48 protein-coding genes (1 of these 48 running past the window's edge) are annotated in these 57,311 nt (G+C 68.1%); 29 read left to right on the forward strand and 19 right to left on the reverse strand.

Annotated elements, in window-relative coordinates; all coding sequences use genetic code 11:
* Positions 1-239 precede the first annotated feature (239 nt).
* The 10 genes from QHF84_RS42080 to QHF84_RS42125 all read right to left on the reverse strand — a co-directional run bounded on the left by QHF84_RS42080 (position 240) and on the right by QHF84_RS42125 (position 15,406).
* Positions 240-995 (reverse strand): class I SAM-dependent methyltransferase, encoded by a 756-nt coding sequence (locus tag QHF84_RS42080; protein WP_281319214.1) that lies wholly within the window; start codon positions 993-995, stop codon positions 240-242.
* A gap of 280 nt (positions 996-1,275) precedes the next feature.
* Positions 1,276-2,454: a lipid-transfer protein gene (locus QHF84_RS42085; RefSeq protein WP_281319215.1), complete on the reverse strand. Its 1,179-nt coding sequence runs from the start codon at positions 2,452-2,454 to the stop codon at positions 1,276-1,278.
* Positions 2,455-2,482: 28 nt separating this feature from the next.
* Positions 2,483-5,521, reverse strand: coding sequence for a peroxisomal multifunctional enzyme type 2 (locus QHF84_RS42090; protein WP_281319216.1), 3,039 nt, complete (start codon positions 5,519-5,521; stop codon positions 2,483-2,485).
* A 118-nt stretch (positions 5,522-5,639) separates the two neighbouring features.
* The gene (locus QHF84_RS42095; protein WP_281319217.1) at positions 5,640-6,680 is read right to left on the reverse strand and encodes a ferritin-like domain-containing protein; all 1,041 of its coding nucleotides are present in this window, start codon (positions 6,678-6,680) and stop codon (positions 5,640-5,642) included.
* A gap of 50 nt (positions 6,681-6,730) precedes the next feature.
* Entirely contained in the window at positions 6,731-7,144 is a 414-nt protein-coding gene (locus tag QHF84_RS42100) for a DUF302 domain-containing protein (RefSeq protein WP_281319218.1), read from the reverse strand.
* A 79-nt stretch (positions 7,145-7,223) separates the two neighbouring features.
* Positions 7,224-7,916, reverse strand: a complete 693-nt coding sequence (locus tag QHF84_RS42105) for a hypothetical protein (RefSeq protein WP_281319219.1) — start codon at positions 7,914-7,916, stop codon at positions 7,224-7,226.
* Complete coding sequence (locus tag QHF84_RS42110; protein ID WP_281319220.1) at positions 7,913-8,659, reverse strand: DUF5995 family protein; 747 nt, start codon at positions 8,657-8,659, stop codon at positions 7,913-7,915. Before QHF84_RS42110 ends, QHF84_RS42105 begins: the two co-directional genes overlap by 4 nt.
* 34 nt (positions 8,660-8,693) lie before the next feature.
* A complete protein-coding gene (locus QHF84_RS42115; protein ID WP_281319221.1) occupies positions 8,694-10,808 on the reverse strand; it encodes a KUP/HAK/KT family potassium transporter in 2,115 nt (704 codons plus the stop codon).
* A 92-nt stretch (positions 10,809-10,900) separates the two neighbouring features.
* Positions 10,901-14,506 (reverse strand): M1 family aminopeptidase, encoded by a 3,606-nt coding sequence (locus QHF84_RS42120; protein WP_281319222.1) that lies wholly within the window; start codon positions 14,504-14,506, stop codon positions 10,901-10,903.
* A gap of 12 nt (positions 14,507-14,518) precedes the next feature.
* The gene (locus QHF84_RS42125) at positions 14,519-15,406 is read right to left on the reverse strand and encodes an ABC transporter ATP-binding protein (protein ID WP_281319223.1); all 888 of its coding nucleotides are present in this window, start codon (positions 15,404-15,406) and stop codon (positions 14,519-14,521) included.
* A gap of 372 nt (positions 15,407-15,778) precedes the next feature.
* Here QHF84_RS42125 and QHF84_RS42130 point away from each other — a divergent pair, with 372 nt between their 5' ends.
* Positions 15,779-18,892 (forward strand): SBBP repeat-containing protein, encoded by a 3,114-nt coding sequence (locus QHF84_RS42130; protein ID WP_281319224.1) that lies wholly within the window; start codon positions 15,779-15,781, stop codon positions 18,890-18,892.
* A gap of 48 nt (positions 18,893-18,940) precedes the next feature.
* Here QHF84_RS42130 and QHF84_RS42135 read toward each other — a convergent pair whose 3' ends face one another.
* Positions 18,941-19,453 (reverse strand): glutathione binding-like protein, encoded by a 513-nt coding sequence (locus QHF84_RS42135; protein ID WP_348652925.1) that lies wholly within the window; start codon positions 19,451-19,453, stop codon positions 18,941-18,943.
* On the opposite strand from QHF84_RS42135, the gene QHF84_RS42140 reads away from it, so the two are divergent.
* The 4 genes from QHF84_RS42140 (at position 19,401) to QHF84_RS42155 (ending at position 21,878) form a co-directional block, all read left to right on the forward strand.
* Positions 19,401-20,237, forward strand: a complete 837-nt coding sequence (locus QHF84_RS42140) for a substrate binding domain-containing protein (protein WP_281319226.1) — start codon at positions 19,401-19,403, stop codon at positions 20,235-20,237. The genes QHF84_RS42135 and QHF84_RS42140 overlap by 53 nt on opposite strands.
* 279 nt (positions 20,238-20,516) lie before the next feature.
* Positions 20,517-20,870 (forward strand): hypothetical protein, encoded by a 354-nt coding sequence (locus tag QHF84_RS42145; RefSeq protein WP_281319227.1) that lies wholly within the window; start codon positions 20,517-20,519, stop codon positions 20,868-20,870.
* Positions 20,867-21,124, forward strand: coding sequence for a hypothetical protein (locus tag QHF84_RS42150; protein ID WP_281319228.1), 258 nt, complete (start codon positions 20,867-20,869; stop codon positions 21,122-21,124). The genes QHF84_RS42145 and QHF84_RS42150 overlap by 4 nt, the downstream gene beginning before the upstream one ends.
* A gap of 214 nt (positions 21,125-21,338) precedes the next feature.
* Positions 21,339-21,878 (forward strand): hypothetical protein, encoded by a 540-nt coding sequence (locus QHF84_RS42155; protein WP_281319229.1) that lies wholly within the window; start codon positions 21,339-21,341, stop codon positions 21,876-21,878.
* A 200-nt stretch (positions 21,879-22,078) separates the two neighbouring features.
* On the opposite strand, the gene QHF84_RS42160 is transcribed toward QHF84_RS42155, so the two are convergent.
* A complete protein-coding gene (locus QHF84_RS42160) occupies positions 22,079-23,191 on the reverse strand; it encodes a transposase (protein ID WP_281319230.1) in 1,113 nt (370 codons plus the stop codon).
* 1,321 nt (positions 23,192-24,512) lie between these two features.
* On the opposite strand from QHF84_RS42160, the gene QHF84_RS42165 reads away from it, so the two are divergent.
* Positions 24,513-25,091 (forward strand): hypothetical protein, encoded by a 579-nt coding sequence (locus QHF84_RS42165; protein ID WP_281319231.1) that lies wholly within the window; start codon positions 24,513-24,515, stop codon positions 25,089-25,091.
* A gap of 31 nt (positions 25,092-25,122) precedes the next feature.
* Here the strand turns inward: QHF84_RS42165 and QHF84_RS42170 are convergent, their stop codons facing one another.
* Positions 25,123-26,472 carry a sigma 54-interacting transcriptional regulator gene (locus QHF84_RS42170; RefSeq protein WP_281319232.1) on the reverse strand — a complete coding sequence of 450 codons (1,350 nt, stop codon included), beginning with the start codon at positions 26,470-26,472 and terminating at the stop codon, positions 25,123-25,125.
* A 60-nt stretch (positions 26,473-26,532) separates the two neighbouring features.
* On the opposite strand from QHF84_RS42170, the gene QHF84_RS42175 reads away from it, so the two are divergent.
* From QHF84_RS42175 to QHF84_RS42190, 4 genes are all read left to right on the forward strand, one after another.
* Positions 26,533-28,410, forward strand: coding sequence for a hypothetical protein (locus QHF84_RS42175; RefSeq protein WP_281319233.1), 1,878 nt, complete (start codon positions 26,533-26,535; stop codon positions 28,408-28,410).
* Positions 28,407-32,051 (forward strand): FG-GAP-like repeat-containing protein, encoded by a 3,645-nt coding sequence (locus tag QHF84_RS42180; RefSeq protein WP_281319234.1) that lies wholly within the window; start codon positions 28,407-28,409, stop codon positions 32,049-32,051. The genes QHF84_RS42175 and QHF84_RS42180 overlap by 4 nt, the downstream gene beginning before the upstream one ends.
* Positions 32,052-32,316: 265 nt before the next feature.
* Complete coding sequence (locus QHF84_RS42185; RefSeq protein ID WP_281319235.1) at positions 32,317-34,284, forward strand: cellulase family glycosylhydrolase; 1,968 nt, start codon at positions 32,317-32,319, stop codon at positions 34,282-34,284.
* Between the two features lie 91 nt (positions 34,285-34,375).
* Entirely contained in the window at positions 34,376-34,990 is a 615-nt protein-coding gene (locus QHF84_RS42190; protein WP_281319236.1) for a glutathione S-transferase N-terminal domain-containing protein, read from the forward strand.
* A gap of 148 nt (positions 34,991-35,138) precedes the next feature.
* Here QHF84_RS42190 and QHF84_RS42195 read toward each other — a convergent pair whose 3' ends face one another.
* The gene (locus QHF84_RS42195; RefSeq protein WP_281319237.1) at positions 35,139-35,807 is read right to left on the reverse strand and encodes a hypothetical protein; all 669 of its coding nucleotides are present in this window, start codon (positions 35,805-35,807) and stop codon (positions 35,139-35,141) included.
* Positions 35,808-36,054: 247 nt separating this feature from the next.
* Here QHF84_RS42195 and QHF84_RS42200 point away from each other — a divergent pair, with 247 nt between their 5' ends.
* From QHF84_RS42200 to QHF84_RS42210, 3 genes are read left to right on the forward strand one after another with little or no spacing between them, the layout of a single operon-like run.
* Positions 36,055-37,254, forward strand: a complete 1,200-nt coding sequence (locus QHF84_RS42200; RefSeq protein ID WP_281319238.1) for a hypothetical protein — start codon at positions 36,055-36,057, stop codon at positions 37,252-37,254.
* 39 nt (positions 37,255-37,293) lie between these two features.
* Positions 37,294-37,974 carry a tRNA-uridine aminocarboxypropyltransferase gene (locus QHF84_RS42205; RefSeq protein WP_281319239.1) on the forward strand — a complete coding sequence of 227 codons (681 nt, stop codon included), beginning with the start codon at positions 37,294-37,296 and terminating at the stop codon, positions 37,972-37,974.
* 60 nt (positions 37,975-38,034) lie between these two features.
* Complete coding sequence (locus tag QHF84_RS42210; protein ID WP_281319240.1) at positions 38,035-38,439, forward strand: nuclear transport factor 2 family protein; 405 nt, start codon at positions 38,035-38,037, stop codon at positions 38,437-38,439.
* A gap of 13 nt (positions 38,440-38,452) precedes the next feature.
* On the opposite strand, the gene QHF84_RS42215 is transcribed toward QHF84_RS42210, so the two are convergent.
* Positions 38,453-40,201, reverse strand: coding sequence for a hypothetical protein (locus QHF84_RS42215; RefSeq protein ID WP_281319241.1), 1,749 nt, complete (start codon positions 40,199-40,201; stop codon positions 38,453-38,455).
* 85 nt (positions 40,202-40,286) lie between these two features.
* On the reverse strand, positions 40,287-41,606 hold the full coding sequence (locus tag QHF84_RS42220) for a cytochrome P450 (RefSeq protein ID WP_281319242.1): 1,320 nt from the start codon (positions 41,604-41,606) through the stop codon (positions 40,287-40,289).
* Between the two features lie 119 nt (positions 41,607-41,725).
* On the opposite strand from QHF84_RS42220, the gene QHF84_RS42225 reads away from it, so the two are divergent.
* The 11 genes from QHF84_RS42225 to QHF84_RS42275 all read left to right on the forward strand — a co-directional run bounded on the left by QHF84_RS42225 (position 41,726) and on the right by QHF84_RS42275 (position 49,125).
* Positions 41,726-42,238, forward strand: coding sequence for an endonuclease V (locus tag QHF84_RS42225; RefSeq protein ID WP_281319243.1), 513 nt, complete (start codon positions 41,726-41,728; stop codon positions 42,236-42,238).
* Positions 42,235-43,014 carry a hypothetical protein gene (locus tag QHF84_RS42230; RefSeq protein WP_281319244.1) on the forward strand — a complete coding sequence of 260 codons (780 nt, stop codon included), beginning with the start codon at positions 42,235-42,237 and terminating at the stop codon, positions 43,012-43,014. The genes QHF84_RS42225 and QHF84_RS42230 overlap by 4 nt, the downstream gene beginning before the upstream one ends.
* Positions 43,015-43,051: 37 nt before the next feature.
* Positions 43,052-43,975, forward strand: a complete 924-nt coding sequence (locus QHF84_RS42235; RefSeq protein WP_281319245.1) for an alpha/beta hydrolase — start codon at positions 43,052-43,054, stop codon at positions 43,973-43,975.
* A 55-nt stretch (positions 43,976-44,030) separates the two neighbouring features.
* Positions 44,031-45,794, forward strand: a complete 1,764-nt coding sequence (locus tag QHF84_RS42240) for a monovalent cation:proton antiporter-2 (CPA2) family protein (protein ID WP_281319246.1) — start codon at positions 44,031-44,033, stop codon at positions 45,792-45,794.
* A 34-nt stretch (positions 45,795-45,828) separates the two neighbouring features.
* The gene (locus QHF84_RS42245; protein ID WP_281319247.1) at positions 45,829-46,215 is read left to right on the forward strand and encodes a hypothetical protein; all 387 of its coding nucleotides are present in this window, start codon (positions 45,829-45,831) and stop codon (positions 46,213-46,215) included.
* Between the two features lie 45 nt (positions 46,216-46,260).
* Positions 46,261-47,049 carry a HipA family kinase gene (locus tag QHF84_RS42250; protein WP_281319248.1) on the forward strand — a complete coding sequence of 263 codons (789 nt, stop codon included), beginning with the start codon at positions 46,261-46,263 and terminating at the stop codon, positions 47,047-47,049.
* Complete coding sequence (locus QHF84_RS42255; RefSeq protein WP_348652926.1) at positions 47,027-47,425, forward strand: DUF3037 domain-containing protein; 399 nt, start codon at positions 47,027-47,029, stop codon at positions 47,423-47,425. The genes QHF84_RS42250 and QHF84_RS42255 overlap by 23 nt, the downstream gene beginning before the upstream one ends.
* Positions 47,426-47,453: 28 nt before the next feature.
* On the forward strand, positions 47,454-47,849 hold the full coding sequence (locus tag QHF84_RS42260) for a hypothetical protein (protein ID WP_281319250.1): 396 nt from the start codon (positions 47,454-47,456) through the stop codon (positions 47,847-47,849).
* Positions 47,850-47,861: 12 nt separating this feature from the next.
* On the forward strand, positions 47,862-48,218 hold the full coding sequence (locus QHF84_RS42265; protein WP_281319251.1) for a hypothetical protein: 357 nt from the start codon (positions 47,862-47,864) through the stop codon (positions 48,216-48,218).
* A 142-nt stretch (positions 48,219-48,360) separates the two neighbouring features.
* The gene (locus QHF84_RS42270) at positions 48,361-48,756 is read left to right on the forward strand and encodes a hypothetical protein (RefSeq protein WP_281319252.1); all 396 of its coding nucleotides are present in this window, start codon (positions 48,361-48,363) and stop codon (positions 48,754-48,756) included.
* Positions 48,757-48,768: 12 nt separating this feature from the next.
* Positions 48,769-49,125 carry a hypothetical protein gene (locus QHF84_RS42275; RefSeq protein WP_281319253.1) on the forward strand — a complete coding sequence of 119 codons (357 nt, stop codon included), beginning with the start codon at positions 48,769-48,771 and terminating at the stop codon, positions 49,123-49,125.
* A 4-nt stretch (positions 49,126-49,129) separates the two neighbouring features.
* On the opposite strand, the gene QHF84_RS42280 is transcribed toward QHF84_RS42275, so the two are convergent.
* Positions 49,130-50,680, reverse strand: a complete 1,551-nt coding sequence (locus QHF84_RS42280) for a sigma-54 dependent transcriptional regulator (RefSeq protein ID WP_281319254.1) — start codon at positions 50,678-50,680, stop codon at positions 49,130-49,132.
* Between the two features lie 163 nt (positions 50,681-50,843).
* Here QHF84_RS42280 and QHF84_RS42285 point away from each other — a divergent pair, with 163 nt between their 5' ends.
* Genes QHF84_RS42285 through QHF84_RS42295 form a run of 3 tightly spaced genes read left to right on the forward strand, consistent with a single transcriptional unit; the run spans position 50,844 to position 53,239 of the window.
* Entirely contained in the window at positions 50,844-52,082 is a 1,239-nt protein-coding gene (locus QHF84_RS42285) for an RtcB family protein (protein WP_281319255.1), read from the forward strand.
* Positions 52,079-52,717: a peptide chain release factor-like protein gene (locus QHF84_RS50330; RefSeq protein ID WP_348652927.1), complete on the forward strand. Its 639-nt coding sequence runs from the start codon at positions 52,079-52,081 to the stop codon at positions 52,715-52,717. The genes QHF84_RS42285 and QHF84_RS50330 overlap by 4 nt, the downstream gene beginning before the upstream one ends.
* An 18-nt stretch (positions 52,718-52,735) precedes the next feature.
* On the forward strand, positions 52,736-53,239 hold the full coding sequence (locus tag QHF84_RS42295) for a hypothetical protein (protein ID WP_281319256.1): 504 nt from the start codon (positions 52,736-52,738) through the stop codon (positions 53,237-53,239).
* Position 53,240: 1 nt separating this feature from the next.
* Here QHF84_RS42295 and QHF84_RS42300 read toward each other — a convergent pair whose 3' ends face one another.
* Positions 53,241-54,623, reverse strand: coding sequence for a WD40 repeat domain-containing protein (locus QHF84_RS42300; protein ID WP_281319257.1), 1,383 nt, complete (start codon positions 54,621-54,623; stop codon positions 53,241-53,243).
* A 160-nt stretch (positions 54,624-54,783) separates the two neighbouring features.
* Between QHF84_RS42300 and QHF84_RS42305 the strand changes: the two genes are divergently transcribed.
* Positions 54,784-56,190 carry a hypothetical protein gene (locus QHF84_RS42305; protein WP_281319258.1) on the forward strand — a complete coding sequence of 469 codons (1,407 nt, stop codon included), beginning with the start codon at positions 54,784-54,786 and terminating at the stop codon, positions 56,188-56,190.
* Positions 56,191-56,217: 27 nt separating this feature from the next.
* The gene (locus QHF84_RS42310; protein WP_281319259.1) at positions 56,218-57,249 is read left to right on the forward strand and encodes a medium chain dehydrogenase/reductase family protein; all 1,032 of its coding nucleotides are present in this window, start codon (positions 56,218-56,220) and stop codon (positions 57,247-57,249) included.
* Here the strand turns inward: QHF84_RS42310 and QHF84_RS42315 are convergent.
* Positions 57,239-57,311, reverse strand: the final stretch of a protein-coding gene (locus QHF84_RS42315; protein WP_281319260.1) for an ankyrin repeat domain-containing protein. 803 nt of this gene lie beyond the right edge of the window; the window shows 73 of its 876 coding nt (coding positions 804-876); its start codon lies beyond the right edge, outside the window; its stop codon occupies positions 57,239-57,241. The two genes, QHF84_RS42310 and QHF84_RS42315, sit on opposite strands and share 11 nt — an antisense overlap.

Below are 57,311 nucleotides of genomic sequence, written 5' to 3' on the forward strand. Positions count from 1 at the left end.
GTGGGAAGAACTGCGCGATGCGCAGTTCTTCCCACGGCCGGTGGCAAGACCAGAGACGGCGTTGCCAGTCGAAGCCGTTTTGACTGGCAGGGTCGCTCGCCGGTCTTGAATCGGCCTGTTCGATGAACTGCGCATCGCGCAGTTCATCGACCCCGGGTCCAGCGCTTGCGCTGGTCCGGGTCGAGGGGCGGACAGCCCCCGCGGGGTCCGGGGCGGCGCCCCGGCGCGGCGGCTTGCGCTCACGCCCTCCGCGCCTCGGCCAAGAGCGTGAGCCCGCTGTCTGGCCGCCGCGCATGATCCTCGGCGAAATCCGAGATGACCTTGCCCACCGTCCCCAGTGCCGCGTACCCGATACCATGCAGCGGCATGAGGAAGGGCGGCAGATCGTCGAGCTTCCATGAGAGCCGCGCCAGCGCGAGCGTGATTGGCGTCGTGAGGATGTAATGGTACCGCTCGAGTATGAGCCCGGCTCGCTCGAGTTTTTCCCGCAGGTGGTCCACGGTATAAAAATTGTTTACCGCGTACCTCCGCCGATGTGCTTCGCGCTCCGCGTCCGTGACCTCGGGGTTCGACAGGCTGTCTGCCGAGAGAAACAGCCGCCCGCCTGGACGGAGCACGCGGTGGACGTGCTCGAGCACGCGATCCTCGTTCCGGAAATGCTCGATGACGCAGAATGAGATCACCTTGTCGAACGAGCTGGGCGAGAAGCCGAGCTCCTCGGCGTCCATGTAATGATAATCCGTCCGCTCGCTCCGGTGCTTGCGTTGCGCCTTGGCGAGGCGTTTTTCGTGGATGTCGACGCCGACCACGTGCGCGCCCCGCTCTGCGATGCGCGCGTCGTAATACCCGTCGCCGCAGCCGATGTCGAGAACTCGCTCCCCGGGCCGCGGATCCAGCCACTGGAGCAGCGTCGAGCACTCCTCGATGCGGCGGAAATGCCAGTGGGCGAGCGTCTCCATCATCGATACCGGGTTTTTCGTGCCGTTCGTGTTCATCGGGAAGCTCCTTTCAAGACGGACCACCTCCTGAGCAAGGGCAATGCCGAACGACGAAACCCGCGCGGCGCCGCGAGATTGCAGGTCCCCACGTCCATGCACGCGGGTCGGGCCTTCCTTGGTGTCGCGCTCACGCCACGGCGCGTCTGTCGTGGTGTCGCCATATTTCTACAGGGGCGCTCGTGTCCGGGTGTCGTCGCCGCGCCACAACCGCCTTCGAAACGACGAAGGCCGCGCCCTTTCGAGCGCGGCCTCCTTCGTCCCGGGTGTCTCCGGCGGATCAGTCCTTGCGGTACATCGTCACGACGCAGGCCCCGCCGAGGCCGAGGTTGTGCTGGAGGGCGACCCTCGCCCCCTCGACCTGCCGCGCCTCGGCCGTGCCGCGGAGCTGCCAGACGAGCTCGGTGCACTGCGCGAGGCCGGTCGCCCCGAGCGGATGGCCCTTCGAGAGCAGGCCGCCCGACGGGTTCGTCACGTACTTGCCGCCGTACGTGTTGTTCCCTTCCTCGATGAACTTCTCGGCCTCGCCTTCCTTGCAGAGGCCGAGCGCCTCGTACGTCACGACCTCGTTCGCCGTGAAGCAGTCGTGGAGCTCGACCACCTGCACGTCCCCGGGCCCGAGCCCCGATTTCGCGTAGACCTGGTCCGCGGCCGCCTTCGCCATGTCGTAGCCGATCATCTTGATCATGCTGTCGCCGAAGCTCGACGCATAATCCGTGGTCATCGACTGCGCCGCGATGTAAACGGCGTTCGAGATCCCCTTCTTGCGGGCGAAATCATCCGAGCAGAGGATCGCCGCCGCCGCGCCGCACGTGGGCGGGCAGCACTGGAAACGCGTGAGCGGATCGAAGACCTCGGGCGAGGCCATGATCTGCTCGAGGGAAAGGACCTCGTTGAAGAGCGCGTACGGGTTTTTGCTCGCGTGCTTGCGCGCCTTCTCCGCGACCTTGCCGAACGTCTCGCGCTTCGCGCCGTACTTCCAGCGATACTCGCGCCCCGCGCCGCCGAACATCTGCGCCGTCGGCGGCGATTGGTTGAAGCCCTGCACGCGGTTCATCACGTCCGCGTGCTTGTCCATCGGGCTCGTCCTATCGCCCCACTTCGAGCCGAGCGCGCCCTTCTCCATCTGCTCGAAGCCGACCACGAGCACACACTCGGCGAGGCCTCCTTCGATGGCCTGGCGGCCGAGGTAGAGCGCCGTCGAGCCGGTCGAGCAGTTGTTGTTCACGTTGACGACGGGGATACCCGTCAGGCCGACCTCGTAGATCGCCCGCTGCCCGCACGTGCTGTCGCCGAAGACGTACCCCGCGTACGCCTGCTCGACCTCGTTGTAATCGACGCCGGCGTCCGCGAGGGCCGTGCGCGCCGCCTTCGCGGCCATCACGTTGTACTCTTCGCTGGCGCCGGGCTTCTGGAACTTCACCATTCCGACGCCGATGACGTTGACTCGCCTGCCCATTTGAGCCTCCTTCTGCGAACGTGCGCGATTAACCCAAGATCCCCTTCAAGAAATGCAGGCGGTTCGAGGCGATCCGCACGTCGCCGTCGACCCGCAGCCGGCCCGTCTGGAAGAGCCGCGCGTCCTGCTCCTTGCCCGACACGAGCGCGACGAGATCCTCCGTCGAGATCGTGAGCACCGCCGACGGATTCGTCGCCCGACCCGTCGCCACGGTCGTCTTTCCACCCGTGAAGTCGACGTGCCAATCACCCTCCGTCAGGCGGAACTCGATGATCGCGTCGACCTCCTTCGCGATTCCCGGCGACTTCGCGATGCGCTCCTTGAGTGCATCGAAGACCGCCGCCGCGCCCGGACCCTTGGGCGCCGCCGCCGCGGCCTGCGGAGCCGCCTCCGCCTTCACCTCGCCGCTCGCGGCCTTGGCCTTGTGCGCGGCGATGGCGGCCTTGGCCTGCTCGGGATCGATCTTCTTCATGAAGCCGAGCTTCTGCGAGGCCATGACGTTGCCCGAGATCTTGAGCTTGCCCTCGAAGTAGAGCTTTTGCGGATCGGCCTGGCCCGTGGCCATCGCGAGCCAATCCGACGACGCGATCTCGAGCACCGTGTCGGCCTTCTCCGCGCCCGCGCCCGGGAAGACTGCGCCCTTGCCGTTCTTCAGATCGATCGTCCAGGTCGCGTCCGGGCCCTTGAGCTCGAACTGGAAAATGGTCTTCACCTTCTCGACGACCGCCGGGTTTTTCTCGACGTAATCGCGGATTCCGATGAACACGTCGCCGGCCGGATCCTCGGCCGTCTTTGCGGGCGCCGCCGCGGCCGGAGCCGCTGCGCCGCCGGCCTTGGCCTTGTGCGCGGCGATGGCGGCCTTGGCCTGCTCGGGATCGATCTTCTTCATGAAGCCGAGCTTCTGCGAGGCCATGACGTTGCCCGAGATCTTGAGCTTGCCCTCGAAGTAGAGCTTTTGCGGATCGGCCTGGCCCGTGGCCATCGCGAGCCAATCCGACGACGCGATCTCGAGCACCGTGTCGGCCTTCTCCGCGCCCTTGCCCTCGAAGACCGCGCCCTTGCCGTTCTTCAGATCGATGGTCCAGGTCGCGTCCGGCCCCTTGAGATCGAACTGGAAGATGGTCTTCACCTTCTCGACGACCGCCGGGTTTTTCTCGACGTAATCGCGGATCCCGATGAACACGTCACCGGCCGGATCGTCGGCCGCCTTCGCGGGCGCCGCCGCGGGAGCAGCAGCCGCGGGCTTTGCCTTCGGCTGCGGGATCTCCTTCCAGAGCGTGATCGCCGCGTTCGAGATGACGACCTTGTCGCGTTCCTTGACCTTGCAGCGGAACACGATGCGCTCGTCGCTCTCCTTCCACATCTCGGTCACCACGGTCTCGCCCGGGAACACGCTGTCCGCGAAGCGCACCTTGATGCTCTTGAACTTGCGCGCGTCGCCGCCCGCGAACGCGTGGATCACGTGCCGCGCGGCATAACCGAACGTGCAGAGCCCGTGCAGGATCGGCTTCGAGAAGCCGAACGCGCTCGCGAAGCTCGGGTCGGCGTGCAGCGGGTTCCAGTCGCCGGAGAGGCGATACAGAAGCGCCTGGTTGTCGGGGATCTTCTGCTCGATCGTGGCGTCGGCCGCGCGCTCCGGCGGCACGTTGATGTCCGACGACGGCCCGCGATCGCCGCCCCAGCCGCCCGCGCCGCGGATGACGGCCGTGCTCTCGTTGCGCAGAAGCTCCTCGCCCGACTCGTCCGTCGAGCGGATCTCCGTGACGATCAGCGCGTTCTTGCCCTTGTCCCAGATCTCCTTGACCTTGGCCTTGTGCGTGAGCTTCGCCTTCGCCGGCAGCGGGCGCGAAAGCTCGAGGTACTGCTCGCCGTGCAGGAGCCGATCGAGCCCGTAATTCATGCCCGGCGCGGTCTTGCCCTGCTTGGCGAGATCCATCAGCGCCGAGAGCGCCGGCACCACGCCGTACGTCGGCAGCGGGACGAACCCCTGCCCGTGCATCTCGTAGACGTAACGCAGCTCCTTGTCGTCGAGCGGGTTCTCCGCGGCGCCGACGCCGAGCGCGTAAATCGAGAGATCCCGCTCGTCGTAGCTCGAATGCACCGGCGGATACTCGTAGCCGAGCGCCTGATCGACATCGATGAATTCGTTGCCGCCCTTGGCGGGGCCGGCCTGCACGTTCGCCATGACCGGGCCCATCGACTGGTTGATCTCGGCCGGGTGCGTGGTCTTGTCGAAGCCGGCGATCGCGCTCCAGCTCTTCTGGATGTCCTCGATCTTGATCTCGCGCCCGAGCCGCACCGTCTTGCCCTCGGCGCGCTCCCAGCGGAGCTTCGCGAAGAAGCCGCCGCCGACCTCGAAGAGCCCGCCGGTCTCGGTCGAGCTCTCGTGACACAGGTAGGCCACGAGCGGGCTCACGTACTCGGGCTTGAGCGCGTCGATGAGCTCCTTCGGCAGCACCGTCTCCGTCAGGCGCGAGCCCGCGAGCGGCGCGATCGTGTTGACGAGGACGTTCTTCTTCTTGCCTTCGAGCGCCAGCGTGTTCGAGAGGCCCACGAGGCCGAGCTTGGCCATCGAGTAGTTGCCCTGCCCGAAGTTGCCGTAAATGCCGGCCGCCGACGACGTGAAGATGATGCGGCCGTAGCCCTGGTCGCGCATGTGCGGCCACGCCGCGTGCGCCACGCGGAAGCTGCCGAGCACGTGCACGCGGTAGATGAGATCCCAGTCCTCCTCGGTCATCTTGTGGAACGTGACGTCCCGCAGGATGCCGGCGTTGTTGATCACGATGTCGATGCGGCCGAACGCGTCGAGCGCGCTCTGCACGATCTTTCCGCCGTTCTCGACCGAGTCGTAATTCGCGACGGCCTCGCCGCCGGCCGCCTTGATCTCGGCGACGACCTTGTCCGCCGCCTCGGAGCTCGTGCCCCCGCCATGCCGCCCGCCGCCGAGATCGTTGACCACGACCTTGGCCCCGCGGCTCGCGAGCAGGAGCGCGTGCGCACGCCCGAGCCCGTTACCCGCACCGGTGACGATCGCTACTTTTCCATCGAAACGAAGCTCGTTCGCCATGAGCTGGATCCCTCGCGCGAGAAAGTTTCGCGTACGAAGTATCCGAAGCTGCGTGCGGCGTCAATAGTTGTGTGGGCGGGAACGTGCGGAGGCCGTTTGCCACGGCCGGAGCGCTTGGTCAGCGCGCGGCGTCGGAGCTGTCGAGAGGCTGGAAGGCGGGGATGCCCCCGGCGGCCCACACGGAGACGATCTTGCCGGGTAGGTCCCACATCGGGCCGAGGTCGAGGCCGGCGTCGCCGGCGAAGCCCTTCTCCAGCGAATAAAGCAGGGCCGTATAGGTCTCGTTCAGCGCCTTCTGCGCGGCGGCGAGCCCGTCGCTCCCGCTCTCCGGGTACGTCTTCAGCGCCCCGCCGAGCTTGAGCATCACCTGCACCATGCGGAAGCGGCCGAAATGGCTGAAGCGGTCCTGGACGTCGGAGCCATCCTCGGGCCGCAGGTCCGGCTCGATGAAGGGGCCGACGCTCCCCTCGCCCTGGTCGACGATCGCCTTGATCGCCTTGTCCGCCTGGGCGCGCGCCGTCTGGCTGTCGCCGTTGATCGTCGCGGAGAAGCCCGTGTAATCGTCGCCCGGGTATTGCGGATCGGCGAACTCGCTCTTTTGCCGGTGATCGGCGTTCGGATCGTAAAGGCTCCCCCAGAGCTCGTCCACGCCCTGGTCGATGGCCTTGTAGAACTGGCCGATGGAGTCGTAGACGTCCTGCGGCCCGTTCGCGGGCCCGTCCGATTTCGGCTCCGGGGTCTCGATCGTGGTCATCAAAAGGAGCTGCGCGTCGTTTACCGGCCCGAGCTGCACCGGCACCTTCCCCGCGATCCAGGGCGGGAAGCCGCGATCGTAGCGCGGCGCCCACGGTCCCGTGAGTTTCGGCGAATACCCCTTTCCGGCGAACAGGGCATTGTAGAGGTTCGCGGCGATCTCGAGGTGCAGCATCTCCTGCACGACGACCGAATAGATGTTGTTGAACGCGAGCTGCTCGCGGCTCCGGTTCGGGTTCTTGGGGCTCCGCACGGGCGTGAGCTTCGGCGGGTTCGACGCGCTCGTCCCCGGCACCTGCAAGGAATAGGCGGCCGTGAGGTAGATCGGGATGGTCCAGAGCTCCAGGTATACGGCCTTCTGGAGGTGATCCCGGAGGGCGTCCGCGGTCCAGGTCCTGCTCGTCATGGAAGAAAGCTCCTTTCGGCGGTGAAGGTACCGGCCGAAAAGAGCGGACGTCAAGCGGCGCGGCGGCCCGCTGTCGAAAGGCAATAAATCAGGTGATGCATCTTCGTCCGCGCCTCGGCCGCGACCTCGCGCAGCGCCGCCTCCTCGTCGTCGGCGAGCGACTCGAGCGGGTCCATGATCACCACGATCGTCCGGGCGTCGTCATCCTCGTAGACGGCGAGATTGCAAGGCAAGAGAATACCGACGTCCGGATCGGCCGAGAGCGCCCGGTGCGCGAGCACGGGGTTGCAAGCCCCGAAGATCGTGTATCGCCGGAAAGGCACGCCGAGCCGGGCGCGCAGCGTCTCGTCGACGTCGATCCGCGTGAGGACGCCGAATCCGACGTCCTTCAGGAGCTGGGGGATCTTTGCCAGCGCCTCGTCGTACGGGAGCTCGAGCGAAGCGCGGAGATTCGTTCTGACCATGGTCCCCTCTCCCCGGAACGTGGCTCCCCGCGCCGTCGATCGAAAGGGGACGGATGGCCGATTCGAGGCTCGGGCCGTGTCAGGCGCCCCGCGCCCGCTCGATCGCCTGCCGCGCCGCCTGCACGAACCGCGGCGGGAACATGGCGCCGTCGAGGAAAAAGGTTTCGATGCTCGGCACCGCGTTCGGAATGCCCGCCCGCTCGTCGGCCACCGCCGCGACGAGAAGGTGCCCCGTCCCCCGCGCGAGCCACGTATTCGGTAGCCCCGCCGCCGCGGGAAACGCCTCCCCGATGGGCCTGCCCGCGCTCTCCGGCATGTGCGCGGTCCGCCGCGCGCGGAGCCCGTCCGATGCCACGAAAAGCGCCCGATAAAAATCACGCTTCTCCGGCACGGCCCGCGTGAGCTCGCGCGCGAGCACGCGCAGGTGTTGTTCGAGCAGGACGCTCGGCATCCCGCGGTTCGAGAGGACGCCGGCGAGCCACTCGACCTGCCGCTTGATCGTGGCCTCGCTGTGCTCGGGCAAAGTCGCGAGGAACGCGCTGTCGCTGCGCGTGAACCGGACGCCCCGCTCGCCGTACCGGAACCCGTAATAAGGCGTGAGCCGCAGGGAAATTTTCCCCGCGCGGAGCGCCGCCTCGACCTCGCGCGGATCGCTCGGCATCGGCGTCATCCCGGCCTCGGGGTTCAGCGGATGCGACCAGGTGGTCTCGGCCGCCTCCCGTTTGCCCCCGCGAACCCTGCCCCCGCGTGTCCCCATGCCTTCCGTGTTCACGTCCCCGATTCTCCCCCAAAGCCCCTCGGCAGCAGAAGCCCACGACCGGCGAAGCCCGCCATGCGGTCGATCGTCTTCCGGAAGGTCTCGTATAGCAGATCGTTGTCGCGGATCGCCCAGAGCACCTCGGCGTTTGCCCAGGCCGCGTCCCGCGCCCGCCGGACGCTCCACATCGCCATCACATTGTCAACCCGGCCGAGCGCCTCCTCGACGTCACGAAGAACCCCCGTCGCGAGTTTTTTCGTCGCGACCTTCTCCGCCTCTTCCAGGATGTCGTTGATGACGAGGTAATCGTCGAAAAACCCCGTCCCGCGCCGCGGCTCGATGCCCTTGCGCGAGCACGTCTCGACCACCGCGATCGCGAGGTCGTGGTTGATGTGCGCGTTCATGCCGCAGAGGGCGTGCTGGAGCCGCGAGATCGAGCGATCGCCCCGCGATTCGAAGAGCGGCTGCCAGGCGCGCGGCGACGAGCCGGGGGCGCGCAGCTCCGCGACGAGGGCGTCGAAGTAGAGGCCGGCGAAGACCACGTCGAGCTCCTCGAGCAGCACGGGCGCCGTGAACCGCCCCCGATCGATCTCGCCGCGGATCCGGTCCGTCACGAGGAAGTAGAGCTCGTTGAAGGCGTGCACGCCGTCGGAGGTGGGCAGGGCGCCGTCGATCATCTCCAGCACGGCGAGGACGTCGTGGATGGAGCGCTGCGGGCGCGACAGGATCCGATCGGCGAGGGACTCGAGGCTCGTCATGAGCCGCGAGGTTACCCCAGGGCAAGCGCGGGCATCAAAGATCGAGCTGCATGCCGAGCTCGACGACGCGCTCCGGGGGCAGGTTGAAGAAGTTGGTCGCCCCGGTCGCGTTGCGCGACAGGAAACCGAAGATGGTCTCGGACACCTTGTCCATCTTCCCCTTGCCCGTGGCGAGCAGGGTCTCGCGGCCGAGGTAGTACGTCGTCTCGTCGGGCCCGATCCTGAGGCCGAGCTTGGCCTTGGCCACGGCGAGCAGCACGGGCACGTTCGTGTCTTCCATGAAGCCCGAGCGGAAGATGATCCGGTAGAAATCGTCGGCGATGAGCGAGGCCTCGACCCGCTTCTCCGGCGCCACGCGCGGGATGCGCTCCGGGATCACGGTCACGAGCAGGACCACCTTCTGCAGGGCCTTGCTGCGGCTGACGTGGTGGAGCAGGACGGGCGGCGCCTCCTCGGCGCTCGACGTGAGGAAGACCGCGGCGCCGTCCACGCGGGCGGCCGTCTTTCCGGTCCGCAGCTCCTCCAGAACCTCGGAGAGCGGGCGCGTGCGCTTCTTGAACTCCTGCCCGAGCAGCGCGCGGCCCTTCCGCCAGATCGCCATGCACACGAAGATCATCGAGGCGATGAGGAACGGCACGTAACCGCCGTCGAAGAACTTGAGCAGGTTCGCGCCGAGGAACGCGAGGTCGAACGTCAGGAAGAGCAGGAGCAAGGGCAGCGCCTTCGCGAGCGACCAGTGCCAGCGCTCGCGCACGACGACGAAGAAGACGATCGACGTGATGGTCATGGAGCCCGTGACGGCGAGGCCGTACGCCGAGGCGAGCTTCGACGACTCGCGGAAGGAGAGCACGAGCACCATGCACGCGGCGAACAGGGCCCAGTTGACCTCGGGGATGTAGATCTGGCCCTCGGTCTCCGAGGAGGTGTGCTTGACCTGGACGCGCGGCAGGAAGCCGAGCTGCACGCCCTGCCGCGTGAGGGAGTAGGCGCCGGAGATCATGGCCTGCGAGGCGATGACGGCGGCCGCGGTGGCGAGCGCGACGAGCGCGTACGTGGCCGGGCCCTTGGGGACGAGGGAGAAGAAGGGGTTTTCCGCCGCCTCGGGATGCTGGAGCAGGAGCGCGCCCTGGCCGAAATAATTGAAGGCGAGCGACGGCATGACCATGCCGTACCAGGCATAGGTGATGGGCTTGCGGCCGAAATGCCCCATGTCCGCGTAGAGCGCCTCGCCGCCGGTCACGCAGAGGACGACGGAGCCGAGGATGACGAACGCGTGCCACTTGTTGGCGAGGAAAAACGTGACGGCGTACGCGGGATTGACGGCCGCGAGCACAGCGGGGTTCTTGGCGACGAAGTAAGCGCCGAGGCCGCCGAGCGTGAGGAACCAGAGGATCATGATCGGCCCGAAGACCTTGCCGATCCCGGCCGTCCCGCGCTTCTGGACCCAGAAGAGCCCGAGCAGGATGAGGACGGTGATCGGCAAGACCGCGGGCTTGAGCGAGCTCGCGCCGACCGCGAGGCCCTCGACGGCGCTGAGGACGCTGATGGCCGGGGTGATGACGCCGTCGCCGTAGAGGAGCGAGGCGCCGAAGAGGACGAGGGCAGCGATCCAGCCGATGTGCGTCTTGTTCTTCGGCCGTAGGTTCTCGGGCACGAGGGCGAGCAGCGCCATGGTGCCGCCTTCGCCTTCGTTGTCCGCTCGGAGGACGAAGGTGAGGTACTTGACCGCGACGACCATGGAGAGCGACCAGAACATGAGCGAGAGGAGCCCGAGCACGTTCTCGGGGCTGGCCTTGACCCCGTGCGGCGCGGTGACGCACTCCTTGACGGCGTAGAGCGGGCTCGTGCCGATGTCGCCGAAGACGACGCCGAGCGCCGCGAGGACGAGGCCCGGGAGGGCGCCGGGGGCGTGTCCGTGGCCGTGTCCGTGTCCGTGGTCGCCCTGGGCGTGGTCGCTCGCGTGACCGGCGCCGGGGGCTGCGCCGTGGGCGGCTGCGGCGTCGGCGGCGGCGTCGGCGGCGGCGGCTGCTGCGGCGGCCTCGTGGACCTGGAAGGCGCCCACGATGCTCGGTTCGTCGGCCATGGCATGGGTCGGCTCGGGAGAAGCGGGCGAGGCCGCTTCCGGGGCCGGGGTCGGATCGTCGTTCATCGCGGGGGGCGACGCTACACCCAAGCGGGCGGGGGCGGAAGCGGGGGCAGAGGCGGGGGCAGAAGCGGGGACGGCGACCGTACCGTCGTGGCCTAGAGATCCACGCGCTTGCGGTTGTCCGACGACACGCGGTCGATCAGCTTGTTGTTCGGATCAAAGCCGGCTTCATGGGGCTCCGCGTCGACCACGACGGTCACCTCCTGGTGCTGCTTGGTCACGTGGTGGCGGTCGAGGTACAGCACCTCTTCGTCCCCCTCCTTGCCCGACTTGCCACGCGCGAAGACGCCGACCTCGATCCAGTCGTCGAGCTCGCCCGCCGTCTCCTTGCCCTTGCCGTCGGCGTAACGCTTGTCCGCGTAGAGCTCGAGGGTCACCTCGTACTTGCCGTCGCTGCGCTTGCGTGCGGTCGCGGCCTGCACGCGGTTGTCGTAGAAGCAGATCTTCTCGAACAGGTCGGTGATCAGCGCCTGGTGCGCCGGACCGGCCTCGGCGCGGATGTACGTCAGAAGCTCGGCCGACGTCGTGAACGGCGGGTTCTGGTAACCTTTGTCCTGCAGGAACTTCTTCAGCGCGCGATTGAGCGCGGCCTCGCCGATCTCCTCGCGCAGGCGGTAGAAGACGAGCGATCCCTTCTGGTAGTGGATGTACTGCTGGTTCTCCACCCGGTAGAGCGGTAGCTCCTCGACCCGCTCGCCGCCGCGGCCGGCGAGGTACTTGTCGAGCTCCTCCTTGAGGAAACGTCGCATCTTGGCGCGGCCGTATTCCTGCTCCATCACCATCAACGCCGAATACTGCGAGAGCGACTCCGACAGCACCGTCGCCCCCTGCACGTTGGCGCCGATCACCTGATGCGCCCACCACTGGTGCGCGATCTCGTGCGCGGTCACGTAATACACGTAATCGATGGCGCTGTCGTCGCGCAGGTCGGCGATGAAGCCGATCGACTCCGAATAAGGGATCGTATTGGCGAAGCTCTGGGCGAAGCTCGCGTACCCTGGAAACTCGATGATCCGCACCTGGCGGTGCTGGTACGGCGTGAAGTTGGCTTCGTAATACGAGAGCGACTTGCGCACCGCCTCGATCATGCGATCGACGTTGTACGGATGCTTGGGGTCGTAATAGATCTCGATCGGGATCTGCTCGGGCGTGCCTTCCTTGTAAAACCCCTTCTTCACCTGCCAGCGCGCCGAAAGGAAGGCGTAGAAGTTCAGCATCGGCCGGTCCATGGCGTAGCTGAAGCAGCGACGGCCATCGCGCTGGAACTCCTCCTTCAGGTAACCCGGCGCGAGCGCGGTCTGATCGGGCGCGGTGCAGATGGTGGTATTGAAGAGGATCCAATCGCCATCGTCGCCGATGTAGGTGCTCGCGCGCGCCGCCTGGTCTTCCAGCTTGGGCATGCGGGTGGGCTCACCCAGCCCGCGCTTGCGGCGGTCGTTCCGGTCTTCGAGCTGGGCGCGCTCGTCGTAGCCGAACTGCGGGAACATGCGGTTGTTGAAGAAGCTCCCGTTCTCGACGATCTGCGTCTGCAAGAGCTCGTTCGTGATGCCATTCGGGTGGTAGTCGAGCTTGAAGCGTACCTCCCGCTCCTCGCCCGGCAGCATCGGCTGCTGGAGACGATAGATGCGGTAGCCCAGCGGGGCGTCGTGTTTCACGAGCTCGGCGCCGCCGAGGTCGATCGCGACGAGCGCCTTGTCGTCGAGGGTGACGTGCACCTCTTGGATCGGCGAGGCGTGTGGGTTGTCCACGCGGTAGACCCCATCGACGCGCAGGACAAGCGTCTCGGGACGCAGATCGACCTGTATCGACGCGGCCATGATCTTCGGCTGCGGCAGATTCTTGTAGGCGCCGTATTCCTTTTCGTAACGCGCCGAAAGGTCGAGCTTCTGCTCCGACGAACGGTACTCGTTGCGGATGTTCGTGTTCCAGTACAGGAAGCCGCCCACGGCCGCGAACGAAAGCAGGCTCAATGCGAACGCCGCACCCAGCCGGCCGCGCAGCCGCTCCCGCGCCACCACGAAGCGCTCGCGCCGGCTGCCGATGCTGCCGCGCATCCAGAACGCCACCGACAAGAACAAGAGCGCAAGCAAGAGCAGGCCCCAGTACCCCTGGAACCAGAGCTGCGGCGCCAAGAAATGGCCATACCCGTTCATGTCCGAATACGGCGCGATCGGCCAGCTACCGAAGTTGTAGAGGTGATGGCTGAAGTCGATCAGGCCGAGCGCAGTCTGCAGGATGAGCAAGAGGATCAGCAGCGCATGACCGACGAACTTGTTGTTGCTGAACACCTGCAGGGTCAATGCCATGCCGCCCATCAGCACGTACACGCTGGAGTCGAGCGTCAGCGTCTTCAAGTACAAGAGCGGCTCGAGCTGGGTATACCCCTTGGCGAGCTGGATGAGCATCGCGGTGACCCCGCCGATGACCTGGAACGCGGCGATCACCGCGAGCAGGGCCCCGAACTTGGCGAGGAGTGGCACCCAGCTCGGCACGGGCATCGCATCGGTGACCTCGTGGATCTTCGCGCCGCGCTCCTTCCACACGAGCTCGCCGGCGTAGAACAGCACGATGATCACCAGCAGGAAGCTGTAACTGCCCTGCAGCGCAGACAGCATCTGCGAGGTCACCGGGTAAATCGGCGTGGCATACATGGTGCGGCGCAGCAGCGCGGTCGGGATGAAGTTGGCCATGCCGAACGCGAGCATCACGAGGAACGGCACGCTGCGGAGCACGCCCACGGTGTCGAAACGCAACTGGCGCAGGAGCTGCCGCCACACCGTGCGGGTCGTGAACACGGGCTCGGGCCTTTGCACCGCCGTCACGGCGACGGGCCGGGCCGCGAGATCCGCCGCCGCGAGCGCCTCCGCCTTCGCATTCCGGCCCCAGCGCCGGCGACCGGTGCCGCTGCGCTCGGTCTTGAACAGCGCGAACGTCGCCGCAAACAACGCCGCGGCAATGGCGGTCCACAACGCGCGGTTGGCGAGGAGATACCCCCCCATCGCCGGCAGGCCGGTATTACGCTCCTCCGCCGACCAGTAGCGGATCGTGCGCTCGAGCGCGCGCGTGCCGAGCGGATCCATCAACGTCGCTGCCCAGACGTTGTCGAGGTTGCGCAAGAGCGCGGAGCTCACGCCGTACAGCACGAAAAACGCGATCACGCCGATGTAGACCCACAGGATGCTGCGTGTCACCACCGCCATCAGCGAGAGTAACCCACCGGTGAAAAGCAGGTTCGGGATCACGAACACCACGAACGCCCACAGGTAGGGCCTGAGCGACACCGGCCCGAGGCGCGCGGGATCGATCCACGGCATGAATTGCGCCACGAACATGCCGAGGCCAATCACGAAGTACACGACCAGGCTCGCCGCGAGCGCCGCGCCGAGCCGGCCCAGCAAGTAATCACGTTTGCGGATCGGGCTGGCGAAAAAGAGCTCGGCCGTGCCCTGGTCGAAGTCGCGCAAAAGAGCGCCGGTGATGAAGATCGTGATGACCAGCATCCCGAGCAAGGTGAACAGCGCGAGCCAGGTGGAGATCACCGTCGGCGCATTGCGGAAGACGTTGCCGATGCTCCCGCCGAGCTGGACGGCCTCGCTGCCGGCCGCCCCGAACGCCAGCAATCCGAACAAGCCCGCGATGAGCCAGAGCAGCGGAGACCGGAGCTGCTCGCGCAGCTCGAAGCGAAAGAGTTCACGGATCATGGCAGCCCTACGTCAGGTGGCCTGCACACGCAGGAGCTGGAAGTAGACGTCCTCGAGGTTCGGCGCGACCTCTTCGAACCCATCCCCCGGGTCCTCGCCGCTGAACACATGGATCACCGGCCGGCCCGCCACGAGCCGCGTCGAAAGGACCGTATGGCGCGCCTCGTACTCGGGCAACGCCGCCTTCGTGACCTGCTTGCGCCAAACCTGATTGGCGAGCGCCGCAATCGCATCACTCGGCTTTCCCGTCCGCAGCACCTGGCCCTTGTTCAAGATGGCCATGGTCGGGCAAAGGTCGGTGACATCCTCGACGATGTGCGTGGACAGGATCACCGCCACATTCTCACCAATCTCAGCGAGCAAATTGAGGAAGCGATTGCGCTCCTCGGGATCGAGGCCAGCCGTGGGCTCGTCGACGATCACGAGGCGCGGACTCCCCAGGAGCGCCTGCGCGACGCCGAAGCGCTGCCGCATGCCGCCCGAGTACGTGCCGAGCTTGCGCTTGCGCACGTCCCACAGGTTCACTTGCTGGAGCAAGCCATCCACGACCTCACGGCGTTGCTTGCGCTGAGTGAGCCCCTTGAGCACGGCGAAATGCTCCAGCATGTCCTCCGCGCTGACCTTGGGATAAACCCCAAAATCCTGCGGCAAGTAGCCGAGCTGGCGCCTTACCGCATCCTTGTCACGCAGCACATCGATGCTCTTGCCGTCAGGACCTTCCAGGGTGGCCGTGCCGCTGTCGGCCTCCTGCAACGTCGCCAGCGTACGCATCAGAGACGATTTGCCAGCACCATTCGGGCCGAGCAGGCCGAACATGCCACGCGGAATGTCGAGGGTGACGTCGTTCAACGCATGGACGCCGTTTTGATAGGTCTTGCTGAGGTTGCGAATGGCGAGCATGGATCCCCGCACGAAAAGCCCAAGGCCAGCGCACTGTCCCGGGGCCAATGAAACTGAATTTTCCGCGTTCGCGTACCATGCCCCTCGCACGGCGGTCAACCGTGCTCGGTGCGCGAGTCGTGCTTCCGATGGCCGCCGGAGGGCGTCGCGCTGGGGCGTTGCCCCAGGCCCCAGCAGGGGCTGTCCGCCCCTGCACCCGGACCAGCGCAAGCGCTGGACTCGGGGTCGATGAACTGCGCGATGCGCAGTTCATCGAACAGGCCAGGTCAAGACCGGCGGTCGCCGTGATCCAGGCCGCGGTTTCGCGTCTGTTTTTTGGGCAGTGCGGTCCGATTTGTTTAGGGTGTATCTCAGGAAAGCTGGAGTACACGTATGCAAACGATGGGTCGCTTCTTGGGTTGGCTCGCGACGACGGTTTTTCTGTTGCCGCTCGCAGCGTGCAGCGATGAACCGGAACCAGGGACGAGCGGGGATGTCGCCTCATCGAGTAGCGGAAGCAGCGGCGGGAACGGCGACGCGGGCGGAAGCGGCGGCGGCGGCGGAAGCGGCGGCGGAAGTGGCGGCAGTGCCGGAAGCGGCGGCGGCGGAAGCGGCGGCGGTAGCGGGGGCGGCGGCGGAAGCGGGGGCGGAAGCGGAAGCGGCGGCGCGGGTGGCTTCGGCGGCTCCGGCGGAATGGCCGGCGCGGGCGGTAGCGGCGGAGCGGGTGGTTCCGGCGGAATGGCCGGCGCGGGCGGCGCGGGTGGCTCCGGCGGAGGCTCGATCCAGGAGCCCGTGGGCACGAGCCTACTCGTTCAGGTCCTCGATACGCAAAACCAGCCGGTTCCCTCCGCGGTCGTCACCGCGCAAAATGGCACCCCACGCCCGACCGACGGCGCAGGCTACATCCTCTTCGACGACCTCACCCCCGGTCGATTCTCCGCCCGCGTCGAGCGTTTCGGCTATGCGCCCGCGAGCGTCGTCGTCGAATTGCCCCCGGGCGCCCATGGCGGGGCGGAGGTCCACCTGTTTCCCCTTCCCCCGCCGATTCCCTTCGACGCGACCGCGGGCGCCGCGCTCGATCAGGGACCGGTGCACGTGACCATTCCCTCGGGGGCGATCGTCGATGACATCGGCGAGCCGGTGACGGGGACGGTCGAGGCGACCATCGTGCCGCTGGATCCGAGCCAGGGACTCGCGAATGCCCCCGGGCCGCTCGAAGGGATCGCCGCCGGCAATGGCGCGACGGTCGGCCTCGAAAGCCTGTTCATGGCGGAGGTGACGTTGTGGCAGGGCAGCCAGAAGGTGCATCTCGCACCGGGGAAGCGGGCGACGCTGGAGCTGGTGCTGCCGGATGCGGTGGCGGCGAACGTGCAGGAGTGGGAATGGATCCCGGCGTGGTGGTTCGATCTCGACGCGGGGATCTGGCGCGAGGAGGGCGAGGGGGTGATCCAGGCCTCGGTCGCCGAGCCCGGGAAGATGGCGTGGGTGGCCGAGGTGAGGCATTTCTCCTGGTGGAATTGCGACAGGCCATGGCAGGAGAAACATTGCTTCCTCGTGCCGGTGGTCTCGGTCGATGGGTCCGACGTGGCCTCCGGCATCTCCGTGAGCGCGTCGGGGGTGAGCTACGCGGGCTGGTCGTCCCCGGCGCTGACCGACGCGAACGGGCTCGCGTGCGTGGACGTCATGATGAACGGGACGGTAGAGCTCCAGGTCGGTCCGGCGAGCGCGCCGTTCGCGACGGTGACGGCCACCGGATCGGGGCCGGCCTCGAATTGTGGTGGCAATGGCGATGCGTGCACGATCCTGAGCCCGATCTCGCTGCCGCTCGACTCCGTTTGCACGCCGGGAACGTGGCAGGATTGCGGGTACAGCGGCCCCGCGGACACGGAAGGCGTCGGGATCTGCCAGGGAGGGAAAAAGTTCTGCAACGGCAGCGGGACGGGCTGGACCGCCTGCAGCGAGGTGCTGCCCCAGGCCGAGGGCTGCAGCTCGCCGCTGGATGACGACTGTGATGGGCTCGTGAACGAGGAAGGCAACGACTGCGCGTGCCTGCCGGGGGAGACGAAGGCCTGTTACACGGGGCCCAAAGGCACGCTGGGCATCGGGATATGCACGGCGGGGACACGAGCGTGCGTCAATGGGTTCTTCGGGCCTTGCCTCATGGAGGTAAAGCCCGAGCAGGAGAATTGCGCCACGCCGGAGGATGACAACTGCGACGGGACGACCCAATGCACGTTGTGGAGCATGGTGTTCTGGGGAGGAGGTTACGAATGGGTCGGCGGGTTCGCGCTCGACAGCGCGGGCAACATGCTGATGGCTGGTGCATTCGATCAATCCATCGATTTCGGCGGTGGGACACTCGTCAACGCGGGGAACTCTGGCTCGGATATCTTCGTGGCCAAGCTGGACACGAGCGGGAACCATCTCTGGAGCAAACGCTTTGGAGACACCAGTTACCAATACGCCAATGCGGCTGCGATCGACAGCGCGGACAACGTCCTGCTTGCCGGGGATTTCCAAGGCGCCGTGGACTTCGGCGGCGGTCCCCTCACCAGCGCGGGGAATTCGGACATCTACGTCGCAAAGCTGGACACGAACGGGAACCATCTCTGGAGCAAACGCTTTGGAGATTCCAGCTACCAGTCCGTCAGCGCGACGGCGACCGACAGCGCAGGCAACGTCTTCCTTGCCGGAGACTTCTATGGCACCGTGGACTTCGGCGGCGGACCCTTCATCGGCGGGGGTTGGAACACGTACGTCGCGAAGCTGGACGCTGACGGCAACCACCTCTGGAGCAAGCACTTCGCGAACATCATCCCCGCCGGAATGAGGATGGACAGCACAGGCAATGTCCTGGTCGCCGGAACCCTCTCGGGCACCGTGGACCTCGGCGGTGGGCCTCTCACGAGCCTGGGATCCGACGACATCGTGGTGGCCAAGCTGGACGCCGATGGCAACCACGTCTGGAGCAAGCGCTTCGGGGATGTCAGTGATGAGCGCGTCCGTGCGATGGCGATCGACAGCGCAGGCGACGTCTTGCTCCTGGGGTATTTCGCAGGCGACGTGGACTTCGGCGGCGGCCCTTTGACGAGCGCGGGGGGGATGGACATCTACCTGGCGAAGCTCGACGGGAACGGCGACCACGTCTGGAGCAAACGATTCGGAGATCCTTACTACCAGGACTCCACTGCGATGACCGTCGATGACGCCGGCAACGTCCTCCTCACAGGATACTTCCAGGGCACCGTGAACTTCGGCGGCATCACTTTCACCGCGGTAGGCACAGAGTACTTCCAGGAAGACACCTTCGTGGTCGAGCTGGATGCGAGCGGGAACCATCTCTGGAGCCGGCGCTTTGCAGGCAGACTGGAAGATATCACGCCCGCGCTCGACGATGGCGGCAACCTCCTGCTCACCGGCTCCTTCTTGGAGCCCGTGGACCTCGGCGCCGGCCAGCTCCTGAGCTCCGGCAACTACGATATTTTCCTCGCCAAGTTCCTTCCCTGATCCCGCTCCCTGGAGGCCCCTCGGGGGGCGAACCCCAGAGGGGCAGCCTCAGGCAATACCTTCCGCCGTGAGCGTCGCGCGGACGGCCGGGCGTTCGGAGAGCCGCTCCAGGTAGGAACCAAGCGCGCCCGGCAGATCAACCCGCAGCAGGTGTCGATACGTTCGCAGCGCGAAGTACGCGTACGCGTCGAGGACGGTGAACGCTTCGCCATGGAGGAACGGGCGATCGGCGAGCGCTTCGGCGAGCAGGCCGACGCGGCCCGCGAGGCGCTGCGCGGCCCAGCGCTTCGACTCCTCGCTCGTATTGGGCATCAGGGTGAACGGCGCGAAGCCCTTGTGCAGCTCGGTGGCGATGAATTGCAGCCCTTCGTCGAAGCGAACGCGCGCGAGATTGCCGCGCGGCGGGGCAAGCTTGGCCTCCGGCCAGGTGTCGGCGATGTAATTCAGCAAGACCGCCGTCTCGGTCAACAAGGTGCCGTCCGGAAGCAGCAGCGCGGGCACATAACTCTTGGGGTTCAAACGCGCGAAATCGTCGCCATCCGCGGTCTTCTTGCTCCTCAAGTCGACGCGGCGCGTCCGCCTGACCGAGGAGGGGCGTGTTTACCTCGAAAAGGTGCGCGCCGGGCTCGACGCGCTCGCCGAGGCGGAGCGCGGGGTGTCGTCACGCGACAGCGAGGTCCGCGGGCGCCTGCGGGTCGCCGCGCCGGTCGAGTTCGGGCAGACGGTGTTCGGGCGTGTCCTCGGGCGTTACGCGAAGGAGTACCCGGGTGTCGCTGTCGAGGTCGAGCTCGTCTCCGAGCGTGTCGATCCGGTGCGCGACGGCTTTGATGTCGTGCTGGAGGTCGAGCCGTGCGACAGCGCGTCGCTCGTGGCGCGCAAGCTCGGCGCGCCCTCGCGGCGCCGCCTCGTTGCCAGCGCGGACTACCTCGCGCGTCACGGCGTCCCCGCGCACCCGCGCGAGCTTCCGCAGCATACGTGCCTGGTGATGGGCACCCGGCGCGAGACGGCGACGTGGCGTTTCTCCCGCGGCGGCACGAAGCTATCGATCGTGCACCGCCACGCGACCGCGAATAGCTGGGCGCTCTTGCGTGACCTCACCGTCGCCGGCTGCGGGATCTGCTGCCTGCCGGACTACCTGGCCACACCCGTGATTTCCGAGGGGAAGGTCGAGGAGGTGCTCGCGGCGTACGTGATGCCCGCGGAGCAAATGTACGCGGTATATCCCCGCAGCCAGCACGTGCCCGCGCGCCTGAGCACGTTCGTCGCTGCGCTGCGCGACTTTCTCGAGGTGTGGCCTGGTTGCCTGCCCAAGCCACCTCCGCGGACGTCCCCGGGGGGCGCGTGAACGCCCCCCGCTGGACGCGCCCTGAGCATGGGTCTCATCTCGAAGGCGCTTCGCTGGGGCTTTGCCCCAGACCCCACCGGGGCTGTCCGCCCCTGGACCCGGACCAGCGCAAGCGCTGGACTCGGGGTAGTGGGGTACTTTCGGGCAAAGTGGGCCCATTTGATCACAAACCTTGCGTGACGTCGTAGGTTTGCCGGGCCTGGAAAAGGCGCCGCCCCTGGGGACCTGTGAACCCCCAAGGGCGACTTGACGCAACCACGCTCGCACGAGGTCACGCCCATGCACGATCTGTCATGGCCCGGTAGCTACGGCCAAGAGAACGATCCGCCCTGCCCGCCCGAACCCGAGACGCCGCGCCCCCGTCGCAAGTCGGGCGCGCTCATGCTCTCCGCGGAGGAGGCTCGCCACGTGCGCGTCGCCGTCCGCAAGCTCCGCCGCGCCTTCGGGAGCTTCCGCGCGCTCTCCGTCATGACCGGCATCCCGGCGAGCACGCTCCGCCGCGCCGCGAACCCGAACGGCTCGCCCACGGGCACGCTCGCGATCCGCATCGCCGCCGCGGCTGGCGTGGCGGTCGAGGTGCTTCTCGGCGGCAAGCTCGTCGTGACGACGCCCGTCATCGGGAGGGCGGCGTGAGCCGGTCGCGCGTTCGGGAACGGGAGCGCATCCGCGCCGCCGTCCAGACCACCGACCCGGCCGCGCTGGCGGCCTACGCGGGCCTGCTGCGCCCCGTCGTGACGAACCTCCGGACGCTCGTAGAGGATGCGACCGCTGCGCCGTCGCAGCGCGTCCACGCCCGCGCCTTCCTTCGTCGGGAGATCCTGCGCGGCATCCGCGAGTTGGAAGCCCGGATCGACGCCGCGTCGCCCGTCCACGCTCCCGCCTCTTGACGCCCATCCTGTAGCCTGTATTCCATGACCGTGCCGAACGGGCGGCCACGTGCCAACCGTTCAGCACGTCGAGTTCACCAAAGAGAAGGGCGAGCCACGCGGCTTGCGCCCCGTCATGCTCGCCCGTCATCCCCGCGAAGGGTGGCCCGACCATGCCAGGGCACCGGCCCCACGTCAAGGGGTCGGCTATGCGCGTGCTCGCATGTGAGGCCACATGTCCGACAATCCGTTCGATCGCGCAGCAAACGATATCATCGCTGGACTGCACAAGCAGCAAGCCGAGGCGGAGCGTGAAGCCTCCGCCACCCAAGAGCGCGAAGCACAGGCTAAGACCAAGGCTGCCCAGCGCGAAGCTGGGTACACCACCATTGCGAACTTGATAATAATCGCAATGGAGAACCTTCAGGACTCATTGCTTAAACAGCGCGCAAACAAGGCGTCCGTGTCGCGAGCGTCCCGAACGATACGTATTGGTAGGCACGAGGTTCCTAGTTTGGCTCACATGACCATGTCGATTGGTGATGAGCCCGATTTTGGCCGACCTGTCCCCGACAATGATGCCGTCATTGGGCTTGCGCGTGGAGATGTTGGTGGACCATCTCAAGACATGCTGCTCATATACTATAAGCGTGGCAAGTCTACCGTGGAATGGCACATTGAGCACGCGATCGATCCGACGTTCGATTCGCCTACGGTGGATGAACTTCGTGAATTTGTGCTGAGTGCGGCGCGCAAAGCCTCCGGGCACGGCTGAATACAACTACCACCCACCGTGGTAGTCGTGGCGCATCTCCTCGTGAGCACGTCGCGTTTTCAACGCGGTTAGAATGTCGTCCGCGGCGACACCGTAAACGCATGCTTCGAATTGGGTCAGTTGGAACGACGGGCGTCGTGCGGAAGCATACGCCGCGGCTATGACCAGACGCCCGATATGCGTGTCCGTCGCGTCTTCGCTCACGTCTCATCCCATAGCGTCAATTGACGCGGCTTAGGTTTCCAAGCAAAGAGGTCAAGCTGCCCGGTCTCGTCGGTGACGGGGCTGGATGACGCCGCGACGGGCGCCGCAATCGACGTAGGCTCGACCGGAGGGGGAGCCATCGGAGCGGGCGCGGCGGACGGCTTGCCGCCGTTCACGACGCGGAGGAAGCCGCGACCGTTCGGCAACTCCCGCGCCGTCGTCTCGGGGACGCGAGGGGCGAGCGCCTGCTTCTCCGGCGCCTCGCACGGGCCCGCGGTCATCAGCGCGGCGTCAAGCTCCGCCAGCGACCAGACGGAATCGGCGAGCCCCACGGCCATCGCAGGCGTGACGCGGAGCGTCTTTACCACGTGGCAGAAGTTGTAATGCACGTAGCCCAGGGCGACCGCAGCGCGGTGATTCTCGGCTTTCTTCGAGAAAGCCAGGCAAAGGCGCCGCATGCGGCCGATGTGGTGACGCATCGTCGCGTTGTTGCGCTCAACGTAGGCCGTGCTCGCCGCGTCCAAGTTCGGGGCCCCGAAGACCGCGCGCTTCGTGATAAAGGGGTCCCTCGCGGGTTCATAACGATGATCCGACGGTCCCTCTCGCCGCCCGCGCTTCGTGTAGTTCTTGACCGTCTGCGCGTAGTCGACGCCCGGCCCGAAGCTCGTGCCGATCGCCATGATGTACGGCGCGAACCCGTCCGAGGTCATCGCGGGCATGACGACCAGGCGCGCGCGGAGGTCTGCGATAAACGCGTCCGTCGATGCCTGGTCGCGCTTCCCCACGTACCACGCGATGACGAACCGGCTCGACGCGTCCAGGGCGACGAACGTGTACGCCTCCCCGACGTCGGGCCCGTCCTCCGCGGTCACGCGCGCCTGCTTCTTACCCACGTACCCCCAGATTTCATCGACGGTCACGAGGGAGCATTGCAGCCCCCGCGCGAGCCTGTTGTGCAGGTTCACCGCGCCCTGCCCCCACGCGAGCGCAAGGCGGCGAACCGTCTTCCGATCGACGTCGGTCATCCGCTCGACGGCACGCTCGGAGTTGCCATCGACCAAAGCAGCAAGCACGCGCAGACGCTTCTCCGGATCCAGGACGTTCGCCACGGTCCCCTCGCCAGCACGCCCCGGCATCGGGCTGCGTCTCGCGGCGCCCGACCCATCGGAGCGGTTCAAGTGATGGGACCAAACTACCACGAATTACTGCGTTTTCGCGGTTTTCCGTTTCCTGGTAGGACACGTATTGTCCTACCGCATTGGTTCGTCCGGGTACGCGGGAGAGATTCGAGCCGGTGTCAAGCGTGCCAAGCGAGGGGCGGACATCCGCCGTCCGCGCCGCGTGTTCAGGTAGGGCAACGGGGGTCGAGGTGCGGCCCGAACCGCCCGATCAGAGTGGGCCCTTTTGGCGCTCGCCCTGGTCCCATTCCCCCACTACCGGACTCGGGGTCGATGAACTGCGCGATGCGCAGTTCATCGAACGGGCCAGGTCAAGACCGGCCACGCACCCTGCCAACCAAGACAGCGGCGCTGACGGTTCAGCTTGAAACGCACCGCCATGATCTTGCCACCGGCCCGTGGGAAGAACTGCGCATCGCGCAGTTCTTCCCCCTGAGGTCCAGGGCTGTGCCCTGGTCCAGGTCGAGGGGCGGATAGCCCCCGCGGGGCCCGGGGCAGCGCCCCGGCGAAGCGGTCCCAGATGAGACCCATGCTCAGGCCTTGGCCTGGGTGAGGGTCGTATGGGCGTCGGCGATGATGTCGCGGCCCAAGTCGTGCTTTCGTGAGCGCGCGCGGGGGCCTGCGGCGCCAAAGGATGGGAGACGGCCTCGCGGAGCAGGACTTGCGGCGCCGCAGGTCGGCGTTCCCGCGGTGGGATCGGCGATTTGCGGCGTCGTGGATCGGGTGCGGGTGAGCGCGGAGCGAGACCTCGGGCGCCGCAGGCGGCAGGACGCGCCCGGGGCTCGGCGGCTCACGGCGCCCGAGATCCGTGGGCGCGCGGCCGCGGGCCGGGTCGTGGCGGCGCAGGAGGTGGTTCGCGGGGATCCGGCGCAATCTTGCGGGGGTGCAGGCCTTCGGTGGAGCCGTCGACGAGATCAGGAGATGTTCACGAGGAGAGCTGCGTTGCAGCGCGTGAAGCCTGCCGTCGCTGGGAGACCGTGCTCCGCGGATATGGGCGCAGAAGGCTGAGCGCTCCGTCCGGCTGCCGCTGAACAAGGGCTCGAGCTGACGGCGCGGAACCTTGGCGAGCCAGCGCGTCGCCACGCGCCTTGCAAGCGGTGGGAGGAGGGGGCGGTTCGCTGGACGGATCTGGCCGCGGTGCCGCGTCTGTTTCTTGGGCCGAGCCGTTCGACTTGCTTAGGGTGTCTCCGAGGAAGTCGGCCACTCTGGGAAGTGACGACCGCCGAGGGACGACGCTCGTTCGTGAGGGGACATGCGAATCCAGGGAGCTTGTCTGGCATCCATCCTGACGGCCCTCGCCGCCACGACGTTTGCTTCCGCCGCGGAATCGGCCCCGCCGTCGTACGTCGTGTTGCCCTCCGAGCAGCCGCGCAAGGTCTGGTACGGCTGGCAAACGATCACCATCGCCGGCGCCTCCCTCGGCGTGGGGACCTTTCCGGCGCCGCTCTTCAACGTGCACGTTTATCTCTGGCCGGTTGCGCTTACCGGCATGGTGGTCGGCGGGCCCATCGTGCACTGGAAACACGGGCGGGTCGGCCGGGGTTTTGCCGTGCTCGGGATGAACCTCGGGATCACGGGGACGGCCCTCGGCCTCTCCCTGCCCGTCGGGTGCATCTTCGAGAAGTGCGACGGGTTTTACTTTCAGTACATGATGGGCATGAGCTACGTGGGCGCGGCGATCGGCGTGGCCATCGATGCCGCCTTTCTCTCGACGTACGAGCCCCCCGAGCCGCAGATGGCCCGAAGGCCCCCGAGCACGCTCGATTCGCTCGTGCCCGTGCTCGACGTGCGCCCCGGTCACACGGTGTTCGGCGTGGCAGGAGCGTTCTGAGCCGGCGGAAGCGCAGGCGCGGACAGGAGCCTCATCGAACGGAGCTTTGGCCCTTCAGGCCATGCTCGGAGATGAGCTTGTGCAAGAACTGGCGCGATACGCCCATGGCCCGCGCCGCGGCGGATACATTTCCTTCGTGCGCGCGGAGGTGCTCGGCCGCGTAACGTCGCTCGAAGTCTTCGAGCACCACCTCGCGCGCCTCGTGGAAAGGCATGCGGAGCGGCACGGGAGCGGCGGTGACCGATTTCGCGTCGCCTTCCAGACCCGGCAGCGAGCCCCCCTCACCTCCTCGAAAGAGGATGAGCCGCGCCAGCGTGTTGCGTAGCTCGCGCACATTGCCCGGCCACGTGTGCCCCGCGAGCATTTCCAGGGTGTTCGGCGGCAGCTCCGCGAGCGTGCATGGGGGGGTCCGCTGGGCGAGCAGCCGTTCGACGAGGACCGGGATGTCGTCACGCCGTTCACGCAGCGGCGGCACGCGCACTTCCACGACGGCCAGCCGATAATACAGATCCTCGCGGAACTCGCCCGACGAGACGCGCGCCTTCAAATCGCGGTGGGTCGCCGCCACGACCCGGAGGTCCAAGGGCCGCATCCGGTTTCCGCCCACGGGCTTCACCTGGCGGCTCTCGAGCGCCCGCAGCAGCTTGGGCTGCAAATCGAGGGGCAGCTCGCCGAGCTCGTCGAGGAAGAGCGTCCCGCCGTTGGCGCTTTCGAGGAGCCCCACGCGCGCGCTCTGCGCCCCGCTGAACGCGCCCTTCTCATGGCCGAAGAGCTCCGACTCGACGAGCGAAGGCGCGACTGCGCCGCAGTCGAAGACCACGAAGGGGCCACCCCGCCGGGGGCTCGTCTGGTGAATGGCGCGCGCCAAGAGTTCTTTCCCCGTGCCCGACTCGCCCAGCATGAGCACCGGCTCGTCCGTCTCGGCGGCCCTCTGCAATCGGGCGAAGAGCGCACGCATGGCCATGCTCTTGCCCACGGCCTCGCCGAATTGCTCGCCCGCGGAGAGAGGCACCCGCACCGCGCCCTCCGCCTCCACCGTCAGCGAGAGTTTTCCCAGGCTCACGCCGGCCCCCGGCGGCAATACGGCCTCGACCACCCGTATCTTCTGCACCCATATGCCGTTGCGGCTGCCGAGGTCCCTCACGACCACGCCGCGCGTGGTCATTACGAGCTGGCAGTGCCGCCGCGAGACGTACGGATCGTCCACGACGAGATCACACTCGATGCCCGAGCCCACCACCACGGGGTCGAGCCCGAGCTCCACCACGGCGTCGTCGCGGCCAGGGCCACGCAAGAGCACGCGCGCTCTCGGCAGCTCGACACACGCCTGACCGTCTTCCTGAACCAACGTCAGGGTGAACCCCTTGCTCTCCGCGGACATCGCCGTGCTACTTAGCATGGTTACGCGCAGCACCGACCTCGGATGGTCCACGCGACGCTGATGGCCCTTCGCGACTCCCTGAAACGATCTTTATGGCTGTGGCTCGCCACCGCCGCCTGCGGCACGGCAGAACCCCCGGCGCCGCCGGCCACGAGCCCGCCGGAGCCCGCCGACGCGGAAGCCGCGCTCCCCGCGATCGGGGCGGCCACGCGGCTCCTTTCGGGCGCCGAGCACCGGGCCGTCGTGACGAGGGGCGCGTACGCCTACGTGGCAGACGTGGACGGGCTTTCGGTCTACGTCGTGGACACGAGCGGACGTATCGCGCTCGAGCATCACGTGCCGACCCCCGGAACGGCGCAGGACCTCACGTTCGCGGGGCCCTTGCTCTACCTCGCGGACGGGCTCCGCGGGGTGGCTTCATTCGACCTCGATTCGCCCGAGCGCCCGCGCCTGCTCGGCCATACCGCCGTGCCAGGGGCGGCGCGGCGGGTGATCGGCTCGGAGCTCGGCGTGGCCGTGCTGCACGAGCGAGCCGGCCTCACCGTGCTGCGCCCAGGCCACGCCCCCGAGCACCTCGCGCTTCCAGGCAATCCGAAGGACGCGGCGTGGGTGGGGTCGCATCTTTATGTGGCCGACGCCGGCGACGGGCTCTTGCGGGTCGACCTCGAACCAGGGCCGCCACACGTGGCCTTTCGCGAGCGAGCTTTTCGGCGGGCGACCTCGCTCGCCGCGCGCGGGAGCCTGCTCGTCGTGGGCTCGCAGGACAAACACGTCCGGGTGCTCGACACCTCCGCGTCGCCGCCGCGGGTGCTCGCGGAGGTGACGCTGGATCATGCGCCCGCGCGGCTCGACGTGCTGGGGTCGCAGGTGCTCGCCGCGGGGGGCGGAGCGACGCTGCTCGACCTGTCCGCGTCCGGCTCGATCGAGGTGCGCACGCCGTTGCCCTTCGCCGTGCTCGGGGCCGCGGCCCTCGGGCCTTCGCTCGTGCTCGCGGCGCGTGGGGCTGAGGGGCTGGAGCTGCTTCACACGAGCCCGGGTGTGGGCGCGCGCGCGCGTGTGCCCGGCTCGAGGCTCGACCGGGTGGCCGCCTCCGACGCGCAGGTGATGACCTTCGGCGAAGACGGCACGGGCGCCTGGATCTGGCCGCTCGATCCAGGCGCTCGCGCCACGGAGCTGCCCGGCGTGCGGATTCGCGACGCCGTGTTCTGCGGACGCGCGGTTTGCACGCTCGACCCGAAGGGGAACCTCTGCCAGACGCCCCTGCCCGTGCGGCCGGCTGCGTCTCCGGTCTGCAAGCACGTCCCCGAGGGCGGCCGCTCGATCGCATGGCAGCCGAGCGCTGGCACGCTCTGGTTGCTCGACGAGGCCGGCGGGCTCCAGGGGTTCCGCTCGACCGAAGGGTTTACGCGCGTGGCGGCGGTCTCCCGCCCTCCCACGACGACCCAGGAGAAGCTCACCCGGCTCGCCGTGGAGGGCGAGCGGGCCGTGGCCATCGACCCGGAGCTCGGCCTGCTACAGGTGTTCGACCTGGGCCCGACGCCACGTCGCCGGGGTTTTTACGTTCTGCAAGCTCCCCCGGCTGCGGTGGCGTTCGTGGAGGGGACGGCGCTGGTCGCCGAGCCTTCCGCGGGCGTGCAGGTGGTGGACGTGACCGATCCGGACCGGCCCCGCGAGCTTTCCTGGGTGCCGCTCGAACCTCGACCCCAGGGCATTTCGGTGTGGCATCCCGAGGGGCGCCGCGACAGGGCGCGCGTGGCCGTGGCGCACGGCGAAGGCGGGGTCTCGCTCTGGGCGTGGGATGGGCGCGGCGCGTTCGATCCGATGGGCCGCTCGGATACCTCGGGCCTGGCCTCGGACGTGGTTCACGCCGGCGGGAGCTTGTGGGTGGCGGATGGCGCGGGCGCGGCGCGTTTCGTCCTGCCGGCGGAGCGCCCATGATCCGCTGGCTCTCCGCGCTCTTGCTGGTGCTGCTCGCGCCGATCGCGGCGCGCGCGGCCGAGCCTTCGACCTGGTATCCGGTGGAGAGCCCGACGACGGAGAAGCTGTCGTCCATTCGATTCTCGCCCGATGGCACGGGGTGGGTCGTCGGCGCCAAAGGCACGGTGCTCCGTTACGATGGGCAGGCCTGGCATCGGATCCCCGGGCCGGACGAGGCGGTGTTTCTCAATCACGTGGCGCCGCTCGGACCCGAGGAGATCTGGGCCGCCGAGAACGGCGGCCACCGCCTCTACCATTACAAAGACGGGCGCTGGCAGATGGCGCTGCTGGATGCGGAGTTCGTCTGTCTCGACGTCGATTTCCTTCACCCCGGGCTCGGCTACGCCGTGGGCCTGTTCGGGATGCTTTATCGCTACGATGGCCGGAGCTGGGAGCGGGTGCACACGCCCTTTCTGGGGAGCGATTACCAGAGCCATTTGAACGGCGTGGCCATCGTCGCCGCGAACGACGTCTGGGTCGGAGGGAGCACGGGGTTCGTCCTCCATTTCGACGGCCAGGCGTGGCAGCGACACGAGGCGCCGCTGTCGACGTCCGGGCGCCTGCAGCGCTTCGAAGACACGATGGCCCTCGTCGGCGCGCCCGTGCACGTGAAGCGTGGTGAGGAATGGCAGCCTCTTTCCCCGGCGTGGCTGGTGGCGATCGCCGCGCGCCATGGCACGACCTGGGGGGTCACCATGGACTCGTCGCTGGTACGCGTGGAGAAAGGCGACGTCGAGCGTGTGCTCCCGGGGCGCCGGGTGGACGACATCGCCGAAGGCCCTTCCGGGCTCTGGGCGATTGGCAAGGGCGGGCTCATCCTGGCCCTCGAACCCAATCGACTCCCGACCTTCGTGGACCGGACGTTCGAGGCCGGCGTGGGGGTCCAGGCGGAGAGCGCTACGGCATGGCTCGCGGATCTGGATGGCAGCGGAGGGCCGGACCTCCTGCTCGCCACGCCTTTCGGCCGCAATAGCTTTCTGCGCGCCGAAGCTCCTGGGGCCTTTCGCTCCCAGCTACTCGCCACGCCGGACATGGCCGTGCTGTCCGATTCCAGGATCGCCGTGGCCGACGTGGATGGGGACGGCTGGGTGGATCTTTTGGCGCGGCCTCCGGGCCGGCCTGGCGAGCGTCCGCTGCACCTCTTGCGCAACCTCGGGGATCTTCGCTTCTGGGACGCGGGGCCGGCCGCGGCGCCGCTCGAGCCCGATGATGCTTCCGGCCCTGGGGAACTCGCGGTGGCCGATCTGGACGGCGATTCGGACCTCGACGTGTACGAAGTGCGCTTCCTTCGGGAGCCCGGTGGTTCCCCGGTCCCCAACGTGCTCTGGGTCAACGACGGGCTCGGGCACCTCGCGCCGCGACAGCTCGCGCACCACGACGGCGGCGCATCGCTGGCCTGGTCCCGCGGCGCGCTCACCGCGGACCTCGACGGGGATGGGCGTATGGACCTCCTGAGCCTCAATGCGTGGGGCGAGGGCAATACCTTCTACCGGCAGGCCGAAGACGGCAGGCTGGTGGACGCCACGGGAGGATCGGGCCTCGCGGGTGCCATTCAGGAGAGCCTGGCCGCCGCCGCGGGGGACGTGAATGGGGACGGGGCGCTCGACGTGCTGCTCGTGACCTCGGAGCGCTACGGTCCCTCGCGGCTCTTCCGCAACGACGGACGTGGACACTTCCACGACGTGACGAGCGAGGCCGGACTCGACAGGATATTCGCCTCGGCCGCGGGCGCCGAGTTTGGCGACATGGACCTCGATGGCGACCTGGATCTCGTGGTCGCACTCGCCTTGCCCCGCAATGCGGTGACCGAGACGCAGCAGGAATCACTCGTCCGGCTGCTCCTCAACGATGGGCGCGGAGCCTTCACCGACGTCAGCGTGAAGACGGGCGCCGGGCTCATGGCGTCGAACATCCTGGTGGAGGACTTCGACGAGGACGGCGATCTCGACATTTACCAGGTGCGTCAAGGGGTCGCCAATCGGCTCTTGCTCAATACGCCGCTGCGCGGCGGGTGGCTGAAGGTGCGGCCACTCGCGCCGCCGCCCAATCGCGCGGCGCTCGGCGCGCGGGTATCGGTTTATGGGCCAGGCGGGGCGCTTCTGGGGGTTCGCGAGACGAACGTTCGGCACCCGGTGGCCCATCTCGGGCTCGGCGAGACGAATGTCGTGAGCGTGGAGGTGCGCTTCCCCTCGGGGCGCGTCGTGCGACGTGAAAACATCACGGCGGGGCAGGTCGTGGAGGTGGCCGAAGTCGCGCGACCGGAGCTGTGGATGCGTGAGGTGGTCTTTTTCGCGCGGCATCGCTGGGCGTGGGCGGACAAGAAGCGCGAGGGGGGGGCGCTGTTGCTCGTGGTGGCCTGGGTGCTCGGGCTCCGGCGGCTCGGGCCGAGGCTCGGGGCGCGGCGATGGGTGACACGCTGGGCGACGACAGTCGGGATGCTCGGGGTGTACGGGGGGCTGTCGCTCGCGAGCATGCCGCTCGCGCCGGTGTCCTCGCTGGCCAAGGTGCTGCCGCTCGTGGTCGTGGCCGGGCTCGGGCTCGTCGTGCTCGGGGCGGACAGGGTGTGGACGCGCCGGACCGAGGCGCGTTTCGTGGGACCGTACGAGCTCTTCGAGGAGATCGGCCGCGGGGGCATGGGCATCGTCTACCGGGCCAGGGACGGAACGCAGCCGGGTCAGCCGATCGTCGCGCTCAAGGTGCTGCGGCACGACCGTGTCGGAGACGCGAGCAGCCTGCGACGTTTCGTGCAGGAAGCCGAGCTCGGGGCGCGGCTCTGCCACCCGGGCATCGTGACGGTGCTGGCCAGCGGCGAGTGCCGGGTGCTCGAAGGGCGGGCCTGGCGCAAGACGGCGTACCTGGCCATGGAGTACGTGGAGGGCAGCGCGCTGTCGGCGCTCCTCGCCGGGAGAGAGCCGCTGCCGCTCGCGCGGGCGGTGGAGATCGTGCGGGACGCGGCGTCCGCGCTCTCGGCGGCGCACGCGGCGGGCGTGCTGCATCGGGACGTCAAGCCGGACAACCTGCTCCTGTCGCGCGCGGGCGTGGTGAAGCTCGTGGATTTCGGCATCGCGGCCGTGGCGCGGGCGCCCGCGTGGACCGAGGCGGGGTCTCTGGTCGGCACGCTCGCCTACCTGCCGCCCGAGCGCGCGGCGGGGCGCCCGGAGGATGCGCGAGGGGATCTCTACTCGCTCGGGGCCGTGCTCTACGAGGTCGTGTGCGGGGTTCGCCCCTTCGACGAGGCAACGGACATGGCGTCCTTGCTCGTGGCGGTGGCCTCGGACGACCCGGTTTCGCCCCGCGCGCGCAGGCCGGACGTGCCGCCGCGGCTGGAGGCGCTCCTTCTGTCGCTCCTGGCCAAGGACCCGGCAGACAGGCCGGCGTCGGCGCAGCAGACGGTCCAGGAGCTCGACGCGGTGCTGCGCGAGCTGGGAGGACAGGCGGCTTCGGCGCCGCCGGCGGCAGCACCGGCGGTGGCGCCGGATCGGGTCGCGACGGCGGTGGGGCCTCGGCAAGCACCGAGGTCGGTGTCGCCCGTTTCGGTCGATTCGTTCGAGCGCGAGACGCTGGACCTGCCTCCCTCGCATCGCATGAGCGGCGACGACTAGGGGGCGCGGGCGGACGCCGGGGTGTCCATGGCCGGCGACACCTGTCAGCGGCCATGGACAGGCAAGAAGCGGCGCTTCCGCGGTCGGGGTGTCGCCGCGCAACGACAGGGGCGCGATGGCAGGCGACGAATCGCCGTGGTGCGAGCTTGGCCCGACCCTTGCTGAGCGGGGCGGCGAACGGAGATGAGCGCGGCGGGTGATGCCGCGTGAGCCCCCGACGAGATCCGATCGTGACGCGCGAGATGCGCGGAGGGAGGAGTTTGTCATGAAGAAGCATATCGTCTCGATGGGTCGTGGAAAGACGGCGTGGAGCGCGGCGGCGGTATTGATGCTCGTGTCGGGCATCGGCGCCCTCGGGCCGGGCTGCGCGGACGTCGAGGAGGCGCCTTTGGCGGGTGAGGAGACGGCCGAGGCCGCCTCCGCGGTGATCAGCCCGCCGAGCCGCGTCGGTCCGTACAGGGTGGCGAAGCTTCCGGACGGGACGCCGGCGATCGTCGATGGCAATGGCAATCGCGTGGTCTTTCACGGCGTGACGCGGCCCGGGCTCGAGTCGCAGTGGCACGGCGAGGGCTCGACCGAGCCGAGCCTACGCATCCCGGTCCCGCACCCGAACTACCCGGGCAGCGCGCTCTGGACCGACGGCATCCACCCCGACGAGTACGGGCACATGAAGGGGTGGGGATTCGACACCGTGCGCCTGTCCGTGTCGTGGAATTACCGCTGCTATGGTTATCGCAAGCCCGACGCTTTGAGCTCCGATCCGAGCGCGGGTCTGCCCTGCAACAACAAGGACGTGTGGGAGATCTACTGGCAGATCGTCAAGGACAACGTGAAGAAGATCCAGGCGGCGGGGATGGACGTGATCATCGACGTCCGCTCCGACGCGAGTCATCGCGACGATGGGCTCGACGAGGGCGAAAGAAACCACATGCCCCACGTATGGGAGCCCGAGGACGGGACGGCCCAGAACGTCTACATCGGCAAGAACCTCCAGGGCCAGGACATGTACGGCAATGCGGGTCTCGGCAGCTTCCTGCGGCGGCTCGGGCACGAGCTCGGGTACAAGCCGGGGACGCAGCAGCCGAACGACGGTATCGATCGTTCGCGCGTGGTCTTCCAGATCTTCAACAACCCCTACGTGGCTTGCAAAAACACGGCGGATTGGTTCGATGACGAGGACGAGGACAAGGACGAGGTGTGGCGGATTTGGGCCGACGGGACGAGGAACCCCGACGGGACCTACGGGACCAAGCCTTGCACGCTGGAGAAGAAGATCGGCACGACCGTGACGACCGTGACGAAGAACTTCACGTACGCCGGCATGCGCGTGATGTACGAGCGTATCCGCGATTTCGGCGCGCAAAACGTCGTCCTCGTGACCGGAATCGACGGGGTCGACCTGCGGCGCGTGTCGGAGCCGCAGTTCCAGCTCACGGGGGCGACGAACCTCGCGTTCGCGGCGAACCCGTATTTCTGGTTCGCCAGGGACAACAGCGTCGCGGGCATCGTGGAGCAGGGCCCGCTCGAGGATCTCTTCACGACGTACTTCGGCTATCTGGCGACGCAGGCGAAGCTATACCCGGTGGTGCTCACGGAGTTCGCGTCGGGCGAGTCGACGTACGAGAACGACGACGACGTCGACTTTTTGCACCAGGTGCTCCTTTACGCGACGCGCCCGTGGAATCAGTTCGGGTGGGCGGCGTGGTCGTGGTTCGTCCCGGCGGACCAAACGAAGAAGCCATATTACAGCCCGCTCATCGAGGACTGGCGTGGTCCGTCCGGCGGGGCGCCCGTGCCGAGCGTCTTCGGGCGCGGGGTCGTGGAGTACCTGAAGGCGACGCAATACATCGGGCCCGTGGTGACGCAGACGTTCGATTCGTGCAATCCGAACGTGGAGGGCTCGTTGACCTGGGCGCGGACGCACGCGCTGCCCGGGCAGTGGCTGCGCTTCGATGTGCCGCGCGACGCGCAGGGGAACGCGTTCATCCAGACCACCTGCTCCGTGCCGCTGAAATGGGGCGTGCGCATGGTCGGCAACTGGCCGCCCGTGCAAGGCACTTGCACGGGCGGGCGGACGACGATCGACGGCAACTTCAGCCCTGGCTCCGGGCTCGTGCTCGAAGGAAACAACGATCTGACGAACATCACCGTGCAGCAGTTCCCCGGCCAGGAGATCGTCGAAGGGCCGCCGCCCAATTACAATCAGAGGTGGTGCGTGACGACGATTCCCTGAACGTCGAGCGCGCGGGCGGAGGCATCGAGCTCCACGCGAAACAGCTGCCGAGGCCTGTCCTCCATCGCCCAGATCCCTCATCCTCCACTCGATGCAGCTCTGGCTCGCCTTCACCTCCCCCTTCGCCCGCAAGGTCCGCGTCGCCGCCCACGAGCTGGGTCTCGCCAGCGAGATCGAGCTCGTGGAAACCGATCCATGGACCGACCCACGCCTGCGGGCGGTCAACCCCCTGGCCAAGGTCCCGACCCTGATCCTCGAAGACGGCGAGATCCTCTACGAGTCGTCCGCCATCTGCGATTACCTGGACGAGCGGGCCGGCGGTGGACGGCTCCTTCCTCGCGCCGGCCGCGAGCGTCGCCGCGTTTTGCGGGTGCAAGGCCTGACCGACGGCGCGGCCACGGCCGCTGGGCGGCTCTTCGCTGCAGAACGGCGCGCCGCGACGCAGCCGGACCCGATGACCCCACGGTTCGAGCAAGCCATCGCCGCGTCGCTCGACGCACTCGAGACCGAGCCGCTGTCGACGGAGGCATTCTCGATGGCCGAGGTCGGAGCTGCCTGTCTGCTCGGCTATCTCGATTTCCGCTGGCCCGAGCGCGATTGGCACGCCGGACGCCCGGTCCTTTCGGATTGGTGGGCCGCCGTGGAAAACCGCCCTTCGATCGCCCAGACGGCGCACCACCTGTCGACGACCGCGCCCCGCCCCTGACCGAAATCTTGCCACCGGCCTGTGGGAAGAACTGCGCATCGCGCAGTTCTTCCCCCAATGGTCCAGCGCTTGCGCTGGTTCGGGTCGAGGGGCGAACAGCCCCCGCGGGGTCCGGGGCGGCGCCCCGGCTCCACGCCCCCGGCGCCTGCTACTTCTTCGCTTTGCCCGCCGCCGGGAGCACCGTCGCGAGGGCTGCCTTGGCGTCCTTCTCGGTGCCCTTCTCCAGCGCGATCGCGAGGATCACGTCGGCCGGTTCGTCGGCGACGACGCCGATGGCGGCGCCCTTGAACTCGTCCATTCCGTGCTCCTTCGCGGCGTCGCCGTCGATGAGCGAGCGCGCCGTGAGGTTCGCGATGTTCGACTTTTCGGGCTTTTTCGTGGGACGCACGAGGCGCACGCGTGCCTTCTTGGCGCCGTTCTCGACGTCGAACGTGTGCGCCTCGTAGACGCCTTCGACGAAGTAGCTGTTTGTGCCGTCGACCGTCTTCCACGGGCTCGCTTTGAAGGCTTCGCGGAGATCCGGCTGCTCGATCTCGCTCAGGCTCTTGCCGGCGATCTGATACGTCGAGGCCGGCTTGGTGAGCGGTGCGACGACGTCGGCGGCGGGCTTCGGGGCTTCGGCGGCGGGCGCCTTTGCGGTCGGCGCGGCTTCGGGGGCCGGGGTCGACGGGGCGGCGGGCTCCGCGGCGGGCTCTGCGGCGGCAGCGGGCGCGTCCGCGGGCGTCTCGGGGGCGGGCGTCGCGGCTCCGCCGCAAGCGGCGCCGAGGACGACAGTGGCAAGCAGGAACGACGAGGAAATGGTCTTGGAGAGGTTCATCGCGGCGGGGCTCTACTACAGCGCGCTCGTGCCGTGCAAGCTCCCCATGTTCCCCGGGATTTCGCGCCTTCCTCCCGGGAACACTCGACGGCGCGTGCCCGTACCCCGATGCCGTCTCCTCGTGGCCCGTCCCGTCAAGGCTGATCCCGAGACCACCAAGAGGCGGAGCCTCGAAGCGGCGGGGCGGCGCTTCGCGCTCGCGCCGGTACCGTGCCGCCAAACGAGTTCCGTGTAGAATCGCCCCTCGATGTCCGACGCACGCCCCCACCTCGGCGACGCCCACAACTTCGGCCGACGCGTCACCCGCAAGGACGGCCGCATCTCGAAGCCCCGCACGGTCTTCTGGGAGTGGCTCCTCCTCGCGGCGGAGAGCCCCCTCCGGCGTTTCCTCGCCGAGACCGCCGAACGGGACGGGCTCGGCGCCGACACGTTCGGTTTTCTCCCCGATCTGAAGTTTTCCTCCCCACGAGCCCGCGACGGCGGCGAGGTGGAGGCCGTCTCGCTGGAGCCGCTGCCCCTGCCTTCGCCCGAGCAGCGGCGCGGGCTCGCGCGTATCGTGGGCCGCTCGCTCGCGCTCTGGAGTTTTCTCGGGGTCGCCGACTTGCACTGGGAAAACCTCGTGCTCGGCGTCGATACGCGCGGCCAGGTGGTGTTCGCGCCGCTCGACATCGAGATGATCCTCGCGGACCTCTCGCTCCCGACCGAGACGAAGCTCTTGCCCGACGCCGATCCCGAATACGCCGCGGTTTGCCGCCACGCCGCCGGGGTCCGGCGCGTGCTGCCGTATCTCGGCAAGCCGGTCGACCCGGCCGATCTGGTCGCGATGGCGAGCGCGTACCTCCGCACGCTCGCCTTTTTGGAGCGTCATGCCCGCAAGATCGCTGACGTCTTCGCGAGCCTGCCGGAGCTCGGGGACATGCCCATTCGGGTCTGTTTGCGCGGGACCGACGAATACGTCCGTGCGCGCTCCGATGCTGCATCGTTATGGCCGCCGCTGCTCGACGCGGAGACGGAGCAGCTCGCCCGCGGCGACATTCCCTATTTCTTCCAGCTCTACGGGCGGCGGGGCATTCACTGGTTCGGCAATCGAGAGCTCACCCGGCTCGAAAGGCTCCCGCTCGAAGGCGACGTCCCGCAGCTCGATCCGGTCCTCCAGGTCTCGCGCGGCTTCCGCTCGCCCTCCCGCGCGAAGCTCCGCGAGGATGGGCTCTTCACGCTGCTCGGCGCCTTCGACCACGGATCCTTCAACGGCAAGCACGAGGCCGATGGGCTCGCGGTCACCTTCCGGAAACGCGCGCTCGTCGTGCACCTGCCGGACGGCGACGAGCTCGAGTCCCGGCGCAACCTGAGCGCGTTCGTCGCGAGCGTCTATCTGCCTTGTCGTTGCGGGGAGGTGCTCTCGGTGTTCGTCCCCGAGGTCACAGTGTGCGAAGCCGCCGCGCGTTGATGGCGCTCCCCTGCCCCCGCGGCGTGGTAACGTGACGCCGTGCTCCCCGCCTGTGACACCTGCCGCCGCCCGACCGCTGCTTGCGTCTGTGATCGCATCGTCTCGTACCCGACGGACCGCCGCGTGCTGATCTTGCAGCACCCGCAGGAGCAGGACGCGCTGCTCGGCTCGGCGCAGATCCTCCTCGCCAGCCTGCCGAAGGCGCAGCTCGTCGTGGGCCTGAGCTGGCGCAATCTCGGGCACGCGCTCGGCGAGGAGGACGTCGACCCTCGCAAGTGGGCGGTCCTCTTCCCCGACAGCGAAGCGCAGAGCGACGTCACCACGAGGCGCGGCGCGCCCCTCGATCCCAAGGAGCTCGAGGGGATCATCGTGCTCGACGGGACGTGGTCGAAGGCGAAGACCCTCTGGTGGCGCAATCCCTGGCTCAACAAGATGAACCGCATGAACCTGCGGCCCACGAAGCCCTCGATCTACGGCCGGCTGCGCGCCGAGCCGCGGCGCGAGTACGTCTCGACGCTCGAATCCGTGGCCGCCGCGCTCACGCTTTGCGGGGAGAAGCCGGAGATCGCCGTGGGCCTCGAGCGTGTCTTCCGCACGCTGGTGCAGCGCGTCCGGGACGCGAATTTCGCGCCGGAAGAACGAAAGTTGCCGCGCCGCACACGTCCCCCGCGAAGGCCTCCGCCCGCGGGGCCGACGGGGCCGAACGCGCCGAAGGAGTGAAGGGCGGGCCGGCCCCGGCAGGTCTGGATGTCCTCGTGATGCGACCCTACGTGGCGCGGCATGAACGAAACGCAGAACGTTTCCTCCGCCGTCGACCTCGCGCGCGCCTTCGTGGAGACGGTCCAGGTCGGCGGGGACATCCGGGGGCTCGTCACCGACGACGTCGAGGAGGTGGAGCTACCGAACCGGATCTTCGCCTCGGGCGCGCGGCGAGACCTCGCGGCGATGCGGGCGGGGGTCGAGAAGGGCAAGACGATCTTCGCGGAGCAGCGGTACCGGGTGTTTCGCGCGTTCGGTGATACGACGCAGGCCGTGCTGGAGATCGAGTGGACCGGCGTCCTCGCGATTCCGCTCGGCTCGCTCGCGAAGGGCGCGACGATGCGCGCGGCGTGCGCGTTTTTCTTCGATGTGCGAGAGGGGAAGATCGCCCGCGTCCGCCATTACGACGCGTTTGATCCCTTCTGAAGAGCGAACTCGCTCAGGGCGTGAACATGCCCGTGTACGTCTGCGCGCGCCCGGTCGTTTTCCCCGTGGGCCGGAAGGGTGCTTCGAAAGGACCACCCACGTCCGCGGAGACGAGGATGTGGTAATACCGGCCCGTCTGGAGCACGCCCGTCGGGATCGTGAATGACGTCTCCGTCGTCCGGGCCACGAGCACGTTCGTCCGCGGCGTGAGTGTCCCGAGGGCCGTCGTGACGTCGTCGAGCAGGACGGCCACGACCCGGTAATACTCCGGGGTCCCGGTGGCCGGCGGATCCCACGTGACGGTGGGCGTCGTGCCGATCGCGGTCGTCGCCTGATCGACGGGCAAGGTCTTGCCGTCGACCTTCACGTTGCGGGGTAGGCCGAAGAGCGGCACGAACGGTTTTCCGATCGCGTCGTCGATCGGCATGTCGATGGCGAAGATGCCGTTCAGCCGCTCCGACGTGCCCGCGATCGGGTGCTGCATCCGCGACTGGAACGTGAGCGCCATGTTCGCGTGCGGCTTGCCGTGCGTGTACGGATTGCCATACGAGAACGTGCCCGCATAATCCCCCGGCGCGGCGAGCTTCGTCGCGGCGTTGCAGCCGGCCGCGCAGGCGACGGGGTCGCACGCGCCGTTCTCGTCGGGAAAGCAGGCCGGATCCACGGGGACGTCCACGCTCGCCACGTACATCGTGAAGAGCTGCGGGATGTTGCCATTGATGGCGATGTCCCCGCCGGGTTCCTGGAAGAGCCCCAGCGAGGCGGAGACGAGGCGCGGCGTCGCCGGGCCGTTTTGCTCGATCTCCGCGAGGAACGCGCTTCCCTTGTAATCGACGTCGAACGTAGATTGCGTGAGCGGCTGGAAGGTGCCCGTGACCGACGCGGACAGTCCGTCCTTCATGCTGACGGCGGTCGTCGAGAACGAGGCGCGGGCCGCGTCGTAATGGGCGTTCGACCAGGGGACGTCGAGATTCGCGGCATTGGGGACGCGGTCGTTCACCATGTGCGTGACCTGGAGGATGTCCCCCTTCGTACCGTCGACGAGCGGCAGCACGCTGCCATCCCGCGACGCCGGGTACAGGTTGATGAGCCACGGGAACGGGTAATTCGAAAATGCCGTCCCGCCCTCGCCCGGCATTCCCGGCACGGACGGGTCCGGGCTGAGCACCCCGTCGGCGTCGGCGTTGTACGAATAAAACTCGATTGAGTCCGAGAAGTTGTCCTGCTGCCAGTTCGTGAGCCCGTCCGCCGTGATCGAGACGTCGAAGTCCTGCGTGCCGCCGACGACATCGGGGCGCCCCGCGAAGACGCGGCCGATGTCGACGGTCCGGGCCGTGAGCCGGAAGAGCTCGAGCCGCGGCCAGCCGTTCATCGAGCCCGCGGGCGGCGGGACCGTGAACGCGAGCCAGTACGGGCCCTCGGGCACGCCGGGGATCTCGAATCGTTTTCCATCCGCCGAGAGCGCGCCGGAGAATTTTTGCGTCGCGCCGTCCCCGAGCAGGATCCGCGCCTCGATCGACGTGAACATCCCGAGGTCCCGGATCTTCGTGACCTCCCCACTTTCGGTCCGATAGGTATCCGTCAGCTCGAGGACCACGCCCTCGAACGCCCCGCCCTCGCCGCCGACACCGCCGACGCCGCCGCTCCCGCCGACGCCGCCGCTCCCGCCGACGCCGCCGCTCCCGCCGACGCCGGCGGTGCCGCCGCTCCCCCCGGCGCCGCCTCCGCCTCCGCCGCAGCCGGAAGCCCACAGAACACCCATTCCAACGAAGCAAATCCATCGAAGTGAAGTACGCATGAGCACATGGGAGCACCATGCATGGACGGGCGTCAAGCACTCGACACGTTTACGCCAGGCGCTCCTCGACGATCATCCGCACGCCGTGCCTCGGCCCCGCATTGGCGGCGCGCACGGCGCCGTTGTCGAGCTTTTCCGATGCGAGCCGCAACTTGTGACGCCGGAGCAGCGTCCCGAGCACGAGCTTCATCTCGTAGCTCGCCATGGCCGCGCCGAGGCAACGCCGCGCGCCGCCGCCGTACGGCAGGAATTCGAACGGCGAGTATTGGCGGTCGAGGAATCGCTCGGGCGAGAATCGCTGCGGGTCCGGATAGACGTCCTCACGGAAATGGGCGACCGAAATCGCCGCGACCACGCCCGTGCCCGCCGGCAGGCTGTAGCCCGCCACATCGAGGGGCCGGAGGAGCTTGCGGGGCGCCGGCGCGGGCGCGAGCGGGTAGCGGCGGAGCGTCTCGTTGCACACGGCCTCGAGGTACGGGTGCTTTCCGAGGTTTTCCGGTTCGGGATCGGGCCCGAGGGACAAAAGCTCGTCGCGGAGGCGCCCGAGCACGGCGGCATTTTCGGGCCGATGGAGCGCGTAAAGGGCCCAGGCGATGGCGATCGCCGTCGTCTCGTGCCCGGCGAACACGAGGAGGATGAGCTGATCGCGGATCTCGTCGTCGTCCATCGGCTGCCCGTCCTCGGTGCGCGCCGCGAGCAAGAGGCTCAGGATGTCGTCGCGGGGCCCTGCGGCGCGGCCTTTTGCAATGAGCTCGTCGAGCGCGGCGTGGAGGCGGCGGCGGCGCTCCATGAAGCGGGCGTAGGGGCCGATGCCCCCGAATTCGCGGCGCAGCGCGGGGAAGATCGCGAGCAGCGGCGAGATGCCATTCGTGATTTCGAGCAGGAGCTTGGCCAGCGCCTGCATGCCGGCGCGCTCGGTGACGCCGAAGACGACCTGCAGGATGACGTCGAGGGAGAGCTCCTGCAGGACGTCGGACATCGTGACGGTTTGTCCGATCTGGAAGCCCGCGCCGCGCTCCGCGGCGAGCCGCACCATCTGCTCGCCGTAGGCGCGCATGCGAGCTCCGTGAAACGGGGGCATCATGAGCTTGCGCGCCCGCTTGTGGCTTTCCCCGCTCGCGAGGATGAGCGAGCGGGGGCCGACGAAGACGCCGAGGTCTTGATTGAGGGGCTCGAACGTGTCCGGATCGGCCGTGTAGACGGCTTTGATGCCCGCGGGATCACCTGTCATGACGAGCGGGGGATCGCCCGGGAAGGTGAACGTGGGCCCGTACTTTTTCGTGAGCGGCTGCATGCAGCCGATGGGATCCCGCATGTATCGAACGAGGCTCGTGATGCTGGTGCGCGGCCCAGGCGGTAGGTTCCCCATCGCGTCATGATGCCAAGTTCGGTGCGGCACCACAACGCAAACTCACCTGCGGGGCGCGACTGCAGGGGCCTCCGCGAGGAGATGCCCCGCGGCCCCGAAAACCAGCTACCCTGCGGCGCATGTTCGCCTGCGTCGACGTCGCCTACGCGCCGGACGATTCTTTCGCCGTCGCCGCCGGCTTGCTCTTCCACCGCTGGGATGACGCCGTCGCCGCGAAGGAGCTCACCGCGCGCACCTCTGAGGTCGCCCCCTACGAGCCCGGCGCCTTTTATCGGCGCGAGCTGCCCCCGCTCCTCGGTTTGTTGCAAAAGGTCGACCCGCTGCCCGACGTCGTCGTCGTGGACGGCTACGTGTGGCTCTCGGCGGACGGGCGGCCGGGGCTCGGGGCGCGGCTCTTCGAGGCGCTCGGCGGGCGGGTCGTGGTCGTCGGCGTGGCGAAGACGGCGTTCCACGGCGACGCGCCCGCCGTCGCGGTGAAGCGGGGCAAGAGTGAAAAACCGCTCCACGTCACGGCCGCGGGCGCGACGCCGGAGGAAGCGGCGGCGTGGGTCCGATCGATGCACGGACCGCACCGGCTCCCCACGCTGCTCGCCCGCGTCGACAGGCTCTGCCGGGATGCGCTGACGCGATGAAAAAAGACGATCCCCGCATCCGCTGGGGCTTGCGCCTCCTCACGGCCGCCATGATCATCGCCCTCTTCTGGTTCGAGGGGAACATGCTGATCGGCCCCATCACCCGGGTTTTCCCGCGCGAATGCGCGGCCGTGACGCCATCGCCGCCCCAGGTGGACACCACGTCCTTGCCAGCGCACGTGATCGGCCAGGAAAACCTCTGCAACCGCGTGTCCGACGGCCATTGCGAGCGCCTCGCCGGTGGGGACCGGGTCTCTGGCACTTGCAAGAATGGCGGCATGATCGGGGACTGGACGGTGAAGGACGCGGCGACGGGGGCGCTGCGTTGGTCCGGGCAATACGAGGGCGGCTGGGCGAGCGGCGAATTCCGCGTCTGCAAGGATCCCGCGCATTGCGACAGTTTCCGCATCGATCACCTGCACCTCGACGGCCCGGCGGTTACGTGGGAGCGCGACGGCGATCGATGGATCGAGCTCTCCGGCCGGTACGAGCGTGGCCGGGGCGTCGGGCGGTGGGTGCGCCGCATCGACGGCAAAGGCGCCGTCCGCTCGGCGCTGGTCTTCGACGAGCAGGGCCTCGCGGCGAAAGAGTTTTTCTATTGCACGAACGGGAACCTGAAAGAGATCCGCGGGCGACGCACGATCCTTTACGACGCCGAAAATCGTCGAATCGCGGAGCGGGGCCCCGACGGGCCGCTCGGGATCCTCGATGCCGCGGGAAATGTGGTCCGGGACGCGCGTCCCGACGAAGAAACGGCGCTCTGTCCCCTGCCCTGAGCTGCGCATCCCCTCCCCGTTCTGATACAAGGGGCCGATGCGCTCGCGCGCCGCTCGACACACTCCGCTTCGCCGCCTCGGCCTCGTCATTTCCCTTGCGCTGCTCTCCGGCTGCGCCGGCCCCGAGGCCGGCAAACCCCCGGAGCCCGCGTCCTCGTCCACCGGCGGCGGTGCGCCGGTCGGGCCCTTGCGCCTCTCGTACGGCCCGGATCCCTCGCAGTTCGGGGATCTGCGCGTCCCGCAAGGCCGAGGCCCGCATCCCGTGATGGTGATCCTGCACGGAGGCTGCTGGCACAAAGCCTATGGCAAGGACCAAATGGACGGGATGAGCGAATCCCTCACGAAGGTGGGTTTCGCCACCTGGAACGTCGAATACCGCCGCCTCGGCGAACCCGGCGGCGGGTATCCGGCCACGCTCACCGACGTCGGCCTCGCCGTGGACAAACTCCGCGATCTCGCCCCGATGCACCACCTCGATACGACAAAAGTCTTCACGGTCGGCCATTCCGCCGGCGGACACCTCGCCGTCTGGGTCGCCGCGCGGCCCCGCCTCGCCGCCGACAATCCCCTTCGCGGCGCCAATCCCCTCCCCGTCGCCGGCGCCGTCTCCCTCGCCGGCGTCCTCGATCTCGCCGAATCCGTCGACCTCGGCGTCTGCGGCGGCGCGGCGGCAAAACTCCTCGGGGGCAGCTCGACCGAGGTCCCCGCGCGGTATGCCGAGGCTTCTCCGCGCGCGCTCTTGCCGATCGGCGTGCGACAGATCCTCGTCCACGGGGACGCGGACGGCATCGTCCCCCTCGTGATGAGCTCCCATTACCTCGACGCCGCGAAAGCGGCCGGCGAAAAGGACCTCACGCTGAGGGTCGTCGAGGGCGGCGATCATTTCGACGTGATCGAACCGTCATCGACGAAATGGGCAGAGGTCTCGCAGGCGATCGTCGGGATCGGGGCGCTTCCCTGATGGTCGCGGCAGGGTTTTTCCGTCAACCTCGTCTCTCCTCCTCGATTCCCCCGCAATGCTGACCCAATCCGCCATTTTCCTCGTCGCAGCCGTCGTCGCCGTCTCCGTCTTCCGGCGCATCGGCCTCGGCACCGTGCTCGGTTATCTCGCCGCCGGCGCGCTGATTGGCCCGTCGGGCCTTCGGCTCATCCAGGACGTCGACCAGATCCTTCACATCGCCGAGCTCGGCGTCGTGTTCCTCCTGTTCCTCATCGGGCTCGAGCTCCAGCCGAGCCGCTTGTGGAGCATGAGGGGCACCGTGTTCGGCCTCGGCGGCGCCCAGGTCGCGCTCACGACCGCGGTCGTCACGATGCTCGGCCTCGCCCTCGGCGCGCCCCTCCCCGCCGCCGTCGTCGCCGGCGTGGGCGTCTCGATGTCCTCGACGGCCTTCGCCACGCAGATCCTCGGCGAGAAAAACGAGCTCGGCGCGCCGCACGGCCGCACCGCGTTCGGGGTCCTGCTCTTCCAGGACGTCGCGGCGATCCCGGTCCTCGCGCTCGTCCCGCTGCTCGGCCCGGAGCCCAAGAACGCGCCCGGCAGCCCGCTCACGCACGGCCTCATCATCGTGGCCGTGATCGCGGGGCTCGTCATTTCCGGCCGCTACCTTTTGCGCCCCGCGTTCCGCTTCATCGCCGAGGCCCAGAGCCACGAGCTCTCCACGGCCACCGCGCTGCTCGTCGTCCTCGGCACCGCGCTCGTCATGGCGAGCGTCGGGCTCTCGATGGCGCTCGGCGCGTTCATCGCCGGCGTGCTCCTCGCCGATTCGGAGTACCGGCACGAGCTCGAAGCCGACATCGAGCCGTTCAAGGGCCTGCTCCTCGGCCTGTTTTTCATGGCCGTCGGCATGTCCGCGAACCTGCGCCTCATCAAAGATCGCCCGCTGCTCGTGATCGGCCTCGTCGTCGCGCTCGTCCTCGTGAAGATGGCCGTCCTCTATGGGCTCGGCGTCGCCGCGAAGCTCAGCCGGCGCTCGGCGGCGAGCCTCGGCGTGTCCATCTCGCAGGGCGGCGAGTTCGCGTTCGTCATCTTCGGCGTGGCCCGCGGCGCCACGGTCCTGAAGCCCGAAACCACGGAGCTGCTCGTCGTGGTCGTGACCCTCTCCATGGCCATGACGCCGCTCCTCTTCCTGGCCCGCGACCGCATCGCGAAGAGCCTCGCCGCCGCGGATCGCCGCTCCTTCGACGACATCCGCGACGACGGCAGCAGCGTCATCATCGCCGGGTTTGGCCGCTTCGGGCAGATCGTCGGCCGTATCCTGCGGGTCAAGCGCATCCCGTTCACCGCGCTCGACGCGAGCCCCACGCACGTCGATTTCGTCCGCCGGTATGGAAACGAAATCTATTACGGCGACGCCTCCCGCGTGGATCTCCTCCGCGCGGCGGGCGCGGAGCGGGCGCGCCTCATCGTGCTCGCGATCGACGACATGGACGCCTCGATGCGCACGCTGCACGTCGTTCAGTCGCATTTCCCGCACCTCAGGATCGTCGCGCGCGCCCGCAACCGGCAGCATGCCTACGCGCTGCTCGGCGCGGGCGTCACGAACATCATCCGGGAGACCTTCGCGGGGAGCCTCGAAGCCGCCATGATCACGCTCGAGGAGCTCGGCCTGCCCTCGGACGACGCGCGTGAGACCGTGCGTATGTTCGCCGAATACGACGAGGCGCAGGTCCGCAAGGTGTACGTCCACCGCCACGACGAGAAGGCGCTCGTCGAGTCGGCGAAGCAGTATGGCTCGGAGCTCGAGCGAATCTTCGAGGAGGACGCCGCGCACCGGAACTAGGCCGCGGGCCTACCGACGTGCGATATCTGCTTCCATGCGAAACTTTCTGTATCTCCTCCCGATCCTCGGCATCCTCGCGTGTGGGGACCTCCTCGATCAGGCGCCGCTCGGCACGAGGCAGGCCCGCTGCGACCTCCGGCCCGACCGGCCGCAGTGTACCGACGTCCGCAACTTCAAGGGCCCCTCGCTCCTCACGTTCGAGGGCGTCTGCGAGACGCTCAAGGCCGCGACGAAGAGCGGTTCGTACGAGGAAGGCGCGGTCTGCGACATGACCGACGCCTGGGGTGGCTGCCAGTCGACCAACATCGACGGCCACCTGCAGACGAACTGGTACTACAAGACCGACGACAAGTACCCGGACGAGGCCGCGGCGAAGGCGGAGTGCGAGAGCGGGGACGACTGGGTTCCGCCCGCGAACTGAAACGTTCTTTCCATTCCCGCGCGCAGCTCCTAGACTGCGCCGCGCATGCTACGCACCGTCAACGCCGTCCGGTACGTCACCCCGCTGCGCGAGGGAGGATCCGTGCCCGCGCTCGTCGAGGCCGACGACGATGGGCTCTACGTCGTCAAGCTTCGCGGCGCGGCCCAGGGGTCGAAGGCGCTCATCGCCGAGCTCGTCGCGGGCGAGCTCGCGCGCGCCGCGGGGCTCTCCGTCCCCGAGCTCGTGTTCATCACGCTCGACGCCGAGCTCGGCCGGGCCGAGCCGCACCGCGAGATCAGCGACCTGCTCGACGCGAGCGTCGGCCTGAACCTCGCCCTCGATTACCTGCCTGGCAGCGTCACCTTCGACCCCGTCGCGGGCCCCACGCCGGATCCGGCTTATGCCTCCCGCGTGGTGCTCTTCGATTCGTTCGTCACGAACGTCGACCGCACCCCGAAAAACCCGAACCTCTTGACCTGGCACCGCGCGATCTGGCTCATCGATCACGGCGCCTCCCTGTACTTCCACCACGGCTGGGGCCCCGCGGATGCGCTCACCGAGAGCCGGGATCCGTTCACGTTCGTACGAAAGCACGTCCTCTTGCCGTGGGCGACCGCGCTCGCCGAGGCCGCGGCGCACCTCCGGGCCGCGTGGTCCGAGGCGTTTCTCACGCGGGTCGCGCAGGCGATCCCCGACGAGTTCCTCACGGACGACATGGGATTCGTTTCCCCCGACGCCCACCGCGCCGCGTATGGCGCGTGGCTCACGGCGCGGCTCGCCGCGCTCCCCTTGATCCTCGCGGAGGCCGAGCGTGCGCGCGAAGAACTCGTTTGAGTACGCCATCGTGCGTGTCGTCCCCCGCGTCGATCGGGGCGAATGCCTGAATGCGGGTGTCATCCTTCATTGCTCCACGCACGATTACCTCGGCGCGCGGATCGAGCTCGACGAGGCGCGCCTGCTCACGCTCTGGCCGGACGTGGACCTCGAATCCGTGCGCCGCCACCTCGCGGCGATCCCGCGCATCTGCGAGGGCGGGCCCGACGCCGGGCCGATCGGGCTGCTCTCGCGGAAAGAGCGTTTCTCCTGGCTCGTCGCCACGCGCAGCACGATGATCCAGACCTCGGAGGTGCACGTGGGCCTGTGCGACACGCCGGACCTCGTGCTCGAACGATTGCTCGACAAGCTCGTGCGCGTGCCGCGTTCGCGGTGACGGATGGTCATCCGAGGGAGGAGCCAGGATGGGATGTAATATTTGGCTTTTGGTGGGCGTTGGCCTCGCCGCGGCCTTCGCGACCGGATGCGGGCCCGACATCGCGGCCCTGTGCGAGGCACGGGAGGCGTGTCACGATGGCAACGAGGCCGACATCGACGCTTGCATTGTGAACTACGAGGGAAACCGCGACGCGGCGCACGACGTCGGCTGCGGTGCGGAATTCGACGTCCTTGTAGCGTGCATGGCGCAAGAGAGCGTGTGCTCGAGCGCGGACACGAACATCACGTGCACGTCGAGGGCCGACTGCGCCAGCGACGCCCTGTGCAATGACGGGAAATGTATACACAAGTCGTTTGGTATCCCGCATTCGAATCTGAATGCCTGCGAGGCCGAGCAGAACGCGTATTGGGGTTGCTTCTGAGGAGGCAGGAACATGCATCGAAGGTTTCTTTGGAACACCCTCGTTCTCCTCTCCCTGGCTGGCGTGTCCGTCGGCTGCTCCCGCGCGCAGGTGGTCTGCGATCTCATCTGCGAGTGCCAGCACTGCAGCGACCAGGACGAAATCATGATTTGCGCACGGTACTCCACGCTGGAGGACGAGGCGGACGCGTACGGCTGCAGTGATGCCTGGACGGCGTACACGATCTGCATCGAGGAGAAAGGCACCTGTGACGAGACCACGCTCGAGTTCTCGATCAGGGACAACGGCGGGAACCGATGCAGCAAAGAGGGAAGGGGCCTCCTCGACTGCATCGACGCGGCCTCGGCGCACGGCGGCTTCGATTTCTGAGGGAGCACTTGCCGGAATGGTCATCCGATGTCCCAGACGCATGGGGGGTGGTCATTCGAGTTTCCATCGTTGGGACCGTGCCCACGACAGAAATTGCATGGTTCGGGCTTCGAAGCGTCTATACTCGGCAAAGGAGCCAAGAATGGGACAAACAAGCTTGCTTTTCGCGGGTCTTGGCCTCGTCGCGGTCCTGGCGACGGGGTGCGGCCCCGACATCGCGGGGATATGCGAGCGACAGGAGGCGTGTTACGGCGGCAACGACGCCGACATCGACGCCTGCATCGCGACCTACGAGGGGCAACGCGACACCGCTTACGACATCGGCTGCGGCGAAGAGTTCGACACGATCGTCGCCTGCACGGATCCCTTGATGGAATGCTCGAGCCAGTCCACGGGGCAGATGTGCATGTCGAACGCCGACTGCAACGGCGGCACTGTTTGCAGCAATGGGGAATGCACGGGGAAGTCCTTCGGCGTCCGCCCGAACGACGCGGACACGTGCGAAGCCGAGCAAAACGCATATTCACGCTGTGACTGAGGAGGTGGGAGCATGATTCGAACGATCCTCGTGAATGCCGCCCTCCTTCTGGGCCTCGCCGCCGCTTCGTCGGGGTGTTCCCGGGCGCAGGTGGTCTGTGACCTCATCTGCGAGTGCGAGCACTGCAGCGACGAGAACGAGGTCCAGACGTGCGGGCAGTTCGCGACGCAGGAAGACGTGGCGGACGCCTACGATTGCGGCGACGCCTGGACGACCTACACGCTCTGCATCGAGGAGCAGGGCACGTGCGACGAGAAGAAGGCCCAGTTCTCGACCGTGAAGGACAACAACGACCTTTGCGACGCCGATCGGGATGCCCTCCAGTCGTGCATCGACGCGGCCTCGGCGCACGGCGGCATCCGGTTCTGAGCGCTTAGCCTTCGCCGTCGTCCTCGCCGGCCATCCCGAACGCCCGCATCTTTCGTTTCAGCGTATTCCTATCGATCCCGAGGGCCCGCGCGGCGCGGCTCAAGTTGCCGCCCTCCGCCGCGAGCGCGGCCGCGAGCGCAGCACGCTCCGCGGCCTCGACCACGTCCCGCAGCGTCCGCACATCGCTGCTGCTCCCGCTTCCGCCGCCGCTTCCGCTCCCGCTCCCGCCGCCGCTCCCGCTTCCGCCTCCGCTCCGGATCTCCGGAGCCAGATCCGACACGTTCACCACGTCATCGCAGAACACGGCCCACCGCATCACCTCGGCCCGGAGCTCGCGCACGTTGCCCGGCCAGGCGTGGCTCGCGAGCGCCCGCATCGCTTCGCGCGTCACCCGCAGCCGCCGCCCTCCCTTCTTCGCCCGGATCTCCGCGAGGAACGACTCCACGAGCAGCTCCACGTCCCCCGGCCGCGCCCGCAGCGGCGGCACGGAAAGCGTCGCCCCGCGCAGCCGATAATAAAGATCCTCCCGGAACGCGCCCGCCTTCACCATCGCCCCGAGATCCCGGTGCGTCGCGGCCACGATCCGCACGTCGACGTCCACCCGACCCTCGCCGCCCACGCGCCGCAGCGTCCCCTCTTGCAGCACGCGCAAGAGCGCCGCTTGCACCCGCGGCTGCATCTCGCCGATCTCGTCGAGGAACAACGTCCCGCCGTGCGCCTGCTCGAACACGCCGCGGCGCCTCTTCCCTGCGCCCGTGAACGCGCCCGCCTCGTGCCCGAAGAGCTCGCTCGATAGCACGCCTTCCGCGAACACGGAGCAGTTCTCCGCCACGAACGGCCCGTCCTTCCGCGGCGAAAGCGCATGGATCTCCCGCGCGCAAAGCTCCTTGCCCGTGCCCGTCTCCCCGAGCACCAGGACCGGCGCGTCGCTCGCGCCCACCCGCTCGATCTTCGCCCGGAGCTCGACCATCGGCGCGCTCTCGCCGAGCAGCGACGACGTTCCCCGCTGCGCCGCCGCCCGCAGGCGAGCGATCTCGTCGCGCATCGCGCGGATCTCGGGGAACCCCTCGATGTCGAGCCGCACCTCGCGCACCGCCTTCGGGTGCGGCACGGGCACGAACGCGGGCGGGATCACCTGCAGCATCCGCGCGGGCAAGAGGCCCGCTTGCACCAGGATCACCCAGAGCGTCTGCGTCTGCGGCGTCCCCGCCGAGAGCAGGACGTCGAGCGCCACGTTCGAGGCCAAAAGCTCCGCCTTCGCCCGCTCCACGAGCGGACCGAGCAGGCGAAACAGGCGCGCGTAATCGGTCGGATCGTCGGCCTCGATCACGCAAAGCTCGACCTTGGGCACGCGCGCCTCGATCGAGCGGCAGAGCGAGCGCGCGGGCGCCTCGCCCTGCGGGATCGTGAGCACCCACGCGACGTCGTAGCGACTCTCGTTCTGGTCGAGCAGCCGCAGCACCGGCCCGCGATCACTCGCCGGCCGCGCCACCTGATGCGAGGGCTGTGGGCCCGTCACCCCCGCATCCGACCACGTGATGAGCGCTCGCTTCACCTGGTGCATCGTACACCACCTGTGGTGCGCCGTGCACCATCGTTCTGATGCACGATGCACCATCTCACCGGGCCCACCAACGAAATCCCCGCGAAATCGGCATGGCACGCTTTCCGCATTACGGGGCCGCGAACGCAATCAACCACCGTTCGAGTTACCTGCCATGGGCACTTCTTCCGTTCCCCAACCTTCTCTTCCCCCGCACGCCCGCATCTTCGCCCGCCCCGATGTCTGGATGGAGGGCGAGGCCATCACGCAGTTCACCCGCATCGCCGAGCTCCCCGGCTGCGTGCGCGCCGCGGGCATGCCCGATCTTCACTCCGGACGCGGGCCCATCGGCGCCGCGTTCGCCTTCGAGGAGCGCGTGCTACCGTACCTCGTCGGCGGCGACGCCGGCTGCGGCGTGCTCCTCTTCGCCACGACCGCCTCGCCGCGCGCCGTGGACAAACTCGAGCGCCGCGTCCGCGCCGCGATGGACGAGGACCCGCTCGCGGACTGCGACCCGATCGAGGTCTTCGACGCCTGCTGGCACGAGGGCGCGCAGGGCCTCGCCAAGGTCGCGAACGTGCCGGACGACATCGCCGCGATGGCCGAACGCGAGCGCGTGCTCGATCTCGGCCCGAGCGGTGATCCCGCGGCCTACCGCGATCCCTCGCACGGCCGCGCGCTCGGCAGCATCGGCAGCGGCAACCATTTCGCCGAGATCACACGCGTCACCGAGGTGCGCGACGAGGCCGCGGCGGACGTGATGGGCCTCGAAAAAGGCGGCCTCGTCGCCCTCGTGCACACGGGCTCGCGTGGGCTCGGCGCGCAGATCGGCCGGCGTTACGGCGACGCCACGCTCACGGGCGCGGCGATCGACGTCTACCTCGCGGATCTCGCGGGCGCGGTGCGGTTCGCCCAGGCAAACCGTTTCCTCGTCGCTTGCCGGCTGCTCCGCGCGCTCTCGGCTTTGCGAAGGGACAAGGTCCGCGGCGCGATCGACATCGTGCACAACACGATCCGGCGCGAGGACATCGCGGGCCGGGCCGTGTGGATCCATCGCAAGGGCGCCGCGCCCGCGAGCCGCGGCGAGGCCACGGTCGTGCTCGGCAGCCGCGGCGCGCCCTCCTGGGTGCTCGTCGGCAGCGGGCACGAGGGCGCGCTCGCGTCGGTCGCGCACGGCGCGGGCCGCCGCATGACCCGCACCGAGGCGCGGGCCAAGCTCGCCACGCGGTACAAGCGCGCCGAGCTCGGACGCACGGCGCACGGCGGCCGCATCGTGTGCGACGACGCGGACCTGCTCTACGAGGAGCATCCGGACGCGTACAAGCCGATCGAGCCGGTCGTCGCGAGCCTGGTCGACGAGGGCCTCGCCGCGCCGATCGCCTCGCTCGTGCCGCTCGTCACGGTGAAGCAATGAAAAAACGCGTCGTGCAGGTGACGGCCGGCTACGGGCCCGTGGAGGTGCGCAGGTTCGTCGCGCTGCTCGCGGCGCGGCTCGCGGACGCGTGCACCGAGCGTGGCCTCGTCGTCGAGGAGACGGTGATCCACGGCGACGAGGACGCGCCTCTTTCCGTGGAGCTCGTCGTTGCCGGCGATCCTGCGGGCCTCGAAGGCGAAGCAGGCACGCACGCGCTCGTCGCGCGGAGCCCCGATCGCGGAAAAGCCGCCCGCAAGCGCTGGTACGCGTCCGTCGTGCTCCACGAGGACGACGATGTCAGCGCGGACGACGGGGCCACCATCGACCCGCGCGACGTGGAGGTCACGACGATGCGCGCGAGTGGTCCCGGCGGGCAAAACGTCAACAAGACGGAGACGGCGGTCCGCGCGCGGCACGTGCCGACGGGGATCGTCGTGCGGGTCGCGGACGAACGATCGCAGCGGGCGAACGTGCGGCGCGCGCTCGCGCGGATCGCGGCGCTCCTCCGGAAGAGGGCCGCGCATGCGGCGGCCGCGAAGGAGGCCGCGCGCTGGACCTCCCACGCGCGGCTCGAACGAGGCGCGCCCGTGCGCACCTACGCGATCTCGCCGCGGGGCGTGCTCGTGGAGACGTGAACTTTCAGGGGTGAACTCATGCGAAAAGACATGTTCGAGCTCATCATCGAGCGACCGCGGTACGACTCGTGCCGCGGCGCGGGCAAGGGCCGCTACGCGTCGCGAACGAAGGCCGATCCCGAGGCCGCGCCGCTCAAGGAAGGCATGAAGTATCGGGGCCGGACGCGTGATCTCAACGAAAACCTCGCCCCGCTCCGGCGCTTCCTCGAGCGCCGCGTGGGACGCCCGTGGGACGCGGTCTGGTCGGAGATCCGCGCCTCCCTCTCGCCGAACAGCGCCGTGCAGAAGCACGTCTTCGATCACGTGCTCCAGTTCGTCGAGCGAAACCCGATCCTCATCGACGGCATTCCGCACATGCCCAACGGCAGTGGCTCGCGGCGTGACGACTTCCTCCCGCTCTGGGGCCACGGGCGCTGGCAATCGTTCTACGTTTGTCCGCGGACGGGCCTGCTCCGCTCTGCGGCCGAGGCCCACCGGCGGAGGCGGCGCGCGAAGCCCGCGGCAGGATCCTCGGGTGGATGAATCACGAGCCCTCTCGCCACTTCGCGAGCAGCTCCTTCACGTCGCGTGGGGCCATCCACGCGCCATATCCACGGACCTCGTACACCAGCGCCTCGAGTCGATCCAGCACCTGCTCGCGGCTTTCGTCCGGGGATGGTTCGAGCTTCTGGACTGCGCCCCAGTAAAGCTCTATCCAGCGCGCTTCGTCCCGATATTCCTCGCCGTCGCCGTCGCCGCATCGCGCCGCACTCCGAAATCCCACATGTTTGCACTCGAGCTCGATCATGAATTCGTCGAGCAGCGTCTCCGCAACGGGAACGTCGTCACCATCCAGCCCGCCTCGGGCCGGCGAATCGCCGAACCTCCCGGTGGGCACGCGCGTCTCGAGGTCCCAGGACACGATGGGCTCCTCCATCCCCGCCGTGAGCAGCGCTCGCTCGTCGGGATGCACGAGTATATGCTTGATTTCCGACATGTGACGCTGCGTCGACGGGAAAATCCTCCCCGTCTGGACGTCGACGCAACAAAAACCGAATCCATCGCCGTCGCGGACGAAGAGCGTGCGTTCGTCGGAGGAGCATAACGCGGCGACCAGCTCGCGCGTGCGTATCTCCGAAAGGGACGAAAGGCGCCAACCCTCGGAGAGCTCCCGGGCCTCGACGCTCCCGTTGTGGCCTATCATGATGCCGCCCCAGCCTCCTCCCGCCATATGGATCGTCGAAATGTCGGGCGATGGGCCTCCCTTGTGCCATCGATGCTTGCCCTGCTCCATGTCCCATAGATACGTGTCGGCCAGCGTCGTCGACAGGACCCAGCGCGCATTGGGGTGGACCTGGACGGCCAGCATGGGCAGGAAGCGATCACAATAGGTCGTTCGCGGCCAGGTGGCGAGCCGGGCGCCGGTCCGCGCGTCCCAGAAATACAAGACATCCTTGTCATCGATGCAGGCCACGCGGTCGCCGCTCGGCGAGAGCGCGGCGGCGCGCACGCTTTCCCCGTCGTGGGACACGACGAGGCACGGCTCGAAGGTCGCGAGATCCAGGATCGTGCACGTGCTCCCCGACGTCCTGAGCAAGCGGCCGGTGCCGTCGGGGAGAAACACGCACCGATGGACCGGCCAGGAGTGGTCCTGAAAGCTCCTCCTCGCGCCCGTGCCGAGGTGCCATCCTTTGATGCCTCGGCTGCGGATCGCGAGGAGCCAGCCATCGGGCGTGACCACGAGCTCGTCGTCCCGCCCGACTTCGTAGGGCAGCTCCGTGAGGAGCGTGTATGTTTCCCACTGAAAAACCTTGATGCTGCGCTCGGAGGCGCTGAGCACGAGCGACCCGTTCGGGTGGATCGCGAGCTTCTTGACGGGATCCGTTTCGCCAGCTTGCCTGCGAAGCCGGCGCTCCTTGGGTGGCATGCCTCACGGTATCACGGGGCATGACCTCGTTGTCAGGGAGGCGCCGCGATCGCCGCTCGCGTGATGCTTCGCGCTCGGATGTTTTTTTCGAACGACGCCGCGATGGCACCCTTCTTGCCGACCGCCGGCCATCGCGCGACGCGCTTGAAGGAGGACTTTCATGCTTCGACTTCCCTACCTTGCCCTTGTCTCGACGCTCGCTCTCACCGGCTGCACGGGCCTCTCGCTCGGAGAAAACAACCCGGGTCAGGATACGTGGCTCGGCAATGGCGCCATCGCCGTCGACGATCGCACCGAGACCTGTTTCGTCCTCGCCAGCGATACGGAAGACGCGGCCCAGCCCGAAAAAATCCTCGCGAGCACGCTCTTCGCGATCGATCCCGATACAGGCCTCGTGCGCGAGGCGGCCAATCTCACGGGCAGGGACGATCCACGCCTGCTCTTCCCCGCGTCGGGCCTGCTCGTGATGAGCGAGGAGAGCGAAAAGGATCGGCTCGATCTCTACGATCACGAGACGCTCGCGCTCAAGAAAAGCGTGGAGCTCGACATCCGGTACCACGGCACCCGCATGAGCCCGAGCCGCAAATTCATCGGCGTCGCCGACAACACCTCGGACAAAGCCCCGATCCACGTCATCGAAGCCGACACCCTCGATCGCCACGTGATCCCGCACGACGGCGAGTGGCTCGAGGCGATGTTCCTGAACAAGAGCGACACCCTCGTCGCGATCGTCTTCTACGATCAGGACAAACCCACGCCGCGGGCTCGTCTTCTCGGCTGGTCGATGCAGGAGCTCGCGACCGCCGGTTATCCGCTCGGTCCCACGGGCCTCTGGGCGGCGCCCGTGTTCGACCTCGAGGTGCCGGGCGTCGTGGGGGATTTCTCGTTCTCGTTCACGTGGGTCGGCACGAGCCCGGACGACAAGTACATCGTCTTCCCCGTCCGCAAGGCCGAGGTCCAGCCGAACGACGAGATCGCCTATACGAACGAGCTGCTCGTGCTCGATGCGGCCACGAAGGAGCTCCGCGAGGTCCCCGGCGCGCGCGGGCCCGTGGGCTTCACGCCCGACGGCTCGACCATCGTTTCCTACGGCGATCAGGACATGAACGGCAACCAGGAGCTCTGGCTCGTCGACGCCGCGACGCTCGACGTCGAACCCGAGCCCGTGACGATCGAGGGCGGCATCTCGTACTTCGTGAGCCGTGACGGAAACTTCATCGTCGTCGCTTCCTCGAACGGCGATCAGCAGCTCGTGCTCTACGACGTGGACCAGGACAAATCCACGCAGATGGCAGGGCCCGGCGTGGGCCTCCACGAGTTCGTGAGCCGCGCGGGCCGCAAGGAGATGTGGATCGTCGACGATCAATCGCTCTTCCGGCTCGATCTCGCGGCCGGCGAGATCGCAGAAGTGCGCACCGACTTCACGCCCGAGCACGTGAACATCCTGCCCACGCGTGATCGTCTCGTGCTCGACGACGCGGACTCGAACGACATCGTTTTCTTCGACCCGAACGACGAGAGCGTGAAGACCATCGTCGCGCTGCCCGTCGGCAAAACCTCGCGTTGAGCTCGTTCGCAGGTTAGCGTTGGGCCCATGCGAAAGGTCGTGATCCATGGGCCCGGCAGCTACGATCGGTTGAAGCTCGAAGAGCCGCCGGATCCGAGCCCCGGACCCGGCGAGATCCTCGTCGACGTCGAGGCCGCGGGCGTGAACTACGCCGATTGCATCGTGCGCATGGGCCTCTACGAGTCGGCGAAGAAGTACGTCGGCTGGCCCATCACGCCCGGCTTCGAGGTCGCCGGCAAAGTCGCGGCTCTCGGCGCCGACGTTGCCGGCCCCGCGCCGGGCACGCCGGTCTTCGCCGTCACCCGGTTCGGCGGCTACGCGAGCCGCGTCGCCATCCCCGCACATCAGGTCTTCGCGCTCCCGAAAGGTTTTTCCGTGGCCGAGGCCGCGGGCTTTCCTTCGGTGTTCCTGACCGCGTATTACGCGCTGTTCGAGCTCGCGAACGTTCGCCGCGGCATGAACGTGCTCGTCCACTCGGCCGCCGGCGGCGTGGGAAGCGCGCTCGTGCAGCTCGGCAAGATCGCGGGCTGCCGCGTCGTCGGCGTCGTCGGCGCGAGCCACAAGGTCGCCGTCGCGCGCAAGCTCGGGGCCGACGCGGTCATCGACAAGAGCGTCGAGCCGTTATGGCCTGTCGCCGAGCGCCTCGCGCCCGAGGGCTACGACGTCGTGCTCGACGCGAACGGCGTGGAGACGCTCGGCGAGAGCTACCGCCACCTCGGATCGGCCGGAAAGCTCGTCATTTACGGCTTCCACACGATGATGCCGCGCCAAGGAGGCCGACCGAACTGGCTCAAGCTCGCCCGCGACTGGCTGCGCACGCCCCGCTACAACCCGCTCGACCTGACGAACGACAACAAGAGCGTGCTCGCGTTCAACCTCTCCTACCTCTTCCACAAGAAGGACTTGCTCGAAGAGTACATGGGCAAGCTCGTCGGCTGGATCGAGGAGGGCCGCATCGCGGCGCCACCCGTGACGCCGTTCCCCGTGGAGCGTGTGGCCGACGCGCACCGCGCGATCGAGAGCGGCAGCACGGTCGGCAAGCTCGTGCTCACCTTCTGAGCGCTTCTTCGAGCAGCCGAGCGCTTTCGGCCTTGCCCGCCTCGCGCGCCCAGTCGAGCGCG

The organism is Polyangium sp. y55x31 (assembly GCF_029946505.1).
Lineage (GTDB): Bacteria > Myxococcota_A > Polyangia > Polyangiales > Polyangiaceae > Polyangium.

What these genes read in the sequence shown, in the direction of transcription:
- QHF84_RS42080 (WP_281319214.1), bottom strand. Translation starts at nt 995, where the DNA reads ATGAACACGAACGGCACGAAAAACCCGGTATCGATGATGGAGACGCTC.
- QHF84_RS42085 (WP_281319215.1), bottom strand. Translation starts at nt 2,454, where the DNA reads ATGGGCAGGCGAGTCAACGTCATCGGCGTCGGAATGGTGAAGTTCCAG.
- QHF84_RS42090 (WP_281319216.1), bottom strand. Translation starts at nt 5,521, where the DNA reads ATGGCGAACGAGCTTCGTTTCGATGGAAAAGTAGCGATCGTCACCGGT.
- QHF84_RS42095 (WP_281319217.1), bottom strand. Translation starts at nt 6,680, where the DNA reads ATGACGAGCAGGACCTGGACCGCGGACGCCCTCCGGGATCACCTCCAG.
- QHF84_RS42100 (WP_281319218.1), bottom strand. Translation starts at nt 7,144, where the DNA reads ATGGTCAGAACGAATCTCCGCGCTTCGCTCGAGCTCCCGTACGACGAG.
- QHF84_RS42110 (WP_281319220.1), bottom strand. Translation starts at nt 8,659, where the DNA reads ATGACGAGCCTCGAGTCCCTCGCCGATCGGATCCTGTCGCGCCCGCAG.
- QHF84_RS42115 (WP_281319221.1), bottom strand. Translation starts at nt 10,808, where the DNA reads ATGAACGACGATCCGACCCCGGCCCCGGAAGCGGCCTCGCCCGCTTCT.
- QHF84_RS42120 (WP_281319222.1), bottom strand. Translation starts at nt 14,506, where the DNA reads ATGATCCGTGAACTCTTTCGCTTCGAGCTGCGCGAGCAGCTCCGGTCT.
- QHF84_RS42125 (WP_281319223.1), bottom strand. Translation starts at nt 15,406, where the DNA reads ATGCTCGCCATTCGCAACCTCAGCAAGACCTATCAAAACGGCGTCCAT.
- QHF84_RS42130 (WP_281319224.1), top strand. Translation starts at nt 15,779, where the DNA reads ATGCAAACGATGGGTCGCTTCTTGGGTTGGCTCGCGACGACGGTTTTT.
- QHF84_RS42145 (WP_281319227.1), top strand. Translation starts at nt 20,517, where the DNA reads ATGCACGATCTGTCATGGCCCGGTAGCTACGGCCAAGAGAACGATCCG.
- QHF84_RS42155 (WP_281319229.1), top strand. Translation starts at nt 21,339, where the DNA reads ATGTCCGACAATCCGTTCGATCGCGCAGCAAACGATATCATCGCTGGA.
- QHF84_RS42165 (WP_281319231.1), top strand. Translation starts at nt 24,513, where the DNA reads ATGCGAATCCAGGGAGCTTGTCTGGCATCCATCCTGACGGCCCTCGCC.
- QHF84_RS42170 (WP_281319232.1), bottom strand. Translation starts at nt 26,472, where the DNA reads ATGTCCGCGGAGAGCAAGGGGTTCACCCTGACGTTGGTTCAGGAAGAC.
- QHF84_RS42175 (WP_281319233.1), top strand. Translation starts at nt 26,533, where the DNA reads ATGGCCCTTCGCGACTCCCTGAAACGATCTTTATGGCTGTGGCTCGCC.
- QHF84_RS42180 (WP_281319234.1), top strand. Translation starts at nt 28,407, where the DNA reads ATGATCCGCTGGCTCTCCGCGCTCTTGCTGGTGCTGCTCGCGCCGATC.
- QHF84_RS42185 (WP_281319235.1), top strand. Translation starts at nt 32,317, where the DNA reads ATGAAGAAGCATATCGTCTCGATGGGTCGTGGAAAGACGGCGTGGAGC.
- QHF84_RS42190 (WP_281319236.1), top strand. Translation starts at nt 34,376, where the DNA reads ATGCAGCTCTGGCTCGCCTTCACCTCCCCCTTCGCCCGCAAGGTCCGC.
- QHF84_RS42195 (WP_281319237.1), bottom strand. Translation starts at nt 35,807, where the DNA reads ATGAACCTCTCCAAGACCATTTCCTCGTCGTTCCTGCTTGCCACTGTC.
- QHF84_RS42200 (WP_281319238.1), top strand. Translation starts at nt 36,055, where the DNA reads ATGTCCGACGCACGCCCCCACCTCGGCGACGCCCACAACTTCGGCCGA.
- QHF84_RS42210 (WP_281319240.1), top strand. Translation starts at nt 38,035, where the DNA reads ATGAACGAAACGCAGAACGTTTCCTCCGCCGTCGACCTCGCGCGCGCC.
- QHF84_RS42215 (WP_281319241.1), bottom strand. Translation starts at nt 40,201, where the DNA reads ATGGGTGTTCTGTGGGCTTCCGGCTGCGGCGGAGGCGGAGGCGGCGCC.
- QHF84_RS42220 (WP_281319242.1), bottom strand. Translation starts at nt 41,606, where the DNA reads ATGGGGAACCTACCGCCTGGGCCGCGCACCAGCATCACGAGCCTCGTT.
- QHF84_RS42225 (WP_281319243.1), top strand. Translation starts at nt 41,726, where the DNA reads ATGTTCGCCTGCGTCGACGTCGCCTACGCGCCGGACGATTCTTTCGCC.
- QHF84_RS42230 (WP_281319244.1), top strand. Translation starts at nt 42,235, where the DNA reads ATGAAAAAAGACGATCCCCGCATCCGCTGGGGCTTGCGCCTCCTCACG.
- QHF84_RS42235 (WP_281319245.1), top strand. Translation starts at nt 43,052, where the DNA reads ATGCGCTCGCGCGCCGCTCGACACACTCCGCTTCGCCGCCTCGGCCTC.
- QHF84_RS42240 (WP_281319246.1), top strand. Translation starts at nt 44,031, where the DNA reads ATGCTGACCCAATCCGCCATTTTCCTCGTCGCAGCCGTCGTCGCCGTC.
- QHF84_RS42245 (WP_281319247.1), top strand. Translation starts at nt 45,829, where the DNA reads ATGCGAAACTTTCTGTATCTCCTCCCGATCCTCGGCATCCTCGCGTGT.
- QHF84_RS42250 (WP_281319248.1), top strand. Translation starts at nt 46,261, where the DNA reads ATGCTACGCACCGTCAACGCCGTCCGGTACGTCACCCCGCTGCGCGAG.
- QHF84_RS42260 (WP_281319250.1), top strand. Translation starts at nt 47,454, where the DNA reads ATGGGATGTAATATTTGGCTTTTGGTGGGCGTTGGCCTCGCCGCGGCC.
- QHF84_RS42265 (WP_281319251.1), top strand. Translation starts at nt 47,862, where the DNA reads ATGCATCGAAGGTTTCTTTGGAACACCCTCGTTCTCCTCTCCCTGGCT.
- QHF84_RS42270 (WP_281319252.1), top strand. Translation starts at nt 48,361, where the DNA reads ATGGGACAAACAAGCTTGCTTTTCGCGGGTCTTGGCCTCGTCGCGGTC.
- QHF84_RS42275 (WP_281319253.1), top strand. Translation starts at nt 48,769, where the DNA reads ATGATTCGAACGATCCTCGTGAATGCCGCCCTCCTTCTGGGCCTCGCC.
- QHF84_RS42285 (WP_281319255.1), top strand. Translation starts at nt 50,844, where the DNA reads ATGGGCACTTCTTCCGTTCCCCAACCTTCTCTTCCCCCGCACGCCCGC.
- QHF84_RS50330 (WP_348652927.1), top strand. Translation starts at nt 52,079, where the DNA reads ATGAAAAAACGCGTCGTGCAGGTGACGGCCGGCTACGGGCCCGTGGAG.
- QHF84_RS42295 (WP_281319256.1), top strand. Translation starts at nt 52,736, where the DNA reads ATGCGAAAAGACATGTTCGAGCTCATCATCGAGCGACCGCGGTACGAC.
- QHF84_RS42300 (WP_281319257.1), bottom strand. Translation starts at nt 54,623, where the DNA reads ATGCCACCCAAGGAGCGCCGGCTTCGCAGGCAAGCTGGCGAAACGGAT.
- QHF84_RS42305 (WP_281319258.1), top strand. Translation starts at nt 54,784, where the DNA reads ATGCTTCGACTTCCCTACCTTGCCCTTGTCTCGACGCTCGCTCTCACC.
- QHF84_RS42310 (WP_281319259.1), top strand. Translation starts at nt 56,218, where the DNA reads ATGCGAAAGGTCGTGATCCATGGGCCCGGCAGCTACGATCGGTTGAAG.